Raw genomic sequence first — 56,776 nt, 5'->3', positions numbered from 1 at the left:
CTGCCCGGTGCCGCCCATGCCGACAAGGTGCTGCGCATCGGCATGACCGCCGCCGACATCCCGCGCACGCTCGGCCAGCCCGACCAGGGCTTCGAGGGCAACCGCTTCTCCGGCATCCCGATGTACGACGGCCTCACCCAATGGGACCTGTCCCGGGGCAACGGCCCCAGCCTGCTGATCCCGGGCCTGGCCACCGAATGGAAGGTCGACGCCGCCGACAAGACCAGATGGGTGTTCAAGCTGCGCCCCGGCGTCAAGTTCCACGACGGCACCCCGTTCAACGCCGATGCCGTGGTCTGGAACGTCGGCAAAGTGCTGGACAAGACCGCCAGGCAGTTCGATCCCAGCCAGGTCGGCGTGACCGCCTCGCGCATGCCGACGCTGCGCACGGCCAAGAAGATCGACGACTTCACCGTGGAGCTGGTCACCTCCGAGCCGGATTCGTTCCTGCCCTACAACCTGACCAACCTGTTCATGGCCTCGCCCACGCAGTGGGAGAAGAAATTCGCCGCGGTGCCGGCCTCGGTCACCGATCCGGTCGAGCGCTCCAAGCAGGCCTGGGTCGCGTTTGCCGCCGATGCCGCCGGCACCGGGCCGTTCAGGATGAGCCGCTTCGTGCCGCGCGAGCGCCTGGAAGTGGTGCGCAATGCGCAATACTGGGACACGAAGCGCGTGCCAAAGATCGACAAGGTGGTCATGGTGCCGATGCCCGAGGCCAACGCGCGCACCGCCGCGCTGCTGTCGGGCCAGGTCGACTGGATCGAAGCCCCGGCACCCGACGCCATCGCCCAGATCAAGAGCCGCGGCTTCCAGGTCTATGCCAATGCGCAGCCGCATATGTGGCCGTGGCAGCTGTCGTTCGCGCCCGGCTCGCCATGGCTGGACAAGCGCGTGCGCCAGGCCGCCAACCTGTGCGTCAACCGCAGCGGGCTGAAGACGCTGCTGGGCGGCTACATGGCCGAGGCCAAGGGCATCGTCGAAGCCGGCAACCCGTGGTGGGGCAATCCCAAGTTCGATATCAAGTACGACCCGGCCGCTGCCAAAAAGCTGATGCAGGAGGCCGGCTACTCCGCCGCCAAACCGGTCAAGGTGAAGGTGCAGGTGTCGGCGTCGGGTTCCGGCCAGATGCAGCCGCTGCCGATGAACGAATACGTGCAGCAGAACCTGAAGGAGTGCTTTATCGACGTCGACTTCGACGTGGTCGAGTGGAACACCCTCTTCACCAACTGGCGCGTCGGCGCCAAGGACGCCAGCGCGCACGGCGCCAATGCCATCAACGTCAGCTTTGCGGCAATGGACCCGTTCTTCGCCATGGTGCGCTTTGTCAGCACCAAGACCCAGCCGCCGGTCTCGAACAACTGGGGCTACTTCGGCAATGGCGAGTTCGACAAGCTGATCGAGAACGCGCGCACCTCGTTTGACGAGAAATCGCGCGACGCGGCGCTGGCCAGGCTGCATGCCCGCATCGTCGAGGAGTCGCCGTTCGTGCTGATCGCGCACGACGTCGGCCCGCGCGCGATTTCGAAGAAGGTCAAGGGCGTGGTGCAGCCGCAGAGCTGGTTTATCGATATCGCGACGATGTCGATGGACTGATCCCGGCCGCGCCCGACGGACGCCGCGCGGCAGCCCCGCCGCCGCGCGGCCCGGCAATCCCGCCCGGTCTTCCCCGCGTGCCGCGCACGGCGCACGCACGCCCCAACTTGCCGGATCCTCCCATGCAATACCTGTTCCGCCGCATCCTCTATGCCATCCCCATCCTGCTCGGGGTGGCGCTGCTGTGCTTCTCGCTGGTCCATATCGCCCCCGGCGATCCGCTGGTGTCGGTGCTGCCGCCCGACGCCTCGGAAGAGCTGCGCCGCCAGCTGACCGCACTCTATGGCTTCGACAAGCCCTTCCTGGAGCAATTCGTGCACTGGCTGGGCCGCGCGCTGCAAGGCGACCTGGGCACGTCCATCGCCACCAGCCGCCCGGTGATGGCCGAAGTCGGCGCCGCCGTGGTCAATTCCCTGCGCCTGGCCACCGTGGCCACGCTGATCGGCTTCAGCTTCGGCTGCCTGTTCGGCTTTGTCGCCGGCTACCTGCGCGACTCCGTGGCCGACCGCACCGCTTCGCTGCTGTCGGTGCTGGGCGTCAGCATCCCGCACTACTGGCTCGGCATGGTGCTGGTGATCGCATTCTCGGTGCTGCTGGGCTGGCTGCCGGCTACCGGCGCCGGGCCGGGCGGTTCGGGCGACTGGGCATGGGACTGGGAGCACATGCAGTACATGCTGCTGCCGGCGGTGACCATGTCGGTGATCCCGATGGGCATCGTGGCACGCACGGTGCGCGCGCTGGTGGCCGAGATCCTGGCCAACGAGTTCATCGTCGGCCTGCGCGCGCGCGGCCTGTCCGACCTGGCAGTGTTCCGCCATGTGCTCAAGAACGTGGCGCCGACCGCGCTGTCGGTGATGGGCCTGCAGCTGGGCTACCTGCTGGGCGGCTCGATCCTGATCGAGACCGTGTTCTCGTGGCCCGGCACCGGCTTCCTGCTCAACTCCGCCATCTTCCAGCGCGACTTCCCGCTGCTGCAGGGGACCATCCTGGTGCTGGCCGTGTTCTTCGTGCTGCTCAACCTGCTGGTCGATGCGCTGCAGACGCTGTTCGACCCGCGCATCCAGCGCAACTGAGGAGACCGCCATGGACATGACTGTCGATCAATCACCGGCCGCCGCCGCGGTGCAGCGCTCGCCCGGCTACTGGACCACGGTGGGCCGGCGCCTGCTGCGCAACCGGCTGGCCATGCTGGCCGCGCTGGTGCTGCTGGGGCTGGTGCTGATGGCGCTGTTCGCCCCGGTGCTGATGCCGGCCGACCCGTACGCGGCATCGATCCTCAAGCGCCTCAAGCCGATCGGCACCGAGCACTTCCCGCTCGGCACCGACGAGCTGGGACGCGACATGCTGTCGCGGCTGATGCTGGGCGCGCGGCTGTCGCTGTTCATGGGCATCACGCCGGTGCTGCTGGCCTTTGTCATCGGCAGCGCACTCGGCATCGTCGCAGGCTATGCCGGCGGCTGGACCAACACCGTGATCATGCGGCTCACCGACATCCTGTACGCCTTCCCGTCGGTGCTGCTGGCGATCGCGCTGTCGGGCACGCTGGGCGCGGGCGTGGGCAATGCGCTGCTGTCGCTGACCATCGTCTTTATCCCGCAGATCGTGCGCGTGGCCGAGAGCGTGACCACCCAGGTGCGCAACCGCGAGTTTGTCGATGCGGCGCGTGCTTCCGGGGCATCGTCGCTGACCATCGTGCGCGCCCATGTGCTCAACAACGTGCTTGGACCGATCTTCGTCTATGCCACCAGCCTGATCTCGGTGTCGATGATCCTGGCCTCCGGGCTGTCCTTCCTGGGCCTGGGCGTCAAGCCGCCGGAGCCGGAGTGGGGCCTGATGCTCAACACGCTGCGCACGGCCATCTACACCCAGCCGTGGGTTGCCGCCCTGCCCGGCGCCATGATCTTCCTGACCTCGGTCTCGTTCAACCTGCTGGCCGACGGCATCCGCTCGGCCATGGAAATCAAGGACTGAACCATGCCAGCACTGATGCAGGCCCCTTCGCCACAGGCCGGCCGCGATGTCGGCGGCCCGGCGCAGCCGCTGGTGATCGCCCACCAGCTGGTCAAGCACTTTCCCATCAAGTCCGGCCTGTCCGGCCTGCCCGGCCTGCGCGCGCGCGCCGCGTCCGTGCGCGCGGTCGATGGCGTCAGCTTCGACGTGCTCAAGGGCGAGACGCTGGGCGTGGTCGGCGAGTCCGGCTGCGGCAAGTCCACCACCGCGCGGCTGCTGATGCAGCTGACGCAGCAGGACCGCGGCGAGCTGATCTTCGACGCGCAGGGCGTGGGCTCGGCCCAGCTGCCGATGAAGCAGTTCCGCAGCCAGGTGCAGATGGTGTTCCAGGACAGCTATTCGTCGCTGAACCCGCGCCTGACCATCGAGGAGTCGATCGCTTTCACGCCACGCGTCCATGGCGTGCCGGCGCGCGAAGCCACCGAGCGCGCCCGCTACCTGCTGCAGCGCGTCGGGCTCGATCCGGCACGCTTTGCCGGGCGCTACCCGCACGAGCTGTCGGGCGGGCAGCGCCAGCGCGTCAACATTGCCCGCGCGCTGGCGCTGCGCCCGCGGCTGGTGATCCTGGACGAGGCGGTCTCGGCACTGGACAAGTCGGTGGAGGCGCAGGTGCTGAACCTGCTGCTGGACCTGAAGGCCGAGTTCGACCTGACCTACGTCTTCATCAGCCACGACCTCAACGTGATCCGCTACCTGTGCGACCGCGTGATGGTGATGTACCTGGGCAAGGTGGTGGAGATCGCGGATACCGAGACCCTTTATCGGCACCCGGCGCACCCGTACACGCGCGCGCTGCTGGCGTCGATGCCGTCGATGGACCCCGACCGCCGCACCGCGGTCGCGCCGCTGGCGGGCGACCCGCCCAACCCGATCAACCCGCCGTCCGGCTGCAGCTTCCATCCGCGCTGCGCCATGGCGCAGGACGTGTGCGCGCGGCGCGAGCCGCAGCTGACCGACCTGGTGGCCGGGCATCCGGTCGCCTGCCTGCTGGCCGCCGCACCCTGAGGAGCTCACCATGTCCACCAACCCGCAAGGCACACCCGGCGCGCCGATGATCTCGGTGCGGGACCTGCACGTCACCTTCTCCGGCGGCGGCAAGACCATCCGCGCCGTCAACGGCGTTTCGCTCGACGTGGGCGCCGGCGAGGCCGTGGCCCTGATCGGCGAATCCGGCTCCGGCAAGAGCGTCACGCTGCGCGCGCTGATGCGCCTGCACCCGCCGCGCCGCACCCGCATGGCAGGCCAGATCCGCGTCGACGGCGCCGAGGTGATGGCGCTCGACCAGCGCGCGCTGGCCCGGCTGCGCGGCGGCACCATGGCGATGGTGTTCCAGGAGCCGCTGCTGGCGCTGGACCCGGTCTACACCGTGGGCCAGCAGATCGTCGAATGCATCCGCACCCACGACAAGGTCTCGGCCGCCGAGGCGCGCTCGCGCGCGCTGCAGGCGCTCGAGTCCGTGCGCATTCCCAGCCCGGAGCGGCGGATGGCAGCGTATCCGCACGAGTTGTCGGGCGGCATGCGCCAGCGCGCGATGATCGCGCTGGCACTGTCGGCGCGGCCCAGGATCCTGCTGGCCGACGAGCCTACCACCGCGCTGGACGCCACCGTGCAGATCCAGGTGCTGATCCTGCTGCGCGAGCTGCAGCGCGAACTGGGGCTGTCCATCGTCTTCGTCACCCACGATATCGGCGCCGCGGTGGAGATCGCCGACCGCGTCGCGGTGATGTACGGCGGGCGCATTGTCGAAGAAGGCCCGATCCGCACCCTGCTGCGCGCGGCGCGCCACCCCTACACCATCGCCCTGCTGCAGAGCCGCCAGCATGGCATGGACCGCGGCCAGCGGCTGCAGGCCATCGGCGGCGCCCCGCCCGACCTGGCCGCGCTGCCGCCAGGCTGCACCTTTGCACCGCGCTGCCCGCATGCGCGCCCGCAATGCCTGGCCGAGGTGCCGCAGGCGGTCACCGTCGGCACCGGGCACCGCGTCAGCTGCGTGCTGGCCGCCGAGCCCGCGGTCGCCACCGCGGCATGACCCCCATCCCAGAACCCCAACGTATTCCAGGCCACCCATGACGCTTGCCACCCATCCTGCCCGTGCCTTCATGCCGTACCCACAGATCGCCGTCCCGCACGCCGCCGGCGGCCCGCTGCGGGGCCTGAGCTTTGCCGTGAAGGACCTGTTCGACGTAGCTGGCTATCCGACCGGCGGCGGCAATCCGCACGTGCTGGCGCGCTCGGGCATCAAGGCCGCGACCGCACCGGCGGTGCAGCGGCTGCTGGACGCCGGCGCCGCCTTCGTCGGCAAGACCCACACTGACGAGCTGGCCTTCTCCATGAACGGCCAGAACGCCCACTACGGGCGCCCGGTCAACGGCGCGGCACCGGAGCGCATCACCGGCGGCTCGTCGTCGGGCTCGGCCTCGGCGGTATCGAACGGCTTGTGCGACTTTGCGCTGGGCTCCGACACCGGCGGCTCGGTGCGCGCGCCGGCCAGCCATTGCGGCCTGTTCGGCATCCGGCCCACGCATGGGCGCATTTCGCTGGAACGCTGCCTGCCGCTGTCCGAAAGCCTGGACACCTGCGGCTTCTTTGCGCGCGACATCGGCACCTTCGCGCGCGTGGCCGAGGTGCTGTTCGGCGCGGACCCGGCGCCGCTGCCGGCCGCGCCGCGGCTGCTGTTTGCCACCGACCTGTTCGCCCAGCCGACCCCGGAGGCCCGCGACGCGCTGGCGCCGGCTGTCGCCCGGATCGAAACCGCGCTGGGCCGGGCCGCGCCTGCCACCGTGGCCGACCGGCCGCTGTCCGACCTGTGGTGGGCGTTCCGCTACGTGCAGGGCTGGGAGGCATGGCGCAGCGACGGCGAACTGATCGAGCAACACGGGCTGGAGCTGGGTGCCGATGTCGCGGCACGCTTCGCCTTCTCGAAGGCCGTCACCCGCAGCCAGTTCGACGAAGCCAGTGCCGTACGCCGCGACTTCACCGCGCACCTGGGCCGCCTGCTGGGGCCGGACGGCGTGCTGGTGCTGCCGACCATGCCCGATATCGCGCCGCTGCGCGCCGAACCGATCGAGTCCCTGGAGACCTACCGCAACCTCGCCGCCCAGACGTTGTGCCTGACGCCGCTGAGCGGCTTCCCGCAGCTGAACCTGCCGCTGGCCGGCCGCGACGGCGCACCGCTCGGCATCTCGCTGCTGGGGCCGGCGGGCAGTGACCGCAGCCTGGTGGCACTGGCGGAGCGGATCATGGCGCACAAGGCGTGAACCAGTAAGGCAAGGGGCACGCGGCATGCCGACGGCGAGGTCGATGCCGGCATCGTTTCGCCAGGACCGGCCCGCGGCTTCCGCGAAGCCACAGCCTGAACCGCGCCGCGCCTCAACTCGCCAGCGCCGACACCCCGTTCTCCGGCCGCTTGACGCGGAACCACGCCGCATACAGCGCCGGCAGGAACAGCAGCGTCAGCACCGTGGCAATGATCAGCCCGCCCATGATCGCCACCGCCATCGGCCCCCAGAACATCGAGCGCGACAGCGGGATCATCGCCAGCACCGCCGCGGCGGCGGTCAGGATGATCGGGCGGAAGCGGCGCACCGCGGCCTCGACGATGGCGGTCCACTGCGGCACGCCGGCGCTGATGTCCTGCTCGATCTGGTCGACCAGGATCACCGAGTTGCGGATGATCATGCCCAGCAGCGCGGTGATGCCCAGCTGCGCCACAAACCCCATCGGCGCGCGCAGCAGCAACAGCGTGGCGGCGGCGCCGATCAGGCCCAGCGGGCCGGTCAGGAACACCATGGTCGCGCGCGAGAAGCTGTGCAGCTGCAGCATCAGCAGCGTGAAGATGATGAAGATGCACAGCGGCAACTGCGCCGCGATGGAGGCGCCCGCCTTGCCGCTCTCTTCCTCCGCGCCGGCCACGGTGATGCGGTAGCCCGGCGGCAGCTGCGCGCGCAGCTGGTCCAGCTTCGGGTTGATCTGCGCGGTCACCGTCGGGCCCTGGATGCCGTCGACCACATCGGCCTGCACGGTCACGCCGAAGTCGCGGTTCTCGCGCCACACCACGCCCGGCTCCGAGCGCAGCGTCACGCGCGCCACCTGCGTCAGCGGCACCATGCGCCCGGTGTTGGTCGGCACCAGCATGTTGTTCAGGTCCGAGATCGCATCGCGCTCATTGCGCGGGGTGCGCATCAGGATGTCGATCAGCTTGTCGCCGTCGCGGTACTGGCCCACCGGCACGCCGCTGAGCACGGTCTGCGTGACGCGGGCGATGGCATTGGTGGTCACGCCCAGTGCGCGCGCCTTGTCCTGGTCGATCTCCAGGCGCAGCATCTTGACGTTCTCATTCCAGTTGTCGTTGACCCCGACGGTGTTGGGGTTGGCGCGCATCTCGGCCTTGACCTGGTCGGCCAGCTGGCGTACCCCGGCTGCGTCCGGCCCGATCACGCGGAACTGCACAGGATAGGCCACCGGAGGCCCGTTGGGCAACAGCTTGACGCGGCCTCGCAGGTACGGGAATTCGGCATCCATCAGCTTGATGATGCGGCGGCGCAGCGCATCGCGCACCTCGGTGCTGACCGGCATCACGATCACCTGCGCCACATTGGTCTGCGGGAAGATCTGGTCCAGCGGCAGGTAGAAGCGCGGCGCGCCGGTGCCGACGAAGGTGGTCAGGCTCTCGACTTCCTTGTCCTTGCCGACCAGCTGCTCGAAGCGCTTGGCCTCGGTTTCCATCTGGGCAAAGCTGGTGCCCTCGGGCATCCACAGCTCCACCATCAGCTCGGGGCGGCTGGAATCCGGGAAGAACTGCTTCTCGACAAACTTGAAGGCGTAGATGCCCAGCCCGAAGGCCACCAGCGTGATCGCGATCACCACCTTGCGCCAGCTCACGCACCAGTCCACCAGCCGGCGGAAGCGCGCATAGAACGGCGTGTCGAAGACCTCGTGGGCCTCGCCCGCGCCGGGGCCGCGGGTCTTGAGCAGCAGGTAGCCCAGGTAGGGCGTGAAATAGACCGCGGCCAGCCACGACAGCACCAGCGCCAGCGCCGTCACCGCAAAGATCGCGAAAGTGTATTCGCCCACCGTCGAGCGCGCCAGGCCCACCGGCAGGAAGCCGGCCGCGGTGATCAGCGTGCCGGTCAGCATCGGCATCGCGGTGGAGGTATAGGCGAAGGTGGCCGCCTCCATCTTGGAAAAGCCCTCTTCCAGCTTGCGCACCATCATCTCGACCGCAATGATGGCGTCGTCCACCAGCAGCCCAAGCGCCACGATCAGCGCGCCGAGCGATATCTTGTGCAGCCCGATGCCGAAGATATTCATGAACAGGAAGGTCACCGCCAGCACCAGCGGGATCGTCAGCGCCACCACCAGGCCCGGGCGCGCGTCCAGCCGCAGCGGTTTGGTGTGCAGCCCCAGCGAGACGAAACTGACCGCCAGCACGATCACCACCGCCTCGATCAGCACGTGCACGAACTCGCCCACCGAACGCTGGACCGCCTTCGGCTGGTCCTGCACCTGGTCCATCTCGATTCCCACCGGCAACTGCGTGCGCAGCCGGTCGAACGCGGCGCGCAGGTTCTTGCCCAGTTCGATGATGTCGCCGCCCTTCTGCATCGAAATGCCCAGCCCGATCACGTCCTTGCCGTTGAAGCGCATGCGCGTCTGGGTCGGGTCGACATAGCCGCGGTAGACGTGCGCGATGTCGCCCAGGCGGATATTGGCGATGCCGTTGGGCCCGCGCAGCACCAGGTTCTCCAGGTCCTCCACGCTGGCGAACTGGCCGGACAGGCGCACCTGCAGGTTGTCGGTCGGGGTGACCAGCACGCCGCTGCCGGTCAGGTTGTTCTGCTGCGAGATCTGGTCGGCGATGGCGTTGATATCCAGCCCAAGCTGGGCGAAGCGCGCCTGGTTGAACTCGATGAAGACCTTCTCGTCCTGCAGGCCGATCAGCGACACCTTGGCCACCGACGGCACGCGCAGCAGTTCCTGGCGCACCAGGTCGGCGTACTCGCGCAGCTCCTTGTAGTTGAAGCCGTCGGCCGAGAGCGCGTAGATGGTGCCGTACACGTCGCCAAACTCATCATTGAAGAACGGCCCGCGCACGCCCGCGGGCAGCGTCTGCTGGATATCGCCGATCTTCTTGCGCGCGGTGTACCAGACCTGCGCGGTCTCCTTTGCCGGCGAGGTGTCCTTGAGCTGGAAGATCACTGTGGTCTCGCCCGGCTTGGAGAAGCTGCGGATCTTGTCCGCATAGGGCACTTCCTGCAGCTGGCGCTCGATCTTGTCCGTCACCTGGACGGCGATCTGCTCGGCGGTGGCGCCGGGCCAGAAGGCCTGCACCACCATCACGCGGAAGGTAAAGGGCGGATCCTCGTCCTGGCCCAGCTGGAAGAATGCCAGCATGCCGCCAAGCAGCAGCACCACCAGCAGGTAGCGGGTCAGCGGCTGGTGCTCGAGTGCCCAGCGCGACAGGTTGAAGCGGGAATGATCCATCCGCTCACCCCTGCTTCGGGGTGGCGGCCGGTGCCGATGCCGGGGCCGATGCAGGCCCTCCCGCAGGCGCAACCGTCTGCAGCGGGCGCACCTTCTGGCCCGCGCGCAACAGGTGAACCCCGGCGGTGACGATGGTCTGGCCCGGGGCCAGGCCCTGGCGCACCTCCACCTCGTTGCCGATGGCCTCGCCCAGCGTCACCGGCACCGGCTTGACCGTGCCGGCGGCGGCGTCATAGATCCAGACCTGGTTGCGGCCCTGCTCCTGCAGCAGCGCGGTCAGCGGCACCCGGATGGCCGCGGTGGCGCCGCTGCGCATGAAGGTCACCACCGCGGTCATGCCGAGCTTGAGGTCGGCGGGCGGGTTCGGCACCGTCACGCGGGTGGCATAGGTGCGGGTGACCGGGTCGGCCGCCGCGGCAATCTCGCGCACGCGGCCAGGCAGCGTGCGCTGCGGCTCGGCCCAGGTATGGATGGTCACGTCGGTAATGCCGCGCAGCAGGTCGACCTGGTCTTCGGGCAGGCCGATCGCGACTTCCTTCTCTGCCGTCTGCGCCACGCGCACCACCGGCTGGCCGGGCGTCACCACCTGGCCCACCTCGGCATCGACCGCCGTGACCACGCCGTCGGCATCGGCATGCAGGACCGAGTAGCCGGTCTGGTTGGACTGGCTGCGCAGCCCGGCCTGGGCCTGGCGCAGCCGCGATTCGGCGGCGTCATAGTTGGCCTGGCGCCGGTGCTGCTCGGCAGCGCTGATGAAGCCCTTGGCGAACAGGTCGTTGTAGCGCTTCAGGTCGGCGGCGGCCAGGTCGCGGTCAGTCTTCGCGGCCTCGAACTGGGCGCGCGAGCCGGCCTCGGCCAGCGACAGGTCGGTGGGATCCAGGCGCGCCAGCGGCTGGCCCTTGCTGACCACCGCGCCCACATCCACCAGCCTGGCGGCGATCTTGCCCCCGACGCGGAAGCCCAGCCGCGACTCCACGCGCGGGCGCACGTCGCCGGAGAACTCGAAGGCGGTCTTGCCGTTGTGCGGGCTCAGCTGCATCAGGCGCACCGGGCGCACCTCCGGCGCCGGCTCGGCCTTCTTGCCGCAGCCGGTCAGGGCCAGCAGGCTGGCCATCAAAAGTGCGGCTACGGTCACGCCTCGACCGAGGTGGCGCGGCGGCATCGTAACAACAGGAGAATCTGCAGCCGCAACTTCCGGCACTTGGCAAAGCACTGGCATCGGTAGGCAACGAGTCGGATGGAACAACTGACAAGACTGGCCGGTGACCGCAAATCCCCTGCGCCCGGGAAGTCGTCGGGGCGCGCGGAATGGCCGCGCGCAGCCGGCATCGGCAATAAATAACTTGCCGGTCAGTAATATAACGACGACCCCCGGGTGCGTCAAACGGCAGGCGACGAAACCGCTGGAATGAAGACTCAGTTGCCGTTCCGGGCTGGTGAACTGCGCCGACAGGCTTCGGCATGCGCGACCATACCCTGCCCGGCGCGATGCTACAATCCGCCGCGCCGCTGGCGCTTCCCCCCACATCTTCGACCCGAGACCGGCGTGACGCCCGATCAGTATTGCCAAGAGAAAGTCGCCCAGAGCGGCTCGAGCTTCTATTACAGCTTCCTGTTCCTGCCGGCCGAGCGCCGCCGCGCCATCACCGCGCTGTACGCCTGGTGCCGCGAAGTCGACGACGTGGTCGACGACAGCCATGACGCAGGCCTGGCCCACCAGCAGCTGGACTGGTGGCGCGCCGAACTGCGCCGCCTGTTCGAGGGCGAGCCGACCCACCCGACCACCAAGGCCCTGCAGCCGCATGTGCGCAGCGCCGGCCTGCCCCAGGGCGAGATGTCCGAAGTGCTGGAAGGCATGGAAATGGACCTGACCCAGACCCGCTACCTGGACGAGCCCGGGCTGGCCCGCTACTGCCATTGCGTGGCCGGCGTGGTCGGCACGCTCAGCGCGCGGCTGTTCGGCTATACCGACCCGCGGACGCTGGTGTTTGCCGAGAAGCTTGGCCAGTCGCTGCAACTGGTCAATATCCTGCGCGACGTCGGCGAGGACGCGCGGCGCGGGCGCATCTACCTGCCGGTCAATACCCTGCAGCAGTTCCAGGTGCCTGCATCCGAGATCCTGAAGGGTCAGCATTCCGAGCGCTTTGTCGCGCTGATGCAGTACCACGCCGGCCGTGCCCGCGCGCTGTACCATGAGGCACTGGCGCTGCTGCCGAAGCAGGACCGCCGCGCCCAGCGTGCCGGCCTGCTGATGGGCGCGATCTACCACGCGCTGCTCGACGAACTGGAAGCCAGCCAGTTCCAGGTGCTGAACCAGCGCATCGCGCTGACCCCGCTGCGCAAGCTGTGGATTGCCTGGAAGACCTGGGTGCGCAACAGCTAGCGTCCTGCTCTCTTTTCTGTCCGACCCGCCAAGCCGTACCGCCATGACGCAGACATCCGCCTCCCTCGGCGACACCATCCTTGCCCACGCCGACCAGCTCGCCAGTTTCTCCGACATGGAAGGCGGCCTCACCTGCGCCTACCTGACCCCGGCCCACCGCGCCGCGCAGGCCCGGCTTGCGCAGTGGATGGAGGCGGCCGGCATGCAGGTGCGGATCGACGCCATCGGCAACGTCATCGGCCGCTATGCGGCCGACCCGGCCGTGCCCGACGCGCGCGTGCTGATGACCGGCTCGCACTTCGACACCGTGCGCAATGGCGGGCGCTATGACGGACGGCTTGGCATCGTGCTGCCGATCGCCGTGGTCGGCGCGCTCAACCAGGCCGGCATCCGCCTGCCCTATCACTTTGAAGTGGTGGGGTTCGCCGAAGAGGAAGGCCTGCGCTTCAAGACCAGCTTCCTGGCCAGCAGCGTGTTGGCGGGCCGCTTCGATCCCACCCTGCTGGAGCGCCAGGACGCGGACGGCATCACGCTGCGCGAGGCGCTGGCGGCATCGGACCTGCCCGGCGCGGGCGATCTGCAGGCCCTGCGCGCCGCCGCGGTCGATCCGGCGTCGCTGCTGGGCTTTGTCGAAGTGCATATCGAGCAGGGCCCGGTGCTGCTGCACCACGGCCTGCCGCTGGGCGTGGTCACCCAGATCGCGGGCAGCAGCCGCTTTGCGGTGCGGGTCGAAGGCCTGGCCAGCCACGCCGGCACCACGCCGATGGGCATGCGCCGCGACGCCGCCGCGGGCGCGGCGGAGATGATCCTGCTGGTGGAGCAGCGCTGCACGGCGGCGCCGACGCTGGTCGGCACGGTGGGTCAGCTGCAGGTGCCCAACGGGTCGAGCAATGTCATCCCGGCGGCCTGCACCTTCTCGATGGATATTCGCGCCGGCGAGGATGGCATCCGCGAGGCCGCCATCGCCGACATCGTGGCCGGCATCGGCCAGATCGCGGAACGGCGCGGGCTGGCCGCCCAGGTGGAGCGCGTGCCGCCGGTCAACAACGCGCCGTGCGCGCGCTGGCTGATGGACCAGTTCGGGGCGGTGCTGAAGAAGCGCGGGCTGCAGGCCTTCGAGCTGCCCTCCGGCGCCGGCCACGACGCCATGATGATGCAGCGCATCACCGACGTGGCCATGCTGTTCGTGCGTTGCGGCAACGGCGGCATCAGCCACAACCCGCTGGAAACCATCACGGCGGAGGATGCCCAGCTGGCGGCGGAGGTCTTCGTGGATTTCCTGCGGCACTTCCAGCCGCGCGGCTAAGCGCCACAGTGGCGTACCATGGAGGGCGCGGCACGATAAGAACGGATCAGCCGCCCTGGTAGATATCGCGCCCGAAGTCGTAAAGGTTCTTGCGCAGCTTGCGGCGCTCGTCCGGCGACAGGCGCGAGCCGCCGCGTTCGTCACCGCGCCGGCGCTCGGCGTCGCGCTGCTCGGCGCGATGGCGCTCGGCACGGGCCCGCGCCTCGCGCTGGCTGTTGCCGGGATCGCTGGCCTGGGTCGACGGGTGGCGCTTGAGCAGGTTGGCCATGCCGGCCGATTGCGCCTGCACCGTCCCGGCCGGAATGCACAGCGCCAGCACGGCCAGCGCCAGCGCAAGGCAGGCGCCGGCGATACCATGCTGCGGATGCCCGTGCCGGGTTCGGTTCACTTTCATTGATAATGGCGATCTTTGGCTTCGGGAAAAAGCAGTCTTTGGACAGACTGGACGGACTGCCCTGAAGCCGGGAATTCCGGTACCCCGTCCGGCGCCGCACCCTCTGCAAGCATCGCGCCAGCGCGGGCGAGGCAGGCTGGGCGAGGCAGTGGCTCGTCTGGTGCAAATGCGTGGAAATCTGCCGCGCATGGCGCCCAAAAAGACGGATTGCGCAGTGTAATCGCACGATTGGTGCACACTGCCATACCACGGGGTAAAGTATGTAACGTTTTGTTAAGCCATTTTGAGCGAAAGCGATAGTCGCTAAGATACCGCCATGGAAAATACCAGCCACAAGATTCTTGTCGTCGACGATGACCCGCGTCTGCGCGATTTGCTGCGCCGCTATCTGGGCGAACAGGGTTTCACCGTGCTGGTGGCGGAAAACGCCACCGCGATGAACAAGCTCTGGCTGCGCGAGCGTTTCGACCTGCTGGTGCTGGACCTGATGATGCCGGGTGAAGACGGCCTGTCGATCTGCCGCCGGCTGCGCGGGGCCAATGACCAGACCCCGATCATCATGCTCACCGCCAAGGGCGAGGACGTGGACCGCATCGTCGGCCTGGAGATGGGCGCCGACGACTACCTGCCCAAACCCTTCAACCCGCGCGAACTGATTGCGCGCATCCACGCGGTGCTGCGCCGCAAGGGCCCGGCCGAAGTTCCCGGCGCCCCGTCGGAAACGCCCGAGACCTTCGCCTTCGGCGACTTCGTGCTGAACCTGGCCACGCGCACGCTGACCAAGAACGACGAGGAAATCACGCTGACCACCGGCGAGTTCTCGGTCCTCAAGGTGTTCGCCCGCCATCCGCGCCAGCCGCTGTCGCGCGAGAAGCTGATGGAAATGGCGCGCGGCCGTGAATATGAAGTCTTCGACCGCAGCCTGGACGTGCAGATCTCGCGCCTGCGCAAGCTGATCGAGCCGGACCCGAGCAACCCCCGTTTTATCCAGACGGTGTGGGGCCTGGGCTACGTCTTCATCCCCGATGGCGTGAAGTAACCGATTACGGCCGCTGTTCCCATCGTGGCGACCGTTATCGGCAGAACCGCAACGCGGTTCTTTGGTTCGCTGTTCTGGCGAACCTTCATGCTTATCGCCCTGCTGCTGGCGATTTCGCTGGGCATCTGGTTCCAGAGCTACCGGCTGTTCGAACGCGCCCCGCGCGCGCAGCAGATCGCCATGCAGGTGGTCAGCGTGGTCAAGCTCACGCGCGCCGCGCTGCTCTATTCCGACCCCGCGCGGCGGCGCTTCCTGCTGCTCGACCTGGTGCAGAACGAAGGCATCAAGGTCTATCCGCGCGAGAAGGACGACGACTTCGCCGCGCCCACCGCCAACCCGTTCCTGACCACCCTGGTGCAGCAGGAGATCCGCAGCCGCCTGGGCGAGGACACGGTGCTGGCCACCACCGTCAACGACATTCCCGGCGTGTGGGTCAGCTTCGAGATCGAGGGCGACGACTACTGGGTGGCGATCAGCCCCGAGCGCTTCGAGCGCGTGCCCGGCATCCAGTGGCTGTGGTGGAGTATTGCCGCGCTGCTGCTGTCGATCATCGGCGCGGCCTTTATCACCGCGCGCGTCAACTACCCGCTCAAGCGGCTGGCCAACGCCGCCCGCGCGATCGGCGCCGGCGGCGACCCGCCGCCGCTGCCCGAGCACGGCGCCAGTGAGGTGGCGCTGGCCAACCACAGCTTCAACCAGATGGTGCGCGACCTGCGCCAGCTCGACGACGACCGCGTGGTGATGCTGGCCGGCATCTCGCACGACCTGCGCACGCCGCTGACGCGCCTGCGCCTGGAAACCGAGATGTCGCCGATGGACACCCCCACGCGCGACGCCATGATCGCCGACATCGAGCAGATGGACGCTATCATCGGACAGTTCCTCAACTACGCGCGCCCGCCGCTGGAAACCGTGGAACCGGTTGACCTGTCGGCGCTGGTGCACGATGCCGTGGGCGTCTACGCCGCGCACGACGACGTGCGCGTGCACGTGCGCGCCAATGAGCCGGTGATGGCCGTGGCAAACCGCATGGAAGTGCAGCGCATCCTGGACAACCTGGTCGAGAACGCGCGCCGCTATGCCAAGGACGAGCAAAGCGGCATGGCCGTGGTCGAGATCTCGACGCGCGTGGACGACAAGGAAGCCGTGCTGACCGTGGCCGACCACGGCAACGGCGTGCCCGACGGCCAGCTGTCGCTGCTGACGCGGCCCTTCTACCGGCTCGACGCCGCGCGCAGCGAGGCCAAGGGCGCCGGGCTGGGCATGTCCATCGTCAACCGCATCATGCAGCGCAACGGCGGCCGGCTGCTGCTGGCCAACCGCCCCGCCCCGGCCACGGGGCTGGTGGTCAGCGCCTGCTTCCGGCGCGCCTGAGCGTCAGCTGAGCGCGGCCTGAGCGCCATCCGCGGCGCATTGACAGGTTTTCGACAGCATTTGATAGCCTTCTGAAAGGCATTCGTCAGGGCAATGACAGGGTCGCGGCGCACACTGGCGCCCGTCATCAGGCGCGCGGCGAAATCCTTCCCACACGGCGTGACCCGCGCACGCCTGGCTGACTTCTCCGAACCATCATGCCGCCGGGACCGCCGGCGGTGCCTGAGAGACAGCCATGTCAGATACCTCCGCAGCTACCCCCGCCGGGCAGCACGGGTTCCGCACCGTGTTCCGCGTCGTCAGCGGCAACTTCCTGGAAATGTATGACTTCATGGTGTACGGCTTCTACGCGTCCGCCATCGCCAGGACCTTCTTTCCCAGCGGCAACGAGTTCGCCTCGCTGATGCTTTCGCTCGCCACCTTTGGCGCGGGCTTCCTGATGCGGCCGCTGGGTGCGATCGTGCTGGGCGCCTACATCGACCGCCATGGCCGCCGCAAGGGCCTGATCATGACGCTGGCGCTGATGGCCATGGGCACGTTGCTGATTGCCTGCGTGCCGGGCTACGCCACCATTGGCGTGGCCGCGCCGCTGCTGGTATTGGCCGGGCGCCTGCTGCAGGGCTTCTCCGCGGGTGTTGAGCTGGGCGGCGTCTCGGTCTACCTGTCGGAAATCGCCAGGCCTGGCCGCAAGGGCTTCTATGTCGCGTGGCAATCGGGCAGCCAGCAGGTGGCGGTGATCTTCGCCGGCCTGCTGGGCGTGATCCTGCACGCCACGCTGGCTCCGGCGCAAATGGATGAATGGGGCTGGCGCATTCCCTTCCTGGTGGGCTGCCTGATCGTGCCGTTCCTGTTCCTGATCCGCCGTTCGCTGGAAGAGACCGAGGCCTTCAAGGCGCGCAAGCACCGCCCCGCCATTGACGAGATCTACCGCTCGATGCTGGACAACTGGCGCATCATCCTGGCCGGCTGCATGATGGTGGTGATGACCACGGTGTCGTTCTACATGATCACCGCATACACGCCGACCTTCGGCAAGACCGTGCTGAAGCTGGACGACACCGACAACCTGATCGTCACCATGTGCGTGGGCCTGTCCAACTTCATCTGGCTGCCGCTGATGGGCGCGCTGTCGGACCGCATCGGACGCAAGCCACTGCTGGTGTTCTTCACCGTGGCAACGCTGCTGACCGCGTACCCCGCCGTGTCATGGCTGGTGGCCGAGCCGTCGTTCTCGCGGCTGCTGATGGTGGAGCTGTGGCTGTCGTTCCTGTACGGCAGTTATAACGGCGCCATGGTGGTGGCGCTGACCGAGATCATGCCGCCCGCGGTGCGCACCACCGGCTTCTCGCTGGCCTACAGCCTGGCCACGGCGCTGTTCGGCGGCTTCACCCCGGCAATCTCGACCTGGCTGATCCACGCCACCGGCAACAAGGCGGCGCCGGGGCTGTGGCTGATGTTCGCCGCGCTGTGCGGACTGGTTGCCACGCTGGTGATCTTCCGGGCGCAACGAGTGGAGCCCGTCATGCATCCGGCCTGAACACGGCTGGTTGAATTCGCCGCAATCGTCACCAACTTGCCATAAGCGGGCCCAGCGCGCATGGCATACTTGCCCTTCCGCATCGAAGCCGCCTGGCTGATGCCGCGGCTTCCCATGCCGGGATTCGCTCCAGGCGTCACATGGCTTGCCTATCGGGCTCTTTGAGAATATCAATTAGCCCGGCACCTGGTGATGACGCATAATCACGTTTTGTCGCGGTAAGCCGCGTAGCCGGCCCACGCCAGCCGCGCGGCAGCAGCACCGCTCTCATTGCAACCGTATCAGGAGATAGTCTATGAAGACCGTTGGTGACAAGCTCGAAGCCTTCCACGTCGTCGGTGTCAAGCCGGGTTTCAACAATCACGAAGAGAACGGCCAGTCGGCTTTCGAAGACATCACCGAAAAGTCGTTCGAAGGCAAGTGGAAGATCATCTACTTCTACCCGAAGGACTTCACCTTCGTCTGCCCGACCGAAATCGTTGCCTTCGCCAAGCTGAACGGCGACTTCGCCGACCGCGACGCGATCGTGCTGGGCGGCTCGACCGACAACGAATTCGTCAAGCTGGCATGGCGCCGCGAACACAAGGACCTGAACAAGCTGAACCAGTGGCAGTTCGCCGACGTGACCGGTTCGCTGATCGACCAGCTGGGCGTGCGTGACCACGCTGCCGGCGTTGCCCTGCGCGCGACCTTCATCGTCGACCCGGACAACGTGATCCAGCATGTGTCGGTGAACAACCTGAACGTGGGCCGCAACCCGGAAGAAGTCCTGCGTATCCTGGACGGTCTGCAAACGGACGAGCTGTGCCCGTGCAACCGTGCCGTTGGTGGCGCCACGCTGTAATTTGCTATCAGTCGCCAGACACACCTTGGCGATTCGCGGAGGGCGCTGCCCTCCGCATCAAAACCCGCTTGCGCGGGTTTTTTGGGCCCGTATCGATAGGAGAAATAAATGGAATTCATCAGCACGATTAAGAATCTCATCCCCGATTACGCCAAGGACATCCGCCTGAACGTGGACGGCACCATCGCGCGCTCTTCGCTGGAAGGCAACGATGCGGTCGGCGTGGCACTGGCGGCGGCATTTGCGGCGCAGAGCAAGGTGCTGGTGGATGCCATCCGCAACGCCGGCGTGCTGTCGCCCGAGGAAACCAACGGCGCGCTGACCGCGGCCGCGCTGATGGGCATGAACAACACCTGGTACCCGTACGTCGAAATGGCCGACGATCCCGACCTGGCCAGCCAGCCGGCCGGCCTGCGCATGAACGCCTATGCCACCCATGGCGGCGTGGACAAGCGCCGTTTCGAGATGTACGCACTGGCCGCCTCGATCGTGGGCAAGTGCCACTTCTGCGTGAAGTCGCACTACCAGCTGCTGAAGAATGAACAGGGCATGACCGCGCAGCAACTGCGCGATGTCGGCCGCATTGCCGCCGTGATCGTGGCCGCCGCCAACGTGATCGCCGCGCAATAAGCCCCGCCACAGCGCGCCCCCGCGCCCTCCGCGGCGCCCTGCCACGGGCGCCGTAGCACAGCAGCCGGCAGCTTCCCATCAGGAGTTGCCGGCTGTTCCCATCCTGCAACCGCCCCGCGCCAGGGCTGCACAGGTGCGGCGATCGGCCTACAATCCAGGCAGGACACGCACTTTCAGGCTGCCATGACCCTGCCTTCGCCGACTTCTCCCCGTTTCCACTACCGCCTCGCGGCGGTGCATGACTGGGGCGACATCGCCGCCGTCACGCAACAAGCCTACGGGCAATATGAGCTGGCCATCATGGAAGACTGCCGCGCGTCGTTCCAGCGCGGCATGCAGGCAGTGCTGGCGACCAGCCATCCGGATATGGAATGGTGGGTGGCGGAGACCGATCACGGCATCATGGGCGCCGTGCTGTTCTGCCATCCGGGCGCCACGCTGCCGGCACTGGACGGCAGCACCATCACCCTGACCCAGCCGGAAGCCCGGCTGCTGTCGGTCAGCCCGCAGGCGCGCGGCCTGGGCCTGGGCCGCACGCTGATGCAGATCTGCATCCAGCGCGCGCGCGATATCGGCGCGTCAACGCTGGTGGTGCGCACCATGCCGGAAATGGCATCGGCCATCCGGCTGTGCCAGCAGATGGGATTCACCAAGCGCACCGAAGCCGGTGCGCGCACCGGCGCAATGGCCCGCCTGATCGACTATACCTACGCCATCCCGCCGGAAAACGCCACGGCGCCAGACGCGGCGCGCCCCTGATCAGTCCTGCGCGTCGCCCACCGAGGCGCGCCAGAGCAGCACCGCGGCCTGCGCCACGATGCCCTCCTGGCGCCCTTCGAAGCCCAGCTTCTCGTTGGTCTTGGCCTTGACGTTGCAACGCCCGCGCGCAATCCCCAGGTCCTCCGCCAGGTTCGCCACCATCGCCCCGATATGCGGCGCCAGCTTGGGCGCCTGCGCGATCACGGTGGCATCGACATTGCCGATTTCATAGCCCGCCTCGCGCACGCGGCGCGCGGCCTCGCGCAGCAGCACGCGGCTGTCGGCGCCGGCGAACTGCGCGTCGGTGTCGGGGAAATGGCGGCCGATATCGCCCAGCGCGGCCGCGCCGAAGAGCGCGTCGGTGACTGCGTGCAGCAGCGCATCCGCATCGGAATGGCCCAGCAGGCCGCGGTCGTGCGGAATCTCGACCCCGCCCAGGATCAGCTTGCGGCCGGGCACCAGCGCGTGGACGTCATAGCCCTGTCCCACCCGGATATCGAAAGGCATCATGCGGTCAGGCTCCTTTGCCATCGTTGCCCAGCAGCACTTCGGCCAGTGCGAAGTCCTCCGGGTAGGTCACCTTGAAATTGCGCAGCGAGCCGTTGACCAGCCGCGGATGCAGCCCCAGACGCTCGATCGCGCTGGCCTCGTCGGTCACCACCGCGCCGGCCGCCATGGCGTCCTGCAGCGCCTGGCGCAGCACGCCCAGGCGGAACATCTGCGGCGTCTGCGCCTGCCACAGGCCCTCGCGCGGCACCGTGGCGCCGATACGGGCGTCGTCCTGGGCGCGCTTGAGCGTGTCGGGCACCGGCACCGCCAGGATGCCGCCGATGGCGGCGTCCGGGCCGTCGTCGCCGTCGCTTTCCACCGCGCGCACCAGCGCATGGATCATTGCCGGGGTCAGGCCCGGGCGCGCGGCATCGTGCACCAGCACCCAGTCGCTGTCGGTCGCGCCCAGCTGCGCCAGGTGGTGCAGCCCGGCCAGCACCGAGGCATGGCGGGTCTCGCCGCCGACAAAGGCGGTATCGAAGCGCAGCCCGGCAAAGGCGGCCGCGCCGAAGCGCGATTCCAGCGGCATGTCGTCGGGCGCCAGCACCAGCGCGGTGGCGTTGATGGCGTCGCACGCCGAGAACGCCGCCAGCGCGTACCAGATCATCGGCCGGCCGGCCACGGTCTGGTATTGCTTGGGAACGGCGCCGCCGGCGCGGCTGCCGGTACCGGCACAGGGAATCAGGGCAAAGCGGCGAGCGGGCACAGGATCGGCGTTGAGTGAAAGAGGCGCGGGCGCCTGCTGGCCGGCATGGCCAGCGGGACAACCGGTGCGCATTCTATAATACGGCCCTTGCCCGTCGCCATGCCGCGCCATTCCGCATTGACGCGTGCCCGGCAGGCGCCACGGGCCGTTGAGGTCCCCTGCCCCGACCCCCGCCCGCAATGCCGGCGGGGTGTCGTCGTTTTGAACGCCCCGCTGCCGACATGCCTGACGCCAAGCCCGCCTTCCCCTTTGTCAACCTGCCGCTGGTCAAGCCGGGGCTGCGCCACAGCGTGGCGGGCCTGCGCGGCTCGGCCGATGCGCTGGCTGTGGCCGCGTACGCTCGGCAGCACCGCGAGCGCGCGCCGATGCTGGCCGTAGTCTGCTCCCACGCGGTCGATGCCCAGCGCCTGGCCGAGGAAATCCCCTGGTTCGCGCCCGAACTGCGCGTGCGCCTGCTGCCCGACTGGGAAACCCTGCCCTACGACAGCTTCTCGCCGCACCAGGACCTGGTATCAGAGCGCCTGGCCACGCTGCACGACATCCAGACCGGGCAATGCGACGTGATGCTGGTGCCGGCCACCACCGCGCTGTACCGGCTGGCGCCGCCCGCGTTCCTGGCCGCCTACACCTTCTTCTTCAAGCAGGGCGAGCGGCTGGATGAAGCGGCGCTCAAGGCCCAGTTCACGCTGGCCGGCTACGAGCACGTCAGCGCGGTGATGCGCCCCGGCGAATACAGCGTGCGCGGCGGCCTGATCGACCTGTACCCGATGGGCTCGGCGCTGCCGTACCGGATCGACCTGTTCGGCGACGAGATCGAGACCATCCGCGCCTTCGACCCCGACACCCAGCGCAGCCTGTACCCGGTCAAGGAGGTGCGGCTGCTGCCCGGGCGCGAGTTCCCGCTCGACGAAGCCGCGCGCACCGCCTTCCGCGGCCGCTGGCGCGAGCTGTTCGAAGGCGACCCAACCAAGTCGCCGATCTACAAGGACATCGGCAACGGCGTGCCGTCGGCCGGCATCGAGTACTACCTGCCGCTGTTCTTCGAGCAGAGCGCGACTGTGTTCGACTACCTGCCCGCCGATACGCAGCTCGCGTTCGCCGGCAATGTCGACGAGGCCATCCGCCGCTTCTGGGCCGACACCACGCAGCGCTACAACTTCATGCGGCACGACCGCGAGCGCCCGCTGCTGCCGCCAGCGGACCTGTTCCTGTCCGAGGAGCAGTTCTTCGTCGCCGCCAAGCCGATGGCGCGCCTGGTGCTGCAGGCCGAAGCGAACGCGGACCAGGCCGCGTTCTCGGCCATCCTGCCCGACGTCGCGGTGAACCGCCGCGCCGATGATCCGCTGGTCAACCTGGAAGCGCTGCTGCTCGACCAGCAGACCCGCGTGCTGATGTGCGCCGACTCGGCCGGGCGGCGCGAGACCCTGCTGCAGCTCTTTGCCGAAAGCGGCCTGCGCCCGCAGCCGGTGGACGACTTTGCCGCGTTCCTGGCCGGCGAAGCGCATTTCTCGATCGCGGTGGCGCCGCTGCAGAGCGGCTTTGCGCTGCCGCAGGGGCAGATCGCCTTTGTCACCGAGGCCGAGCTGTACGCCGGCACCGCGCGCCGCACCGGCCGCCGCAAGCAGGAGCAGGCCTCCGCCGTCGACTCGATGGTGCGCGACCTGGCCGAGTTGAAGATCGGCGACCCGGTGGTGCACAGCGAGCACGGCATCGGCCGCTATCAGGGCCTGGTCACGCTCGACATGGGCCAGGGCGACGAGGAATTCCTGCACCTGGACTACGACAAGGGCAGCAAGCTGTATGTGCCGGTGCACCAGTTGCATGTAATCTCGCGCTATTCCGGCGCCGATCCCGATACCGCGCCGCTGCACCACCTGGGCTCGGGCCAGTGGGACAAGGCCAAGCGCAAGGCAGCCCAGCAGATCCGCGACACCGCCGCCGAGCTGCTCAACCTGTACGCGCGCCGCGCCGCGCGCGAGGGCTTTGCCTTCCCGCTCTCGCCCAAGGACTACGAGACCTTCGCCGAAAGCTTCGGCTTCGAGGAAACGCCGGACCAGGCCGCCGCGATTGCCGCGGTGATCGCCGACATGACCTCGGGCAAGCCGATGGACCGGCTGGTGTGCGGCGACGTGGGCTTCGGCAAGACCGAGGTGGCGCTGCGCGCGGCCTTTGTCGCGGTGCTGGGCGGCAAGCAGGTGGCGATGCTGGCGCCGACCACGCTGCTGGCCGAGCAGCACTTCCAGACGCTGTCCGACCGCTTCGCCGAATGGCCGGTGCGCATCGTCGAGCTGTCGCGCTTCAAGACCAAGAAGGAAATCGACGCGGCCATCAGGCAGATCAACGAAGGCACCGTCGACATCGTCATCGGCACCCACAAGATCCTGTCCGACCAGGTCAGGTTCGAGCGCCTGGGGCTGGTCATCATCGACGAGGAACACCGCTTCGGCGTGCGCCAGAAGGAGGCGCTGAAGACCCTGCGCGCCGAGGTCGACGTGCTGACCCTGACCGCCACGCCGATCCCGCGCACGCTGGGCATGGCGCTGGAAGGCCTGCGCGACTTCTCGGTGATCGCGACCGCGCCGCAGAAGCGGCTGGCGATCAAGACCTTCGTGCGGCGCGAGGAAGACGGCGTGATCCGCGAGGCCATCCTGCGCGAGCTCAAGCGCGGCGGCCAGGTCTACTTCCTGCACAACGAGGTCGAGACCATCGAGAACAAGCGCGCGCGGCTGGCCGAGCTGGTGCCCGAAGCGCGCATTGCCGTCGCGCACGGCCAGATGCATGAGCGCGAGCTGGAGCGCGTGATGCGCGACTTCGTCGCGCGCCGCGACAACATCCTGCTGTGCACCACCATCATCGAGACCGGCATCGACGTGCCGACCGCCAACACCATCCTGATCCACCGCTCGGACAAGTTCGGCCTGGCGCAGCTGCACCAGCTGCGCGGCCGGGTCGGGCGCTCGCACCACCAGGCCTATGCCTACCTGCTGGTGCATGATGTCGAGGGCCTGACCAAGCAGGCGCAGCGCCGGCTCGAAGCGATCCAGCAGATGGAGGAACTGGGCTCGGGCTTCTACCTGGCCATGCATGACCTGGAAATCCGCGGCGCGGGCGAGGTGCTGGGCGACAAGCAGTCGGGCGAGATCCACGAGATCGGCTTCCAGCTCTACACTGACATGCTCAACGCCGCGGTCAAGGCGCTCAAGGCCGGCAAGGAACCCGACCTGATGGCGCCGCTGGCCGCGACCACCGAGATCAACCTGGGCACGCCGGCGCTGCTGCCCAACGACTACTGCGCCGACGTGCACGAGCGGCTGTCGCTGTACAAGCGGCTGGCCAACTGCGAGACCGCCGAGCGCGTGGACGATATCCAGGAAGAGCTGATCGACCGCTTCGGCCGACTGCCGGCGCAGGCGCAGGCGCTGGTCGAGACCCACCGGCTGCGCATCGCCGCGGCACCGCTGGGCGTGCGCAAGATCGACGCGGGCGAGGCCACCATCAGCGTGCAGTTCGTGCCCAACCCGCCGATCGACGCGATGCGCATCATCGACCTGGTGCAGAAGAACCGCCATATCAAGCTGGCCGGGCAGGACAAGCTGCGCATCGAGGCCAAGATGCCGGACGTGGCGATCCGCGCGCAGACCATCAAGCATACGTTGCGGCAACTGGCGTAGGGGTCATGCGTATCCTGCATGGACGCGGCGCGCGGCCGGGTGTAGCATCGATTCCTTAACAAGTTAGCGATAACGCCCCCATGCCCGCCCAAGCCGCTTCTTCCCGTCAGCCCGTCACCGAAACCGCCGCGCGCGGCAGCGCGCTTGAATGGACCCAGCGGCTGGTCGCGTACGACACCACCAGCCGCAACTCCAACCTGGGCCTGATCGAGTCGGTGCGCGACCATTTCCTGGCCAAGGGGCTGAAGCCGCATCTGAGCTACAACCCGCAGCAGGACAAGGCCAACCTGTTCGTCACCGTGCCCGCCGCCGACGGCAATACCAACGGCGGCATCGTGCTCTCCGGCCATACCGACGTGGTGCCGGTGGACGGCCAGGACTGGACCACCGACCCGTTCAAGCCGGTGGTGCGCGACGGCAAGCTCTACGGCCGCGGCACCTGCGACATGAAAGGCTTTATCGGCACCAGCCTGTCGCTGCTGCCGGCCATCCTGCAGGCCAGGCTGCGCGAGCCGGTCCACTACGCGCTGTCCTTCGACGAAGAGATCGGCTGCATGGGCGCGCCCTACCTGCTGGCCGAACTGCGCGACCGCGGCGTGACGCCCGGCGGCTGCATCGTCGGCGAACCCACCAGCATGCGCGTGATCGTGGCGCACAAGGGCATCAACGCCTACCGTTGCTGCGTCAGGGGCCAGGCCGCGCACTCGTCGCTGACGCCGCGCGGCGTCAATGCGATCGAATACGCCGCGCGCCTGATCTGCTTCATCCGCGACATCGCCGATGAGTTCAAGGCCAACGGCCCCTACGACCAGGCCTTCGACGTGCCCTACACCACCGCGCAGACCGGCACCATCCAGGGCGGCATCGCGCTGAACACCATCCCGGCACTGTGCGAGTTCGTGTTCGAGTTCCGCAACCTGCCCGGCGTGGATCCCGAAGCCATCTACGCCCGCATCCAGGCCTACGCCAACGACGTGCTGCTGCCGAAGATGCGCGCCGAGCATGCCGACGCCGGCCTGACGCTGAGCAAGATCGCCGCCGCGCCGTCGCTGGACGTGGCCGAACAGGAAGCCATCACGCAGCTGGTGCGCGCGCTGACCGCCGACCGCGACACCAACAAGGTGGCCTACGGCACCGAGGCCGGCCTGTTCCAGCGCGCCGGCATTCCGGCCGTGGTGTGCGGGCCTGGCGATATCCAGCAGGCGCACAAGCCGGATGAGTTTGTTGCGCTGGAGCAGTTGGCTGCTTGCGAGGCGTTCCTGCACAAGGTGGTCGACAGCTTGCGCGTGAGCTGACTGCCGGGCATGCCAGAGCTTTGCTCCCCTCTCCCGCTTGCGGGAGAGGGGAGCAACCAATCCGCTTTTCCCGGCGCTTTGCACTTGCCGCGCGCCGCCACACCGCCTGCATCACACCAACAACAACGAAGGAGACCTTGCATGGCTGTCCGTGATTCCGCATCCCGTCCCACCACCCGCTTCGCGCTCGCCACCGTGGCGCTCGCCACCGTGGCGCTCGCCACCGGCCTGCTCTGCAACACCGCGCAGGCCCAGACGCAAGGCGCCGAAACCCTGCACGCCCAGATCGAAACCCGCGCCAAGGCCGTCGAGAAACAACTCATCGCGTGGCGCCGCGATATCCACCAGCATCCGGAACTGGGCAACTACGAGACGCGCACCGCCAAGCTCGTGGCCGACCACCTGCGCAAGCTCGGCATGGAAGTGAAGACAGGCGTGGCCAAGACCGGCGTGGTCGGCGTGCTCAAGGGCGGCAAGCCCGGCCCGGTAGTGGCGCTGCGCGCCGACATGGATGCGCTGCCGGTCAAGGAACGCGTGGACGTGCCGTTCGCGTCGAAGGCCAAGGGCCAGTACCTGGGCAAGGAAGTGGACGTGATGCACGCCTGCGGCCATGACACGCACGTGGCGATTTTGATGGCCACCGCCGAGGTGCTGGCCGGCATGAAGGACCAGCTGCCCGGCACGGTCAAGTTCATTTTCCAGCCGGCCGAGGAAAGCCCGGCCGACTTCGAACCGAATGGCTCCAACACCTGGGGCGCCAAGCAGATGGTGTCCGAGGGCGTGCTGGACAATCCCAAGGTCGATGCGATCTTCGGCCTGCACGTGAGCAGCGGCATCGAATCGGGCAAGCTGGGCTGGCGCAGCGGCCCCTCGATGGCGGCGGCCGACCAGTTCTGGATCGACGTCAAGGGCCGCCAGACCCACGGCGCGCGGCCGTGGGGCGGGATCGACCCGATCGTGGTGGCGTCGCAGATCGTGATGGGCCTGCAGACCATCCAGAGCCGCCAGGTCAACGCCATGCTGGAGCCGTCGGTGATTACCGTGGGCACCATCCACGGCGGCAACCGCATGAACATCGTGCCGGAGAAGGTCGAGATGATGGGCACCGTGCGCACCTATGACGAAGGCATGAAGAAGGACATCCATGCCCGCATGAAGCGCACCACCGAGGCCATCGCCACCAGCGCCGGCGCCGAGGCCAGCTTCCGCGTGGTGGAGTTGTACAACGCCACCATCAACCAGCCGGCCCTGACCGAGAAGATGGCGCCCACGCTGCAGCGCGTGGCCGGCGAAGGCAACTGGATGATCACGCCCAAGGCGACCGCGTCGGAGGACTTCTCGTTCTACCAGGAGAAGGTCCCGGGCCTGTTCTTCAACCTCGGGGTGACGCCCAAGGGCCAGGATGTGACCAAGGCGCCTTCCAACCACTCGCCTGAGTTCTATGTGGACGAGCCGGCGCTGATCAACGGCGTGCGCGCCCTGTCCAGCCTGACCGTGGACTACATGGTGATGGCGCAGCGCTGAGCGGCTCGCCCGGGGCGCTGCGGCGGGGCTACAATAGCCCTTTTGCCGCGTTGCAGCCCCGCGCGGCAAGCGCCCGACCTTCATCCGCCATGCCCCTGATCCTCCAGAGCACCGCCCCGCTTTCCCCAGCCGACCTCGACACCGCCCGCACCCTGGCCCGCGCCTCTGAACTGGTGCTGCGCAGCGAGACCGTCGCCGCCGCCGAGGAATGCGCGCCGCTGACGCCGGCGCTGCGCGATGCGCTGGACGATTTCTGCGGCCCGCGCGCGATCGACTGGGCAGTGGTGCCCGCTGGGCGCAAGCTGTCCGACTTCCGCCTGGTGGCGATGGACATGGACTCGACCCTGATCACGATCGAGTGCATCGACGAGATCGCAGATTTCTGCGGCCTCAAGGCCGAGGTCTCGGCCATCACCGAAGCCGCCATGCGCGGCGAGATCACCGATTTCAACGAAAGCCTGCGCCGCCGCGTGGCCCTGCTCAAGGGCCTGGACGCCAGCGTGCTGGACCGCGTCTATGAAGAGCGCCTGCGGCTGTCGCCGGGCGCCGAGCGCATGCTGCAGACCGTGCAGGCGCTGGGCCTGCGCACGCTGCTGGTGTCGGGCGGCTTCGTGCATTTCACCGAGAAGCTCAAGGCACGGCTCCAGCTCGACGTGACCCGCGCCAATACGCTGGAGATCGTCGACGGCAAGCTGACCGGCAATGTCGTCGGCGAGATCGTCAACGCCGACGTCAAGGCCCGCACCGTGCAGGAAGTCTGCGCCCGGATCGGAGCCACGCCGGACCAGGCCATCGTCATGGGCGATGGCTCCAACGATCTGAAGATGATGGCCGTGGCCGGCCTGTCGGTGGCATTCCGGGCCAAGCCGGTGGTGCGCACGCAAGCCAGCGTCGCGTTCAACCACGTCGGCCTGGACGGCCTGCTGGCGCTGTTCCCGCACTGATCCCGGGCCGCGGACAACGCGGCAATGCGCGCCGGGCGGCAAGCGCCCGGCCGGCCCCACCCGCGCGGGCCGCCTGCGACTCGTCGCCACAGCCAGCGCAAGTCCCTCCCCCAAGTGCAGATGAATCCCCACTGAGACGCAACGTCTACTTAGCGCTTGCCTCTTCAAATGCGAATCATTACCATTAATGTTTCGTTTATCTGACATTTCCTCATGCAAGTTCTGGCCGTCCTTCTTGGCCTGGCTGCGGCTGCGTGCCTGTACCTGGCCGCGCCCAACCAGGTCCTGCTGCCGCCCGGCAGGGTCACGCAACCGCGTATGCTGGGCTGGCTGGGCCTGATCCTGGTCGTCGTCAGCGCCTGGCTGTGGAGCATCACCGATGGCTGGCCCGCAGCCATTGCCGCCAGCCTGGTGACCGTGCCCTGCGCGCTGTCGGTATGGCCCTTTATCGCCACCTATGCCGCGCGCAGGCGCCGGGCAGCACGGGAGCAACGGGCATGAGCGCAGACCGCTCCGCAATGGGCACCAAATGGCTTGCCGGTGCGCTGCTCGGGCTGCCGCTGGCGGTGGCGCTGTGCACGCTGTTGATCCTGTGGCTGCCGGGCGGCTGGGAAACCGGCATCGTCGCGGCCGTGGTGGCCTGCCTGCCGGTGTGGGTGGCCATCATCAGCGCCAGCCTGCTGTTCCGTTCCAGCCGCACTGCCTGGGTCTGGCTGGGCGGCGCCAACCTGCTCTGCTTCGGCGCGCTCTGGCTGCTGCGCCTGGCCGGGCTGGCGCCGACGGCACTGGCCGCCTCCTGAGAACGCCATCATGAAAACCGCAACCCTGCGCCTGTACCAGACGCTGCATACCTGGGTCGGCCTGATGGCCGGCTGGGCCCTGTTTATCGCCTTCTTTGCCGGGGCGGTCACCGTGTTCCACCATGAGCTGCACGTTTGGCAGTCGCCGTCGCGGCTGAAAGGCAATGCGCAGTTCGAGGCCAGTACCGACCCGGCCGCGGTCGACCGCTTCATGCAGAAGCTGGTCGCGATCCACCCCGAGGCCGCGGCCAGCTCATACGTGATCATGCCGTCGGAGGGAGAGCCCAATATCGCGGCCTACTGGCAGGACCAGGCCGGCGAGTGGCAGATGACCACCGACGCCCGCCTGGCCGGCGGCGCCGCGATGCAGCGCGACACCTCGCGCGACCAGGTGATCGGCGAACTGTCGGCATTCCTGAACAGCCTGCACTACTCGCTGGGGATCCCGGTCGGCGGCATCTATTTCATGGGCGCGATCTCGGTGCTGTACGGGCTGGCACTGGTATCGGGCGTGCTGCTGCACCTGCCACGGCTGAAGAAGGACCTGTTTGCAGTGCGCCCCGGGCGCAACCTGAAGCGATTCTGGATGGACACCCACAATGTGCTGGGCCTGTTCAGCCTGCCCTTCCACCTGGTCTTTGCCATCACCGGCGCGCTGTTCTGCCTGTCGCTGGTGCTGATGATGGCGTTCAACACACTGACCTTCGATGGCCGCCTGTTCGAGGCGGTGCCCCGCGCCACCACCGCCGTGCCGGAAGTGGCCGCGGCCAACCGCGCGGTGCCGACCATGCCCACGGCAACGCTGATGCAGATCGCGCGCGAGCACGGCGGCGAGCGATTCACGCCCGAGTCGTTCCGCTTCCAGCGCTATGGCGACGCCAACGCCGTGGTGGAGGTGCGCGGCACCAGCACGCAGGCACTCGGCAACCTGGGCTCGGTCGGCATCCATGCCGCCAGCGGCGAGCCCAACGCGGGCCAGCTGACCGCCAACCAGACCGCCGGCACGCGCGACAGCAACCACGGGCTCTACAGCGCGCTGTACGCACTGCATTTCGGCACTTTCGGCGAGCTGCCGGTGCGGCTGGTCTACCTGCTGGCCGGGCTCGCCGGCGCCTTCCTGTTCTATTCAGGCAACCTGCTGTGGATCGAGTCACGGCGCAAGCTGCGCCAGGCCGAGCAGCCGCGCGTGCACCGGCTGCTGGCGCAGGGCACGGTCGGCGTGTGCATCGGCTGCTGCATCGGCGTGGCGCTGTGCTTCCCGGCGGCGCTGCTGTGGCCGGAGCGCGCGGTGAGCTACACGTATTTCACGGTGTTTGTCCTGGCCTGTGCCTGGGCGCTGCTGCGCCCGCCGGTGCGCGCCGCGGTGGAACTGCTCTACGCCGCCGCGCTGGCGTGGCTGACGGTGCCGCTGGCGAACGCGATCCTGACCGGCGACCACCTGCTGCACAGCATCCCCAGCGGGCACTGGATCATCGCCGGCTTCGATATCGGCGCGATCGCGCTGGCCACGGGCTTTGTCGCCCTGGCCCGCGCCACGCAGCGCCGCGCGCGCAGTGGGCCGGCGGAGTCGGTCTGGGCGATGCCGCGGGCAGCCCAAGCCGCCCAGACCGCCCAGACCGCCAGGCCCACCGCGGGCGCCAAGGCGATGCCCAGCACGGATACGCCCTGAGCGCATGGCGCCCGCACGCAAGAACGGACGCAGCAGCGTCCGTTTTTGTTTCCTGGGCAGCACCAGCCCGGCCCCTGCCCTACACTATCTCAGGCCAACAACATCGAGCCTGCCGCCATGGAATCGACCTTCCACCAGTTTTCCGAACTGTTCGCCCAACTCGGCCTGGCCTCCGACGAAGCCAGCATCCGCAGCTTTATCGGCACGCACGCCCCGCTGCCCGACGATGTCGAGCTGGCCGAGGCACCGTTCTGGACCCCCGCCCAGGCCACGCTGCTGCGCGACGAGCTGCTGGACGACGCCGATTGGGCCGAGGTCGTCGACCAGCTCAATCTCGCCCTGAGACAGCCGGCCTGAGGCCGCTTACGCGGCCAGCGTAGCCTCCAGCGCCTGACGCAGGTCGGCGATCAGGTCGCGCGTGTCTTCCAGGCCGATATAAAGCCGCACCAGTTCGCCGGTATCCTGCCAGCCGGCCGGCGGCCAGGTGCCCGCCGGGCGCATGCCCTGCACGTGGTACGGCACGGCCAGGCTGTGGGCACCGCCCCAGGACCAGCCGATCGCAAACAGCTGCAGCGCCTCGACCAAGGCATCCACCTGCTGGCGTGTATAGCGTGCCCGCAGGATGATGGCAAAGAGCCCGCTGGCACCGGTGAAATCGCGCCGCCAGCTGGCGTGGCCGGGGCAGTCCGGCAGCGCCGGATGCAGCACGCGCGCAACCTCGGGCCGCTGGCGCAGCCACTCCGCCACTTCGCGGGCCGCACGGTCATGCGCGGCCAGGCGCACCGGCAGGCTCGGCAGCCCGCGCAGCACCAGGTGGCAGTCATCGGCGGAAACCCCCCAGCCCATCAGCATGCGGGTGCGCTTGAGGCGGTCATGCAGCGCATCGTCGCAGGTCAGCACCGCGCCCATCAGCACGTCGCTGCCGCCGGACTGGTACTTGGTCAGCGCCTGCACCGAGATGTCGATGCCCTTGTCGAACGGGCGGAAGTAGATGCCGGCAGACCAGGTATTGTCGATCGCGGTCAGCACGCCGTGCGCCCTGGCCGCGGCGACGATGGCGTCGCTGTCGGGCACTTCCATGGTCACCGAACCGGGCGACTCCATCCAGATCAGGCGCGTATTCGGCCGGATCATCGCCGCCATCGCAGCAGCGTCCATCGGGTCGTAGTAGCGCACGGTCACGCCGAATTCGCGTGCCAGCCACTCGCCGTGATCGCGGTTGGGGCCGTAGACGTTGTGCGGCACCAGCACGTCGTCGCCGCTCTTGAGCAGCGCGAAGTAGACCAGCGAGATCGCCGCCAGCCCCGACGGCTGCAGCAGCGTGTGGCGCGCGCCCTCCAGCAGCGCCAGGTGCTGGCACAGCGCCTCGCTGGTGGGCGTGGCGTGCAGGCCATAGCGCCAGTATGTGGTGGCACCGTCGCCATGGGCGCGCAGTTCGGCGAGGTTGCGGAACACCACGGTGGAGCCGCGGTGCGTGGCGGGAGAGAACGAGGCAAAGCCGGGCGCGATCTCCAGCTCGGGCTGGACCGCAACGGTTTGCAGGTAATGGGCGGGCGACGCGGGCTTGTCGGATGGCGAATCGGACACGGCGGTTTCCTTGCTGGCTGCTGGCCGGACACGGCGCGCTGCCCCGGCGGTATCGCCCGGGCAGAAGCGTGGCACGGTCAGGAATGAGACTCGATGAGCCTCCGAGCTTACCAGCAAATGCCGGCCGCGCCACCGGCGTTGGCAACGGCGGACACCAGCAAGCGGCTTACCAGCCGGAAATCGAGGACTTCGGCGGCGGCGGCGCGTAAGTGACGCCGCTGTTGGGCCTCATGTCGAACGGGGGGATCACCAGCACGCCCAGAGGGCGGATAAAGAACGGCAGCACGATGGCCGGGTTGAACGCGTCGGTCCAGGTGCCGCGCACGGCGCCGCTGGCGTCGATGCTGCCTTCCCAGTTGCCCGATACGCGGGTGCCGTCGTCGGACTCCTCCATCAGGAAGGCGCCGTCCTCCCACTCGCCTGCCAGCAGGCGCACACCGGCGCCACGGCCGGCGTATTCGCCACGCACGCTGTCGCGCTCGTCAGGCTTGGGGCCCAGGCGCAGCCGCACCGGCTGGTCGCCGACCTTGCCGACGTAGACCGGCAGCGACGCATATTCCGGCCGCGGCGCCAGGGGCTTTGGCGCGCCAGTGGAAAGCGAGGTGCCGCCGCGCCGGGATTCGCCGTCGCGAATGGCCTGGTTGATGCCCAGGCCTTCGCCGCCGGCTGGCCCGGTGTTAACCGGGCCGGTCGACAGCTCGGTCGCCGGCGCTGCCTGCGCCGTGCCCGCCAGCGTGAGCACGGCGGCCAGGCCGAGCGCGCAGAGGTTCATCGTCAGCGAAGCCAGGCGCAAGGCTAACCTCAGATACGCTCGAAGATGGCGGCAATGCCCTGCCCGCCGCCGATGCACATCGTCACCAGCGCGTAGCGGCCCTGCACGCGGTTCAGCTCATGCAGCGCCTTCACCGTGATCAGGGCACCGGTGGCGCCGATCGGGTGGCCCAGCGAGATGCCCGAGCCGTTCGGGTTAACCTTGGCCGGGTCCAGACCGAGCGCCTTGGTCACGGCGCACGCCTGTGCGGCAAAAGCTTCGTTGGCTTCGATCACGTCCAGGTCCGACACCTGCAGGCCGGCGCGCTCCAGCGCGATCTTCGTCGCCGGCACCGGGCCGATGCCCATGGCCTTCGGGTCCACGCCGGCATGGCCGTACGACACCAGGCGGGCCAGCGGCTTCAGGCCGCGGCGCTCGGCTTCGGCGCGCTCCATCATCACCACCGCGGCGGCGGCGTCGTTCAGGCCCGAGGCATTGCCGGCCGTGACCGTGCCGTTTTCCTTGACGAAGACCGGCCTGAGCTTGGTCATGTCGTCGATGGTGGCGTCATGGCGCACGTGCTCGTCGGTGTCGAAGGTCACGTCGCCCTTGCGGCCCTTGCTCACCACCGGGACGATCTGGTCCTTGAAGTAGCCGGCCTTGATCGCTGCCGAAGCGCGGCGGTGCGATTCCAGCGCGGCCTCGTCCTGCTGCGCGCGCGAGATGTCGTATTCCTTGGCGACATTCTCGGCGGTCACGCCCATGTGGATGCGATGGAAGGGATCGTGCAGCGCACCCAGCATCATGTCGACCAGGCCGGCGTCGCCCATGCGTGCGCCCCAGCGCGCTGCCGGCGCCAGGTACGGTGCGCGGCTCATGCTTTCCGCGCCGCCGCCGATGGCGACGTCGGTATCGCCCAGCAGGATGGTCTGCGCGGCGCTCACAATGGCCTGCAGGCCCGAGCCGCACAGGCGGTTCACGGTCAGCGCGGGGGCGTTGATCGTCACCCCGCCGTTGACGGCCGCGACGCGGCCCAGATACATGTCGCGCGGCTCGGTCTGGATCACGTTGCCGAATACCACGTGGCCGACATCGTCGCCCGACACCTGCGCGCGCGCCAGCGCCTCGCGCACCACCAGTGCGCCCAGCTCCGCCGGTGCCACATCCTTCAGGCTGCCGCCAAAGGTCCCGATCGCGGTACGGACACCGCTTACCACTACCACTTCACGCGTCATGACTTTGTCTCCATGAGGTTATGTTGCACCGCACAGTATAGCGGGACGCGGACGAAATCGAACGAGCGTACTTTTACCTAATCAACCCGTTTCAGACCTCGCCCCACAGGTCGTGGCCATCGGCGCCGGTGATCTTCACGTCGACGAACTCGCCGGCGCGATAGCGCTGGGCGTGGCGTTCCGGCGGCGCGATGTAGACGAGGCCGTCGATTTCCGGCGCATCCGCGGACGAACGGCCGATGCCGCCATCCTGGTTGACCTCGTCCACCAGCACGCGCAGGGTCTGGCCGACCTTGCGCTGCAGGCGGCGCGCCGAGACCTCTTCGGCCACTTCCATGAAGCGGGCGCGGCGTTCCTCGCGCACCTCGTCGGGCAGCGCGCCCGGCAGGTCATTGGCGGTGGCGCCCTCCACCGGCGAGTAGGCGAAGCAGCCGACGCGGTCCAGTTCGGCTTCGGCGATAAAGTCGAGCAGGGTCTGGAACTCCGCCTCGGTCTCGCCCGGGAAGCCGGCGATAAAGGTGCTGCGGATGGTCAGCTCAGGGCAGATCTCGCGCCAGGCGCGGATGCGGTCCATGGTCTTCTCGGCATTGGCCGGGCGCTTCATGCGCTTGAGCACGTCCGGGTGCGCGTGCTGCAGCGGCACATCGAGGTACGGCAGCACATGGCCCTGCGACATCAGCGGGATGATCTCGTCGACGTGCGGGTACGGGTAGACATAATGCAGGCGCACCCAGGCACCGTACTGCGCGGCCAGCTCGCCCAGCGCCCCCACCAGTTCGGTCATGCGGGTCCTGAGCGGACGGCCGTTCCAGAAGCCGGTGCGGTACTTGACGTCGACGCCATAGGCACTGGTGTCCTGCGAGATCACCAGCAGCTCCTTGACGCCGGCCTTGAACAGGTTCTCGGCCTCCAGCATGACCTCGGCCACCGGGCGCGACACCAGGTCGCCGCGCATCGACGGGATGATGCAGAACGAGCAACGGTGGTTGCAGCCCTCGGAGATCTTCAGGTAGGCGTAATGCTTGGGCGTCAGCTTGATGCCGGCGGCCGGCACCAGGTCGGTGAACGGGTCATGCGGCTTGGGCAGGTGCGTGTGCACCGCCTGCATCACCTCGCCCAGCGCATGCGGGCCGGTCACGGCCAGCACCTTGGGGTGCACCGACGACACGATGTCGTGGCCCGCCGCATCCTTCTTCGCACCCAGGCAGCCGGTAACGATGACCTTGCCGTTCTCGGTCAGGGCCTCGCCGATGGCGTCCAGGCTCTCCTGCACGGCCTCGTCGATAAAGCCGCAGGTATTGACCACGACCAGGTCAGCGCCGTCATAGGTGCCGCTGATGGCATAGCCCTCGGCGCGCAGCTGGGTGATGATCTGCTCGGAGTCGACCAGGGCCTTGGGGCAGCCAAGGGAAACGAATCCCACACGCGGACTATGGTCTTTCTGGGTCGTTGATTCTGAAGGGTTTTTCACAGTGCAATCCGAATGTGGGGGCGGGCGCGGCGAATATGCGGGGACAAGGCCGGCAGCCGGTGAGCCAATCGCGCATTTTAACCGTTTGCCATGATTTCTCGGCGCCTGACACCATACATGTGGCCCAGGCTGCGTCATTCCGGCGCGGTCGCGGCTCCCGGCAGGCCTTCCAGGACCCGCTCTATCTCCAGCGAGTCCTGCATGCGCCGGATGGCCGCATGCAGTTCGGCGGCCTGTGGCCAGGTCCGCTTGAGATAGCTGAGCCACAGTTTCACGCGCCCATGCTCATGGCACGACGCGATACGGGCATGCAGCTTTTTCAGGTAGGTGGCGATCTGGCGCAGCACCAGCGGCCACTCCTGGGCCGACGGCGAACCGTCCATCAGCCCGCGAATGCGCAAGGCCAGGAAAGGATCGGACACGGCGCCGCGCCCGATCATCACGTCGGCGCAACCGCTGACGGCCCGGCAACGCTCCCAGTCGGCGACGGTCCAGACATCTCCGTTGGCAATCACCGGCACGTCCACCGCCGCCGCAATGCGCGCGATCCAGTCCCAGTGGGCCGGCGGCCGGTAGCCATGGTCCCGCGTCCGGGCATGCACGACGAGCGAAGCCGCGCCGCCTTCGGCCAGCGCCGTGGCGCAATCAATGGCCAGCGAGGCATCGGAAACGCCCAGCCGCATTTTTGCCGTCACGGCGATATGGGCCGGCACCGCCGCGCGCACGGACGCGACGATCCGGTTCAACAACTCAGGATTCGTCAGCAGCATGGCACCGCCGCCATGCCGGTTGACGACCTTGGCGGGGCAGCCGAAGTTCAGGTCGATGCCATGCGGCGACAAGGTCGCGGCATAGGCCGCATTGCGCGCCAGCCATTCCGGATCGCTGCCGAGCAACTGGATCACCATCGGCGTGCCGCTGCGGGTATAGCCGCCGGCGAGGATTTCGGGCGTATCGCGCTCGTAGACGCGGGCGGGAAGCAACGAACCGGTCACCCGGACGAACTCGGACACACAGCCGTCGTAGCCGCCAGTGTCGGTCAGCACGTCGCGCAAGACGTAGTCGGCAAGCCCTTCCATGGGGGCCAGGAACAGCCGGCTCATGGCGAAGCCTTCATCGAAGCAGAGAGCCGGGCCTTAAGGGGCGGACGAGCATATTGGATAACGGAGGGCATGGGTTTTCGCGCACAAAAGGCGAGTCCACACTGAGCCGCCGCTGGAGAGAGTTGCGTGATTGCGTGCGCCCGGGGACGCAGACCGCGCATTCTACCTGCTTTGCATCAGCACGGTTTTCAGGGATCGGCGATTCTCATACCGTAGCCCACAGGCTACGGTAAGGTATGCTCAGCATCCGGACAACCCAAATTTCCGGGTTCAACGAGGAATTCCGGGGAACGTTAAAGCCCTTGGCGGTGGAGTCAGCGAAATGCGCGTGGACCAGGGCCCGGGCTACCGCATCTACTTTCAGCAACGCGGCCAGGTAATTGTGATCCTGCTCTGCGGAGGCAACAAGTCGACCCAGCACGCTGATATCAAAAGAGCACGCAGTCTGGCGGCCAATCTTGATCTGGAGTGAGCCATGAAGGAACCAACCCGCCCCTGGGACTCCGCCGAGCATCTGAAGAACGATCAGGAGATCGCCGCCTACCTGGATGCCTGCCTGGCCGAGGCCGGCGACGACGATCGATTCATTGCCTACGCACTCGGGGTGGTGGCGCGTGCGCGCGGCATGACGCGACTGGCGCGCGAAACGGGCCTTTCGCGCGAAAGCCTCTACCGCTCGCTGTCAGGCGAAGGCAATCCGGAGTTCGGGACGATCTGGAAGGTGATGCGGGCGCTGGGCATCCGCCTGCATGCGAGCGCTGGCTGAGTGCCAGCCAGCGTGCGGGATATGCGGCGGGTGTAGCGCCCGCCGCTGCCAGTGTCTTACTTCTTGTCCGGCTGGTTGAACGGGAACGTCCCGAACATATTTTTGGCCTGGCTTTGCATCTGCTCCTGCATCTGCACGAACAGGTTCTTGCTCTGCTCGATGTAGTTGCTCATCATGCCCTGCATCATCGGGCCCTGCATGTTCATGAACTGCGACCACATGTCGGGGCTGAAGGTTTCGCCGGAATACAGGCCCTTGGAGTTCTCGGCCAGCTTGTTCTGGATGTCGATGAAGGCCTGGATGTTCTTTTCCAGGTAGGTGCCCATCATGCCCTGCATGGCATGGCCGTAGAAGCGGATGATCTGCGACAGCATCGCGCTGGAGAACATCGGCACGCCGCCCGTTTCTTCTTCCAGGATGATCTGCAGCAAGATGCTGCGGGTCAGTTCGTCACCAGACTTGGCGTCGACGACCTTGAATTCTTCTGAATCCATGACCAGCTGCTTGACGTCGGCCAGGGTGATGTAGGTGCTGGTCTGGGTGTCGTAGAGCCTGCGGTTCGGATACTTTTTGATCAGTCGCTCTGCGCCTTTTTTGGTCGTGGCCATCGGTGCTCTGTCCTTGTGTCATCGCTGTTTGCGCGCTGCTGCACCGCATGGGGTGCAGTGCGCAAATCGGTATCGCCCGCGCCATCTGCTTGTTGTCGTGCCGGCCATCTGGTGGCCCGTTCGCGCATGGCTGCGCGTGGCGGCCTGCAGCCTCGCCCCCGCGAGGGCCGCGCTGCACGAACATGGTGCTGGCTGCGCCGCTGCCCTGATTCTATGCCCAACAAGGCACTAAGAAAAGCGACGGGGCTTAAGGAAAACCCGGTGAATTGGCGCAAAAAGCGAGGAATGCCGCGCGGGCAGAAACGATTCGCGGGCCTTGACGGCCCGCGAAACGGGCGGCGAAACGAAACGCCCGCCGCCTTGTGCGCCGCGCTGGCTGCACCGCAATACGCGGGCGCCAGCGCCGGCTGCCGACTGGTTGAACCAGGCCGGCAGGTCAGCCCATATGCAGGCCGCCGTTGAGCGAGAAGTCGGCGCCGGTCGAGAAACCGGACTCCTCCGACGACAACCAGGCGCAGATCGAGGCGATCTCTTCCGGCAGGCCCAGGCGCTTGACCGGGATCGTCGCGACGATCTTGTCGAGCACGTCCTGGCGGATCGCCTTGACCATGTCGGTGGCGATATAGCCCGGAGAAACCGTGTTGACGGTCACGCCCTTGGTCGCCACTTCCTGCGCCAGCGCCATGGTGAAGCCATGCAGGCCGGCCTTGGCGGTGGAGTAGTTGGTCTGGCCGAACTGGCCCTTCTGCCCGTTCACCGACGAGATGTTGACGATGCGGCCCCAGCCACGGTCGGCCATGCCGTCGATCACCTGCTTGGTGACGTTGAACAGCGAGGTCAGGTTGGTGTCGATCACCGCATCCCAGTCGGCGCGGGTCATCTTGCGGAACACCACGTCGCGGGTGATACCGGCGTTGTTGATCAGCACATCAACCTCGCCGACCTCGGACTTGACCTTGTCGAATGCGGTCTTGGTCGAGTCCCAGTCAGCCACATTGCCTTCCGAGGCAATGAAATCGAAGCCCAGGGCCTTCTGCTGCTCCAGCCACTTTTCGCGGCGCGGCGAGTTGGGGCCGCAACCGGCCACCACACGAAAGCCATCCTTGGCCAGCCGCTGGCAAATGGCGGTTCCGATACCACCCATGCCGCCGGTCACATACGCAATGCGCTGAGTCATGTCCACTCCTTGATTGGCTTCGTTATCGTCGCCGGGTCCGCGCCAACCGCGCGCGGCCCCGGAAAACCCCTTCCTTATTTGCGCTCGACTGCCAGCGCCACGCCCATGCCGCCGCCGATGCACAGCGAGGCCAGGCCCTTCTTCGCGTCACGGCGCTTCATCTCGTGCAGCAGCGTCACCAGGATACGGCAGCCCGACGCGCCGATCGGGTGGCCGATGGCGATGGCGCCGCCGTTCACATTGACCTTGGAGGTGTCCCAGCCCATCTGCTGGTGCACCGCCAGCGCCTGCGCGGCAAAGGCCTCGTTGATCTCCATCAGGTCCAGGTCTTGCGGGGTCCACTCGGCGCGCGACAGGGCGCGCTTGGAGGCCGGCACCGGGCCCATGCCCATCACCTTGGGATCGACACCGGCGTTGGCATAGCTCTTGATCGTGGCCAGCGGGGTCAGGCCCAGTTCCTTGGCCTTGGCCGCCGACATCACCACCACCGCGGCGGCGCCGTCGTTCAGGCCCGAGGCGTTGGCCGCGGTCACCGTGCCGGCCTTGTCGAAGGCGGGCTTGAGGCCGGACATGCTGTCCAGCGTGGCGCCCTGGCGCACGAACTCGTCGGTCTTGAAGGCCACCGGGTCGCCCTTGCGCTGCGGGATCAGCACCGGGACGATCTCTTCGTCAAACTTGCCGGCCTTCTGCGCGGCTTCGGCCTTGTTCTGCGAGCCGACGGCGAACTCATCCTGCGCCTCGCGTGTGATGCCGTATTCCTTGGCCACGTTCTCGGCGGTGATGCCCATGTGGTACTGGTTGTACACGTCCCACAGGCCGTCGACGATCATGGTGTCGACCAGCTTGGCATCGCCCATGCGGAAACCATCGCGCGAGCCCGGCAGCACGTGCGGGGCGGCGCTCATGTTTTCCTGGCCGCCGGCCACCACGATCTCGGCGTCGCCCGCCATGATCGCGTTGGCGGCCAGCATCACGGCCTTCAGGCCCGAGCCGCACACCTTGTTGATGGTCATGGCCGGCACCATCGCCGGCAGGCCGGCCTTGATCGCGGCCTGGCGTGCGGGGTTCTGGCCCGAACCGGCGGTCAGCACCTGGCCCATGATGACTTCGCTCACCTGCTCCGGCTTGACGCCGGCGCGCTCCAGCGCGGCCTTGATGACCACGGCACCCAGTTCCGGTGCCGGGATCTTGGCCAGCGAGCCGCCAAACTTGCCGACCGCGGTGCGGGCGGCGGATACGATGACAACGTCAGTCATTGTGTAGTCCTTTCAATGGAAACGGGAGGGAACCTGCAGGCCTGCCGGCGCCGTGCATGACGCACGCCGGCACTCATGCAAGCGTCATGCCTTGGCTTTGACGTATCGCCCAGGCGCGGGTTCGATTGCGCGATAGCGCGCATTGCCATAGTTGGCGGGCGCGGCGCGTTTCGCGCCGGCCTGCCCGGCCAGCCATGCGGTCCAGTCCGGCCACCAGCTGCCGTGATGCTCGATGGCGCCGGCCAGCCATTGCTGCGGCGACTCCGGCAGCGCATCGTTAGTCCAGTGGCTGCGCTTGTTCTTGGCCGGCGGGTTGATCACACCGGCGATATGGCCCGACGCACCCAGCACGAAGCGCAGCTTGTTCGCCAGCAGCGCGGTCGAGGCATAGGCCGCGGTCCACGGCACGATATGGTCTTCGCGCGAGCCGTAGATATAGGTCGGCACGTCGATGCTGGCCAGGTCCACCGGCACGCCGCACACGGTCAGCTTGCCCGGTACCTTGAGCTCGTTCTGCAGGTAGGTGTGGCGCAGGTACCAGCAGTACCACGGCCCCGGCAGGTTGGTGGCGTCGCCGTTCCAGAACAGCAGGTCGAACGGCACCGGCGTGTTGCCCTTCAGGTAGTTGTCGACCACGTAGTTCCACACCAGGTCGTTCGGGCGCAGGAACGAGAAGGTATTGGCCAGCTCAAGGCCGCGCAGCAGCGCGCACGGCGCGCCGGCGGCGCCGCCCAGCGTGGCCTCGCGCAACTGCACATGGCCCTCGTCGACAAAGACGTCGAGGATGCCGGTGTCGGCAAAGTCCAGCAGCGTGGTCAGCAGCGTGACGCTGGCGGCCGGGTGCTCGCCGCGCGCGGCCAGCACCGCCAGCGCGGTCGAGACAATGGTGCCGCCCACGCAGAAGCCGAGCACGTTGATCTTGTCCTGGCCGCTGATGTCGCGCGCGACTTCGATGGCGCGGATGGCCGCGTGCTCGATGTAGTCGTCCCAGGTGCTGCCGGCCATGCTGGCGTCCGGATTGCGCCACGACACCAGAAACACCGTATGTCCCTGCTCCACCACATGGCGCACCAGCGAGCTCTCCGGCTGCAGGTCCAGGATGTAGTACTTGTTGATGCACGGCGGCACCATCAGCAGCGGGCGCGCGTGCACCTTGTCGGTCAGCGGCTTGTACTGCAACAGCTGGAAGTACTCGTTCTCGAAGACCACGGCGCCTTCGGTCACCGCGACATTGCGGCCGACCTCAAACGCGCTCTCGTCGGTCTGCGAGATCTTGCCGCGTGTCAGGTCTTCCATCATGTTGCGCACGCCGGCACGCAGCGATTCGCCGCCCGACTCGATCAGCAGGCGCTGCGCCTCGGGATTGGTGGCAAGGAAGTTGGCGGGCGACATCGCATCGACCCATTGCGAGATCGCGAAGCGGATGCGCTGGCGGGTCTTGGCATCGGCCTCGACGGCATCGGCCAGCTCGGTCAAGGCGCGCGCATTGAGCAGGTAGAACGCGGCAGCGAAGCGATATGGGAGGTTGGTGCGCCATGCGTCGCCGGCGAAGCGCCGGTCGTGCAGCGGACCGGTGGCCTCGGCCTTGCCCTCGGCCATGGCCTGCCACAGCGCTGAGAAGTCCTTCATGTAGCGCTGCTGGATATCACCCAGCTGCGCCGGCGCGATCTTGACGCCTGCCAGCGCATCCAGGCCCGGAATGCCGGACGCGGCCGCGTGGCCGTTGCCTTCAGTGCCCTGCCACTGGCGGGACCATTCCAGCCATGTGGCTGGATCGAATGGCCCCGGCGTGAACTTGAATGGTTGGGACTTGCCTTCCTGCGTGGAAGCTGCCGCGCCTTTGCCGGTCGCCATGATTTGATTGTCTCTCTGCCGTCACTATTCGAACCGGCTCCGGGCATTGCCCTGGCCGGCACTTTGCATGGGGAGATGCTATCCGAATGGACCCGGCTTGCGCCTCCCCCAAAGCGGGAGGGTCTGCCGGCACATCTGCCCTGGAACTGGCTGGAAGCCCTCGACCGCACCTGCTGCGGCCGTGGCTTGCGTCCATTCCGATAGCGGCTCCCCTTTTATCCGGCAAGCGCGACATCCTCGCATGGAGACGCCATGCGCTATGCTTGCCGGAGAAACCTGGGAATCGTCAGCGATTCCGAGACATTTGAGTCCATTGTTGCCTTGCAACGCACGCGCTGTCAATGCGGGAATCCGCCTCGGCACTGCACGCTTCCCGACCTACCGGACGGTATGCAGCGCTCGCATCTGCCGAGGCCCCAGAGCATAGGCGAGAAGGATGAATTTTTGATGTACATCGTGGCCATTGGCTGGCTCTACGTGGCGCTGATGATGGCGATCACCGAGCACAACGTGGTGGCAGGCGTTGCCACCTTCCTGATGTATGGCATGGCGCCGGTGGCGCTGGTGCTCTACATCATGGGCACGCCCGGCCGCCGCCGACGCAAGGCTGAAGCCGAGCGCGCACAGGCGGCCAGGGGCAAGGACGAGTGAGGCAGCGGCGGGCTCAGTCCGCCAGCCAGACCAGGCTGGCCATGCGGCCGGTCACGCCATCGCGCCGATAGGAGTAGAAGCGACCGGCGTCGGCCACGGTGCAGGCGTCGCCGCCGTAGACCTCGGTACAGCCGGCGCGCGCCAGGCGCGTGCGCGCCAGCGCATAGATGTCGGCAAGGTACTTGCCCGGGGCACCAGGGCGGAAGGCTGCGGCAACCGCGACCTGTTCATCGGCGCGTGCCTGGGCCAGGAAGGCATCGCGCACTTCGGCACCCACCTCGAACGCATCGGGGCCGATGGCCGGGCCCAGCCATGCCAGCCAGCGCGCGGCACCGGCAGCGGCCTGCATCCGTGACAGCGTGGCTTCGATCACGCCGCTGCACAGGCCGCGCCAGCCCGCATGCGCGGCGCCCACCACCGTCCCCTGCGCATCGCATAGCAGCACCGGCAGGCAATCCGCCGTCATCACGGCGCAGACGTGGCCGGGTACCACCGCCAGGCTCGCGTCGGCCTGGGGCACGGGCGCGCCCGGGGCCGCCACATGGTCGACCGTGGCGACCGCGCAGCCATGCACCTGCTCCAGCCATTGCGGCATCGACGGCAGGCAGGCGGCCAGCCGCGCGCGGTTGCGCGCCACGTCGGCGGCGTCGTCGCCAACGTGGGTGCCCAGGTTCAGGCCGCCGGGGGCGCCGCCGGCAAGCCCGTACGGGCCCTTGCTGACACCGCCCTGGCGCGTGGTTGACAACGCGCGCACACGCGCCGGCGCGGGCCAGTCAGGGACCAGCCAGGCGCGATCAGGCGCTGCGCTCATCGTCATCGTCGTCCTCGTCATCACCAGCGTATTCCCAGTGGGCCTCGCCGCCTTCCCAGACTTCGTCCCAGCCTTCTTCATCCTCGTCGGCCTGCGCGCTTTCAAAATCCAGCGCATCGATCAGCGCCTGCAGGTCTTGCGGCGGCTGCGCGGTCCACGACATGCGCTTGCCGGTGGCCGGATGCACCAGGCCGAGCTGGTACGCATGCAGCGCCTGGCGCTCATACGGCACCGGCAGCGGTGCGCGGACCGCCGGGCGCTGCCCGCGCTGCGTGGCGCGGAAGTAGGCCGGGTCGCCCACCAGCGGGTGGCCGATCGACTCGAAATGCACGCGGATCTGGTGCGTGCGGCCGGTCTCCAGCTTGCACATCACCATCGACACGAAGCCCCGCCCCAGCGGCACCGTGGCCAGCGTGCGGAAATGCGTGCGCGACGGCTTGCCGCTGGCGGTATGCACGACCGCCATGCGCGTGCGCTCGCGCGGGTCGCGGCCGATGGGCGCGTCGATGGTGCCCTCGTCATAGGTGCGGCCCCACACCAGCGCGATATAGGTGCGCTTGACCGTGCGCGCCTGCAGCTGGCGCACCAGGTCGGTCTGCGCGGTCAGCGAGCGCGCCACCACCATCAGGCCGGAGGTTTCCTTGTCGAGCCGGTGCACGATGCCCGCGCGCGGCAGCAACGCTGCGCCGGGGTCGCGGTGCAGCAACCCGTTGAGCACGGTGCCGCTCCAGTTACCGGCAGCCGGATGCACCACCAGCCCGGCGGGCTTGTTGATCACCAGCAGGGTGTCGTCTTCATAGACCACGTCCAGCGGCACGTCCTCGGGCGAGAAAGCGGACGATTCCGGTGCGGCCTGCGGCTGGATTTCGATGCGGTTGCCCATCTGCACGGCGTCGCGCGGACGGCGCACGTGGCCGTCGACACGCACCGCGCCGCTTTCGATCCACTGCTGCAGGCGGCTGCGTGAAAACTCGCTGAAGTGACGCGCGAGCAATTTATCGAGCCGCTCGCCATGCGAGGCGCTGTCCACCTCCAGCGACAGGGTCACGGCCGGCTCGGCAGCCGCCGCGCCGCCGGGCGGCACCTCGGCAAGGTCTTCAAATTCCTCTGGATGGGCCTCGAAATCGGCCACGGACGCGGCTGCGCGCACCCGTTCTGGTGGAAGTCCTCCCACGCCAGCTCCTGCTTCGGGGTTGGGCTGGGGGCTTGGGCTATAATGCTTGACGCTATTTTTCTTCATCCGGGATACGATTGCCCATGCAATTGCAGAGCATGAAACGCGCGCGCTGGCGCACGACAATTGGAGCGGTTCTGCTCGCAGGCGGCTGCGTCATGCTGTCTGCATGCGGCCTGCTGGCGGACCAACCCGACGAGACCGCAGGCTGGTCGGCCAACAAATTATATTCGGAAGCCAAGGATGCGCTGGATGGCGGCGACTACACGCGTGCCGTCAAGCTGTATGAAAAGCTCGAAGGCCGCTATCCGTTTGGGCGCTATGCACAGCAGGCCCAGATCGATACCGCCTACGCAAACTACAAGGATGGTGAAACGGCAGCAGCCCTGGCCGCGGTGGACCGCTTCATCCAGCTGCACCCGAACCATCCCAATATCGATTACGCCTACTACCTCAAGGGCCTGATCAACTTCAACGACAACCTGGGCTGGCTGGGCCGCTTCTCGGGCCAGGACCTGAGCGAGCGCGACCCCAAGGCCGCGCGCGCCGCCTATGACGCGTTCAATACGCTGATCACGCGCTACCCGGAAAGCAAGTACACCCCCGACGCCACGCTGCGCATGCAGTACATCGTCAACTCGCTGGCCCAGCACGAAGTGCACGCCGCGCGCTACTACTACCGGCGCGGCGCATACCTCGCCGCCGTCAACCGCGCCCAGCAGGCGCTGAAGGACTATGACGGCGCTCCGGCCAACGAAGAAGCGCTGTACATCATGGTCCGTTCATATGACGCGATGGGAATGAAGGACCTGCGCGACGACACCGCACGCGTGATGGAGCGCAATTTCCCGGACAGCGATTTCATCAAGTACGGCGCGCGCCGCAAGGACAAGTCCTGGTGGGAAGTGTTCTGACGCCGGCTGGCCAGAGGCCATAAAAAAACGGGACGTATCCTCCGATACGTCCCGTTTTTCTTTTTCCGGCACCTGTGCGATCAGTCCGCTGCCGCGGCCTCCTTGCCAGGACCGCGCAGCGACTCCAGGAACCGCACCACCGTCGCCGCCTCACGCGTGCGCGTGAACGGCGGCAGGCTTTGCCAGATCTGACGGCCATAGGGCTTCTCGACCAGCCGCGTATCGAAGATCGCCAGCACGCCGCGGTCCGATTCCGAGCGGATCAGCCGCCCTGCCCCCTGCTTGAGCGTGATCACCGCATGCGGCAGCTGGTGCACGGCAAACGGGCTCAGGCCCTTCTTCTGCAGCACTTCCATGCGCGCGGCCAGCACCGGGTCGTCGGGCGGCGCGAACGGCAGCTTGTCGATGATCACCAGCGACAGCGCCTCGCCGCGCACATCCACGCCCTCCCAGAAGCTCTGGCTTCCGACCAGCACCGCGTTGCCCAGCTCGCGGAAGCGGTCCAGCAATTCGGTGCGGCTGACCTGGCCCTGCACCAGCAGCGGCAGGTTCAGGCCGCGCTCGGCAAACGCGTCATAAAGCAGGTCCGAGGCACGCTGCACGGCGCGCAGCGTGGTGCACAGCAGGAAGGTGCGTCCGCCGGCGGCCTCGATCAGCGGCAATGCCGCCTGCACCACCGCGTCGGTGAACTGCGGCGACTGCGGCTGCGGCATATCGCGCGGCACGTAGAGCAGCCCCTGCTTCGCGTAATCGAACGGGCTGGGCAGCGTCAGCGAGCGGTCCTTGTCGAGCCCCAGCTGCGCCGCGTAGTGGGTGAAATTCCCCTTCACCGACAGCGTCGCCGAGGTGAAAACCCAGGCGCGCGGCTGGCCGTCGCGCTGGCGCGTGAAGATCGGCGCGATCGACAGCGGCGTGCGGTGCAACTGCACAGTATGCGAGAACACCTCGACCCAGCGCACGGTTTCAGGGCCGGCAGGCAGCGCCGGCGCGGCTTCGCCGTCGCCCTCGGTCGGCTGCGGTGCCGGCGCGGGCGCGGCATCGGCGCGCCACGCGGCCAGCTTGTTGGCCAGCTCCAGCGCGCGGCGGTGGCATTGCTGCAGCGATTCGGCACGCTCGGCCTGGCTTTCGAGCATCTCGACGAAGTCTGACAGGGCTTCGTCCAGCGCATCGAGCGTTTCGTTGAAAGGCTCGGCGATACGGCGGTCGGCCTCGATCTGGCCCAGCGCCAGCCGCGCATTGTCCTTGCTGAAGGCCAGGCGCAGGTCGCGCGCGGCGCGCTCCAGCGGCGCGGCCAGCGCAACCCAGTCCACCGCATCGCGCGCGTGCGACAGGCCTTCGGCCACGGTATCGCGGGCGATTTCCAGCAGCTGGCTGGTGGACAGCGTCTCGCCGAAGAACAGCGTGGCGGTCTCGGGCAGCTGGTGGGCTTCGTCGAAGATCACGGTGTTGGCGGCCGGCAGCAGTTCCGCCATGCCGGTGTCGCGCAGCACCACGTCGGCAAAGAACAGGTGATGGTTGACCACCACCACGTCGGCCTGCTGCGCTTCCTTGCGCGCGCGCATCACAAAGCATTCCTTGTAATGCGGGCATTCCGATCCCAGGCAGTTGTCGCGCGTGGAGGTCACCATCTGCCATACCGGCGCGTTCTCGGGAACGGACGCCAGCTCGGCCTTGTCGCCGGTGGAGGTTTCCTTGATGAAGCGGCCGATGTCGCGCAGCCACGCCGCATCCTGGCGCGACGCCAGGCGGCCGTTGGCCTGAGCGCGTTCCAGGTGGTAGTGGCAGACGTAGTTGGCGCGGCCCTTGAGCAGCGCCACCGAGACCGGCACGTTCAGCGCATGGCGCACCGTGGGGATGTCGCGCAGGAAGAGCTGGTCCTGCAGGTTCTTGGTGCCGGTCGACAGGATCACCTTGCCGCCCCACAGCATCGCCGGCACCAGGTAGGCGTAGGTCTTGCCGGTGCCGGTGCCCGCTTCGACGATGACGGAATCGTTCTGCACGATCGCGTCGGCGACGGCCTCGGCCATCTTGTGCTGCGAGGCGCGCGGCCGGTAGCCGGGAATCGCCTGGGCCAGCGTGCCGGTATCGGCAAAGATGGTGGCCAGTTCCGCGCCGCGGCTGGCGTCGTCGTCGGCGGGCGCGGCAGGCGCGGGCGACCCGGCGTCGGTCAGGCTGACGGCTTCGGACGGCTCAGGAGAATCTGGAAGATCGGACAAGGCAGGGGGAGATGTTGTATGGGCCGCCGGACAGCGCCGGCGGCGATCGGCAAGCCTGGCGCGAATGCGCTCAGGCCGGCACGTCGGGTTCGAGCTGCAGCTGCAGCAGCGTGATGGCGTCCTTCAGCTTGAGGCGGCGCTTCTTCAGCCGGCGCAGCTGCAGTTCGTCATGGACGGCATCGTTGGCAAGGCGGTCGATCAGGAAATCCAGGTCGCGGTGCTCGATCTGCAACTCCATGATGCGCCGCTCCAGGGTATTCAGGTTGCTGTCCATCTATGCCTCCGCTGCGCAGTCACGGTGCCGGACCTCAAAAGCCGAACGGGCGCGGCGCCGATGCCTGCCCCTGTTGCTCCTTCGCCTTGGCGCGGCGCTCTTCCAGCTCCTTCTGGCGCCGTTCGAGGTCGCGCTGCTTGGCCTCGTATGCCTTGACATTCTCCTGCCGCTGGCGGGCCTGCTCGGCGCCCTTCTGCTGGGCCTCCTGCATGCGGGCATCGAAGTCAGACTGCTTCTTTTCGTACGCCTGCGCATTGGCGGCACGCTGCGGCGCCTCGCCCTGGCGCTGCGCCTCGCGCAGCTGCTGTTCCTGCTGCTTCTTCTGGAAGGCCTCGCGGCTGGACTGCTCGCTGGCCGAGCGCTTCGGCTGGCTGGCCTCGAACTCGGCGCGGCGCAGCGCCTGTTCGCGGTCGCGCTCGGCGGCGCGGTAGGCGCGTTCGGCCTCGCCTACCTCCAGTTCGCGCTTGCGCAGCACCTGCAGCTCCTCGCGCTGGACTTCCTTGGCGCTGTTGATGCAGTGGTTGACAAAGAACTTGCCGTAGCACTCGCGCTCGGCGGCCGCAAAGCGGTAGTTGGTCCAGGCGCGCGAATCCTCGACGGCCTTGCGTTCGGCGGCAAAGTCGCGCTGGCCGTTGGCGGCGGGTGGCGCCGCGGGCGCGGAAGTCTGGGCGCGCGCCTCGCGCAGCGGCATCAGCACGGCGCATGCAGCCACGGCCAGTGCAGCCAGGCGGCCGAAGCGGAACAGGGAAGTTTCAGGCACGTTGGCGAAGGTTGGCATGGCCAGGATGGTGGCCTTGGCGGCGGCCGGGCGGGACTTGACGGTCATGACCGGATTCTAGCATCCGGGCCGGGCACCGGCCTGCCCTGCCGGGCCGTTGCGGACGTGCGCGGGACGCCGCCCGCCCCGCACCCGCTGCGCGCCCTGGCGAATCCCTTGCGCGCTTGTGGCAAAATGCCCCGCTTTCGACTGACTGCGTTTCTCGCCGCGCTCTCCGATGTCCAACCTGCCCGCATCCGTCTCGCAAAAGATCGTCTCGCTCATCGCGGCTGAACTGTCCGTGCAGCCCCGCCAGGTGGCCGCGGCCGTGGCGCTGCTCGACGAAGGCGCCACCGTGCCCTTCATCGCCCGCTACCGCAAGGAAGTGACCGGCAACCTCGATGACACGCAGCTGCGCAACCTGGAAGAGCGCCTGCTGTACCTGCGCGACATGGAAGACCGCCGCGCTGCCATCCTCGCGTCGATCCAGGAGCAAGGCAAGCTGACGCCCGAGCTGCAGGCCGCCATCGAGGCCGCCGAAACCAAGCAGGCGCTCGAAGACCTCTACCTTCCCTACAAGCCCAAGCGCCGCACCCGCGCCCAGATCGCGCGCGAATGCGGGCTGGAGCCGCTGGCGCTGGCACTGCTGGCCGATCCCACGCTGGATCCGCAGGCCGAGGCCGCCAGGTACGTCAACGGCAACCCGACCGCCGACGGCGGCGTGCCTGACGTCAAGGCCGCGCTGGACGGCGCGCGCGACATCCTGTCCGAGCAGTTCGGCGAGACTGCGGAACTGCTGGGCAAGCTGCGCGAGCACCTGTGGACCAACGGCGTGGTGTCCTCCACCGTGATGGAAGGCAAGGAAACCGCCGAGGAAGAGAAGTTCCGCGACTACTACGCCTACAGCGAGACCATCCGCACGGTGCCGTCGCACCGCGCGCTGGCGCTGTTCCGCGGCCGCAACGCGGGCGTGCTGATGGTCAAGCTGGGCCTGGGCGAGGAACAGGACGCGATGGTGCCGCACCCGTGCGAAGGCATGATCGCGCGCCATGTCGGCATCCAGCAGTTGGGCCGCCCGGCCGACAAGTGGCTGGGCGACGTATGCCGCTGGTGCTGGCGCGTCAAGGTGCAGCCCCACCTGGAAACCGAACTGCTGACACAGCTGCGCGAAACTGCGGAGAACGAAGCCATCAAGGTGTTCGGCCGCAACCTGCATGAGCTGCTGCTGGCCGCGCCGGCCGGGCCCAAGTCGGTGATGGGCGTCGACCCGGGCATCCGCACCGGCTGCAAGATCGCCGTGGTGGACAGCACCGGCAAGCTGCTGGACACCGCCACCATCTACCCGCACGAGCCGCGCCGCGACTGGAACGGCTCGCTCGCCACGCTGGCGCGCCTGGCAAGGCAGCACAATGTGGCGCTGGTGTCGATCGGCAACGGCACCGCCAGCCGCGAAACCGACAAGCTGGTGCAGGACCTGATGAAGCAGATGCCCGAGCTGAAGCTGACCAAGATCGTGGTCAGCGAGGCCGGCGCTTCGGTGTATTCGGCGTCGGAACTGGCCGCCAAGGAATTCCCGGACCTGGACGTGTCGTTGCGCGGCGCGGTGTCGATTGCCCGCCGGCTGCAGGATCCGCTGGCCGAACTGGTCAAGATCGATCCCAAGTCGATCGGCGTGGGCCAGTACCAGCATGACGTCAACCAGCGCGAGCTGGCGCGGGCGCTGGACGCCGTGGTCGAAGACTGCGTCAACGCCGTGGGCGTGGACGTCAATACCGCCTCGGCGCCGCTGCTGGCGCGCGTGTCGGGCCTGAACACGGTGCTGGCGCGCAATATCGTCGAGTTCCGCGACGCCAATGGCGCCTTCCCCAACCGTAACGCGCTGAAGCAGGTGCCGCGCCTGGGCGACAAGACCTTCGAGCAGGCCGCCGGCTTCCTGCGCATCAACGACGGCGACAATCCGCTGGACCGCTCCTCGGTGCACCCGGAAGCGTATCCGGTGGTGCAGCGCATCCTGGAACACGTCAAGAAGGGCCTGCGCGACGTGATGGGCAACCGCGACGCGCTGCGCGGGCTGTCGCCGACGCAGTTCACCGACGACTCCTTCGGCCTGCCGACCGTGCGCGACATCCTGTCCGAGCTGGAAAAGCCGGGCCGTGACCCGCGCCCCGAGTTCAAGACCGCAACCTTCCAGGAAGGCGTGGAAGACGTGAAGGACCTGCAGCCCGGCATGGTGCTGGAAGGCGTGGTCACCAACGTGGCAGCCTTCGGTGCGTTTGTCGATATCGGCGTGCACCAGGACGGCCTGGTCCACATCTCGGCACTGTCCAGCAAGTTCGTCAAGGACGCGCATGAGGTGGTCAAGGCCGGCCAGATCGTCAAGGTCAAGGTGATGGAGGTCGACGTCAAGCGCAACCGCATCGGCCTGTCGATGCGCCTGGACGACGAGCCAGGCCAGGCCGCGGCGCGTGCCGGCGGCGACCGTGGTGACCGCGGCGGCCAACGCAACGGCGGCGGCAAGGGCTTCAACGGCGGCCGCCGCGAGGCGGAACCGGCCAGCGCCATGGCCGCGGCCTTCGCCAAGCTCAAGCGCTAGCCCGCAAGCCGATGGCATGACGCCCCGCACGGGCGACCGTGCGGGGCGTCGTCGTTTTCAGCCGCCGTGCGCGATCCGAACGGCCAGGCCCTTGCCGGCGCCATCGGTGCGGTTGGCGAACGCAATCTCCAGCCCATGCAGCCGCGCCACGCGCTGCGCGATCGAAATGCCGAGGCCGTGGCCCTGCTCGCGCTGCCCCGATCCGCCACGGAAGAAGCGATCGCCCAGCCGCGCCAGCACGTCAGGCGCGACGCCCGGGCCCTGGTCGAGCACCGTGACGCTGTCGGGCCGGAAATCGATGGTCACCAGCGCGCCCGGCGGGCTGTAGCGGATGGCGTTGTCGAGCAGGTTGCGCAGCAGCAGCGACAGCAGGTTGGCGTCACCCGCCACCGGCAATGGCGCCTGCCCTTCCGGGGGCCACTCCAGCTCGACGTCGACCTGCTTCCGCTGCGCCAGAGCCAGGCAGTCCGACAGCGCCTGCTGCGCCACCGGGATCCAGTTGACCGGCTGGCGTGACGGCAGGCCGGCAGCATCTTCCAGCCGGCTCAGCGTCAGCAGCTGCGACACCAGCCGGCTGATGCGGTCGATGCCGGTGGCCACGTTGGCGCGTGCCTGCGCGCGCTCGGCGTCATCGGCCGAACGCTCGGCGATTTCCCACTGCGCCTTCAGCGCGGCCAACGGCGTGCGCATCTCATGGGCAGCATCGGCGGTGAGGCGCCGTTCATGCTCGATCGAATCCGACACGCGCGCCAGCAGGCGGTTCATGGCGTGCACCAGCGGCACCAGTTCGCCCGGCACTGCCTGCAGGCTGAGCGGCCGGCGGTCTTGGGGGGCGCGGCCTTCAATATCGGTCGACAACGCGCGCACCGGCGCCATCGCGCGCCGCATGAACCAGATCAACAGGCCGATCAGCACCGGCAGGCCTGCGGCCCACGGCAGCACCTGCGCGGCGATATAGGACAGGATCAGCTCATTGCGCTCGGCCAGTTGCTGGCCCACGCAGACGCGCCAGCCCGTGTCGGGATCATCGAGGTAGTAAAGCCGCCAGGACTGCTTGTCGATGGTGACGTCGGTAAAGCCCTTCACTCCTGGCGCACGCGGCAGCAGGTCGCCCTCGGGATCGATATGCAAGGGCTTGCCGTCCGGCAGCCAGGCGGCGATGGCGAGATCGCCCAGGCCCGCATCGCCCTGGTCGCCCTCGACCAGCTCTGGCAGCCGGGTGCGCGACGGCGCCGCGGCGACATCCACCAGCGGCACCACCGAATGCATCTGCAGCGCCATGCGCACCATGTCGGTGTCATAGAGTTCATTGATCTCGTGCCGGGCGCGCACGTAGGTCATGCCGATGGTCAGCAGCCACACCACCGGCGCGGCGATCAGCACCGCAAGGATGAGCCGGCGCTGCAACGTCATGTGCAATCCTCGGCCGCGCCCAGCGTGTAGCCGGCGCCGCGGAAGGTGCGCACGATCTTCGGATGGATCTTGCGGCGCAGGTGGTGGATATGGACTTCCAGCGCGTTGCTTTCAACGCCGCCCTGCCAGTCATAGAGCTTGTCGCGCAGGAAGTCGCGCGTCAGCAGCCGGTTGGGGTGCGCCAGCAGCAGCTCCAGCAGCATGGCTTCGCGGCTGGTCAGCTCCAGGGGCTTGCCCTGCCAGTACGCCTGGCGCGCGGCCGGATGGAATTCCAGCGCGCCGTGCTTCCACACTGGAGACGACAGGCCCGCGGCGCGGCGGGTCACGGCACGCAGCCGGGCCGCCAGCTCATCGAGCGCGATCGGCTTGACCAGGTAGTCGTCGGCACCGGCGTCAAGGCCGCCGATGCGGCTGTCGATCGCATCGCGCGCGGTCAGCACGATCACCGGGATGCGGCTGCCGCGCGCACGCCAGCGCGCGAGCAGCGACATGCCGTCTTCCCCTGGCAGGCCCAGGTCCAGCACCACGGCATCGTAGTGGACCACGCCGAGCGCATGGTCGGCTTCGGTGCCGGTGCTGAACCAGTCGACCGCATAGTCGAGCAGCTGCAGGCCGCGCCGCAGCCCGTCACCCAGCATCGGGTCGTCTTCAACAATAAGGATTCTCATTTTCTCGGGTGACCCGGACGTATCACGGTATTGTGTGCGCCCCGCCTTAATGTGCCATTAAGGTTCGCGAACTATCCTGCGCTCACTTTGCAGGCGCCCCGCTGTTCAACGCGGCGCGGGCCGTCAGCGTGGACATGGCCTTGCCGCCGAGCGCCTGCACGCCGCCACGCGCGCCACCACCCACCCTTCCCTTTCACGCCGAGCCGTTTGCGCATCATGCACCGTTCCGACCGCCTCGCCGCCGAGCCTGGGCTCATCAGCGCCCGGCCCGCCGCGCCGTGGCATGCCACGCGGCTGGCGGGCGTGCCCGCGGTGACGCTCGGGCTGGTGGTGCTGGCGTTCGCGCTGCTTTGGTTCGGCACGCTGGGCGTGCGCCACCTGCTCGGGCCCGACGAGGGCCGCTATGCCGAGATCGCCCGCGAGATGCTGAGCACGGGCGACTGGGTCACGATCCGCTACAACGGGCTGAAGTACTTCGAGAAGCCGCCGTTCCATATGTGGGCCACGGCGGTGTCGTACGCGCTGTTCGGCATCGGCGACTGGCAGGCGCGGCTGTGCGTGGCGCTGGCCGGCATCGCCGGGCTGGGAATATCGATGCTGGCCGCCGCGCGCTGGTTCGGCGCGCGTGCGGGCTTGCTGGCCGGACTGGTGCTGGCAAGCGCGCCCATGTGGAACCTCGCCGCGCACTTCAATACGCTGGACATGACGCTGTCCGGCAGCATGGCCTGCGTGCTCGCGTGCATGCTGCTGGCCCAGCATCCGCACGCCACGGCGCCGGCACGCCGCCGCTGGATGCTGGCGTGCTGGGCGGCCATGGGCGTGGCGGTGCTGACCAAGGGGCTGGTCGGGCTGGCGCTGCCGGGACTGGTGCTGGTGGTGTACACCTGCGTGACGCGCGACCTCGCACGGTGGCGCCGCCTGCATGCGCCGGCCGGCATCGCCCTGATGCTGCTGGTGGCGATGCCTTGGTACTGGCTGGTGGCGCGGCGCAATCCGGAATTCCTGCGCTTTTTCTTTATCCACGAGCACTGGCAGCGATACACCTCGACCGTGCATGCGCGCAAGGGCGGGCTGTGGTACTTCGTGCCGCTGCTGGTGGGCGGCTTCCTGCCGTGGCTCGGGCTGGTTCCCGGCATGGTCCGCGCGGTCGGGCAGCGTACCGGCGTGGTTGCCGCGGGTGGGTCCAGGCCGTTCCAGCCTGCGCTGATGGCAGGGCTGTGGGCGGTGTCGATCTTCGTGTTCTTCAGCCTGTCGGGCTCGAAGCTGCCCGGCTACATCCTGCCGCTGTTTCCCGCACTGGCGATCCTGGCGGGCGCAGCGCTGGCGCGGACCGGTGACCAACCGTGGCGCAGGCAGCTGTGCGCCATGCTGGCGGTGGGCGCGATCGGCCTGCTGGCAAGCCCGGTCGTGGCCACGCTGGATTCCAACAACACCCCCAACGCGCTGTACCGCGCGTATGCCGCATGGGTGGCGCTGGCATTCGCGCTGGTGATTATCAGCGCCGCCATCGGGCTGTGGCTGCTGCGGCGGCATGGCCGCCTGGCCAGCATCACGGCCTATGCATTCGGCATGCTGCTGGCGTTCTCCACGGCATTGCTGGGCCATGAAGCGATCGGCCGCTCCGCCTCGGGCATCGACATGGTGGCGCCGATCGAACGCGTGCTGCGCCCCGGCATGCCGCTCTACGGCGTCGGCATGCTCGACCATACCCTGCCCTTCTACCTGCGCCATCCGCTCACCATGGTGGCGCAGGCCGACGAGCTCGCGTTCGGCGCCGGACAGGAGCCGCAGAAGTGGCTGCCGACCCTCGATGACTTCGTCGATGCCTGGCAGCATGGCCCGCGTGCCATCGCGCTGCTCTCGCCGCAGGCATTCTCTGAACTGAGCGCGCGCGTGCCGATGCATGTCGTCGCGCGCGACTGGCGGCGCGTGGCCGTCGCCAACTTCCCCCTCGCCGGCGCGCGCTAGCCGCGCCCGCGCCACCCGC

General features: G+C 68.0%; 49 protein-coding genes (1 of these 49 cut by a window edge). 28 read left to right on the top strand and 21 right to left on the bottom strand.

All coding sequences use genetic code 11. The annotated features are described in order from the left end of the window. The 6 genes from AC3WRR_RS23630 to AC3WRR_RS23605 all read left to right on the top strand — a co-directional run. Positions 1-1,593, top strand: the 3' portion of a protein-coding gene (locus tag AC3WRR_RS23630) for an ABC transporter substrate-binding protein (RefSeq protein ID WP_492298270.1). It extends 30 nt beyond the left edge of the window; only the last 1,593 of its 1,623 coding nucleotides appear in the window; its start codon lies off the left edge, out of view; its stop codon occupies positions 1,591-1,593. A gap of 122 nt (positions 1,594-1,715) precedes the next feature. Beyond that, the gene (locus AC3WRR_RS23625) at positions 1,716-2,666 is read left to right on the top strand and encodes an ABC transporter permease (protein WP_010810097.1); all 951 of its coding nucleotides are present in this window, start codon (positions 1,716-1,718) and stop codon (positions 2,664-2,666) included. 10 nt (positions 2,667-2,676) lie between these two features. Next, entirely contained in the window at positions 2,677-3,564 is an 888-nt protein-coding gene (locus tag AC3WRR_RS23620; protein ID WP_010810098.1) for an ABC transporter permease, read from the top strand. A gap of 3 nt (positions 3,565-3,567) precedes the next feature. Then, a complete protein-coding gene (locus AC3WRR_RS23615) occupies positions 3,568-4,608 on the top strand; it encodes an ABC transporter ATP-binding protein (protein ID WP_492298268.1) in 1,041 nt (346 codons plus the stop codon). 10 nt (positions 4,609-4,618) lie between these two features. Then, the gene (locus tag AC3WRR_RS23610; protein WP_010810100.1) at positions 4,619-5,632 is read left to right on the top strand and encodes an ABC transporter ATP-binding protein; all 1,014 of its coding nucleotides are present in this window, start codon (positions 4,619-4,621) and stop codon (positions 5,630-5,632) included. Between the two features lie 37 nt (positions 5,633-5,669). Beyond that, positions 5,670-6,860, top strand: coding sequence for an amidase (locus AC3WRR_RS23605; RefSeq protein WP_492298266.1), 1,191 nt, complete (start codon positions 5,670-5,672; stop codon positions 6,858-6,860). 112 nt (positions 6,861-6,972) lie between these two features. Here AC3WRR_RS23605 and AC3WRR_RS23600 read toward each other — a convergent pair whose 3' ends face one another. Both AC3WRR_RS23600 and AC3WRR_RS23595 read right to left on the bottom strand, forming a co-directional pair. Further along, positions 6,973-10,086, bottom strand: a complete 3,114-nt coding sequence (locus AC3WRR_RS23600) for an efflux RND transporter permease subunit (RefSeq protein ID WP_010810102.1) — start codon at positions 10,084-10,086, stop codon at positions 6,973-6,975. A gap of 4 nt (positions 10,087-10,090) precedes the next feature. Continuing rightward, positions 10,091-11,305, bottom strand: coding sequence for an efflux RND transporter periplasmic adaptor subunit (locus AC3WRR_RS23595; RefSeq protein WP_492298264.1), 1,215 nt, complete (start codon positions 11,303-11,305; stop codon positions 10,091-10,093). A gap of 327 nt (positions 11,306-11,632) precedes the next feature. Between AC3WRR_RS23595 and hpnD the strand changes: the two genes are divergently transcribed. Both hpnD and AC3WRR_RS23585 read left to right on the top strand, forming a co-directional pair. Beyond that, on the top strand, positions 11,633-12,469 hold the full coding sequence (gene hpnD / locus AC3WRR_RS23590) for a presqualene diphosphate synthase HpnD (protein ID WP_439668757.1): 837 nt from the start codon (positions 11,633-11,635) through the stop codon (positions 12,467-12,469). Between the two features lie 43 nt (positions 12,470-12,512). Beyond that, a complete protein-coding gene (locus AC3WRR_RS23585) occupies positions 12,513-13,775 on the top strand; it encodes a Zn-dependent hydrolase (RefSeq protein ID WP_010810105.1) in 1,263 nt (420 codons plus the stop codon). Positions 13,776-13,821: 46 nt separating this feature from the next. Here AC3WRR_RS23585 and AC3WRR_RS23580 read toward each other — a convergent pair whose 3' ends face one another. Next, positions 13,822-14,169: a hypothetical protein gene (locus AC3WRR_RS23580; RefSeq protein ID WP_010810106.1), complete on the bottom strand. Its 348-nt coding sequence runs from the start codon at positions 14,167-14,169 to the stop codon at positions 13,822-13,824. A gap of 316 nt (positions 14,170-14,485) precedes the next feature. Between AC3WRR_RS23580 and ompR the strand changes: the two genes are divergently transcribed. From ompR to AC3WRR_RS23550, 6 genes are all read left to right on the top strand, one after another. Further along, positions 14,486-15,208, top strand: coding sequence for an osmolarity response regulator transcription factor OmpR (gene ompR / locus AC3WRR_RS23575; RefSeq protein ID WP_010810107.1), 723 nt, complete (start codon positions 14,486-14,488; stop codon positions 15,206-15,208). Positions 15,209-15,232: 24 nt separating this feature from the next. Further along, a complete protein-coding gene (locus AC3WRR_RS23570) occupies positions 15,233-16,582 on the top strand; it encodes an ATP-binding protein (RefSeq protein WP_011615097.1) in 1,350 nt (449 codons plus the stop codon). A 235-nt stretch (positions 16,583-16,817) separates the two neighbouring features. After that, the gene (locus AC3WRR_RS23565; RefSeq protein ID WP_439671593.1) at positions 16,818-18,119 is read left to right on the top strand and encodes an MFS transporter; all 1,302 of its coding nucleotides are present in this window, start codon (positions 16,818-16,820) and stop codon (positions 18,117-18,119) included. Between the two features lie 295 nt (positions 18,120-18,414). Next, positions 18,415-18,963, top strand: a complete 549-nt coding sequence (locus AC3WRR_RS23560; RefSeq protein WP_010810110.1) for a peroxiredoxin — start codon at positions 18,415-18,417, stop codon at positions 18,961-18,963. A 108-nt stretch (positions 18,964-19,071) separates the two neighbouring features. Continuing rightward, a complete protein-coding gene (locus AC3WRR_RS23555) occupies positions 19,072-19,593 on the top strand; it encodes a carboxymuconolactone decarboxylase family protein (RefSeq protein ID WP_439671592.1) in 522 nt (173 codons plus the stop codon). Positions 19,594-19,776: 183 nt separating this feature from the next. Beyond that, a complete protein-coding gene (locus AC3WRR_RS23550) occupies positions 19,777-20,352 on the top strand; it encodes a GNAT family N-acetyltransferase (RefSeq protein WP_010810112.1) in 576 nt (191 codons plus the stop codon). Here AC3WRR_RS23550 and ispF read toward each other — a convergent pair whose 3' ends face one another. Beyond that, positions 20,353-20,862: a 2-C-methyl-D-erythritol 2,4-cyclodiphosphate synthase gene (gene ispF, locus AC3WRR_RS23545; RefSeq protein ID WP_010810113.1), complete on the bottom strand. Its 510-nt coding sequence runs from the start codon at positions 20,860-20,862 to the stop codon at positions 20,353-20,355. It lies immediately after the preceding gene. Between the two features lie 4 nt (positions 20,863-20,866). Continuing rightward, positions 20,867-21,679, bottom strand: a complete 813-nt coding sequence (gene ispD / locus AC3WRR_RS23540; protein ID WP_439671591.1) for a 2-C-methyl-D-erythritol 4-phosphate cytidylyltransferase — start codon at positions 21,677-21,679, stop codon at positions 20,867-20,869. Positions 21,680-21,828: 149 nt separating this feature from the next. Here ispD and mfd point away from each other — a divergent pair, with 149 nt between their 5' ends. The 8 genes from mfd (at position 21,829) to AC3WRR_RS23500 (ending at position 31,867) form a co-directional block, all read left to right on the top strand. Further along, a complete protein-coding gene (gene mfd, locus AC3WRR_RS23535; RefSeq protein ID WP_011615095.1) occupies positions 21,829-25,278 on the top strand; it encodes a transcription-repair coupling factor in 3,450 nt (1,149 codons plus the stop codon). Between the two features lie 80 nt (positions 25,279-25,358). Next, complete coding sequence (gene argE / locus AC3WRR_RS23530) at positions 25,359-26,573, top strand: acetylornithine deacetylase (RefSeq protein WP_010810116.1); 1,215 nt, start codon at positions 25,359-25,361, stop codon at positions 26,571-26,573. Positions 26,574-26,714: 141 nt separating this feature from the next. After that, a complete protein-coding gene (locus tag AC3WRR_RS23525) occupies positions 26,715-28,097 on the top strand; it encodes an amidohydrolase (RefSeq protein ID WP_492298261.1) in 1,383 nt (460 codons plus the stop codon). A gap of 89 nt (positions 28,098-28,186) precedes the next feature. Beyond that, the gene (serB, locus tag AC3WRR_RS23520; RefSeq protein WP_439668752.1) at positions 28,187-29,041 is read left to right on the top strand and encodes a phosphoserine phosphatase SerB; all 855 of its coding nucleotides are present in this window, start codon (positions 28,187-28,189) and stop codon (positions 29,039-29,041) included. Between the two features lie 213 nt (positions 29,042-29,254). Continuing rightward, on the top strand, positions 29,255-29,542 hold the full coding sequence (locus AC3WRR_RS23515) for a hypothetical protein (protein ID WP_492298259.1): 288 nt from the start codon (positions 29,255-29,257) through the stop codon (positions 29,540-29,542). Continuing rightward, positions 29,539-29,841 carry a hypothetical protein gene (locus tag AC3WRR_RS23510; protein WP_058697291.1) on the top strand — a complete coding sequence of 101 codons (303 nt, stop codon included), beginning with the start codon at positions 29,539-29,541 and terminating at the stop codon, positions 29,839-29,841. Before AC3WRR_RS23515 ends, AC3WRR_RS23510 begins: the two co-directional genes overlap by 4 nt. A 10-nt stretch (positions 29,842-29,851) precedes the next feature. Next, entirely contained in the window at positions 29,852-31,510 is a 1,659-nt protein-coding gene (locus AC3WRR_RS23505; RefSeq protein ID WP_439671587.1) for a PepSY-associated TM helix domain-containing protein, read from the top strand. A 117-nt stretch (positions 31,511-31,627) separates the two neighbouring features. After that, complete coding sequence (locus AC3WRR_RS23500) at positions 31,628-31,867, top strand: DUF2789 domain-containing protein (protein ID WP_010810122.1); 240 nt, start codon at positions 31,628-31,630, stop codon at positions 31,865-31,867. 6 nt (positions 31,868-31,873) lie between these two features. On the opposite strand, the gene AC3WRR_RS23495 is transcribed toward AC3WRR_RS23500, so the two are convergent. From AC3WRR_RS23495 to AC3WRR_RS23475, 5 genes are all read right to left on the bottom strand, one after another. Further along, a complete protein-coding gene (locus tag AC3WRR_RS23495) occupies positions 31,874-33,097 on the bottom strand; it encodes a cystathionine beta-lyase (protein WP_010810123.1) in 1,224 nt (407 codons plus the stop codon). Between the two features lie 166 nt (positions 33,098-33,263). Beyond that, the gene (locus AC3WRR_RS23490) at positions 33,264-33,890 is read right to left on the bottom strand and encodes a hypothetical protein (RefSeq protein ID WP_492298257.1); all 627 of its coding nucleotides are present in this window, start codon (positions 33,888-33,890) and stop codon (positions 33,264-33,266) included. A gap of 8 nt (positions 33,891-33,898) precedes the next feature. Further along, a complete protein-coding gene (bktB, locus tag AC3WRR_RS23485) occupies positions 33,899-35,083 on the bottom strand; it encodes a beta-ketothiolase BktB (protein WP_011615089.1) in 1,185 nt (394 codons plus the stop codon). A gap of 91 nt (positions 35,084-35,174) precedes the next feature. Beyond that, a complete protein-coding gene (gene rimO / locus AC3WRR_RS23480; RefSeq protein ID WP_492298256.1) occupies positions 35,175-36,554 on the bottom strand; it encodes a 30S ribosomal protein S12 methylthiotransferase RimO in 1,380 nt (459 codons plus the stop codon). Between the two features lie 134 nt (positions 36,555-36,688). Then, entirely contained in the window at positions 36,689-37,657 is a 969-nt protein-coding gene (locus tag AC3WRR_RS23475; RefSeq protein ID WP_492298254.1) for a tRNA dihydrouridine synthase, read from the bottom strand. 322 nt (positions 37,658-37,979) lie between these two features. Here AC3WRR_RS23475 and AC3WRR_RS23470 point away from each other — a divergent pair, with 322 nt between their 5' ends. Next, positions 37,980-38,129 (top strand): type II toxin-antitoxin system RelE/ParE family toxin, encoded by a 150-nt coding sequence (locus AC3WRR_RS23470; RefSeq protein ID WP_492298252.1) that lies wholly within the window; start codon positions 37,980-37,982, stop codon positions 38,127-38,129. A gap of 3 nt (positions 38,130-38,132) precedes the next feature. Beyond that, entirely contained in the window at positions 38,133-38,423 is a 291-nt protein-coding gene (locus AC3WRR_RS23465; RefSeq protein WP_492298250.1) for an addiction module antidote protein, read from the top strand. A gap of 56 nt (positions 38,424-38,479) precedes the next feature. Here the strand turns inward: AC3WRR_RS23465 and phaR are convergent, their stop codons facing one another. The 4 genes from phaR to AC3WRR_RS23445 all read right to left on the bottom strand — a co-directional run bounded on the left by phaR (position 38,480) and on the right by AC3WRR_RS23445 (position 43,318). Continuing rightward, a complete protein-coding gene (phaR, locus tag AC3WRR_RS23460) occupies positions 38,480-39,031 on the bottom strand; it encodes a polyhydroxyalkanoate synthesis repressor PhaR (protein ID WP_010810130.1) in 552 nt (183 codons plus the stop codon). A 436-nt stretch (positions 39,032-39,467) separates the two neighbouring features. Then, complete coding sequence (locus tag AC3WRR_RS23455) at positions 39,468-40,208, bottom strand: 3-ketoacyl-ACP reductase (RefSeq protein WP_010810131.1); 741 nt, start codon at positions 40,206-40,208, stop codon at positions 39,468-39,470. Positions 40,209-40,282: 74 nt separating this feature from the next. Further along, positions 40,283-41,464: an acetyl-CoA C-acetyltransferase gene (locus tag AC3WRR_RS23450; RefSeq protein ID WP_010810132.1), complete on the bottom strand. Its 1,182-nt coding sequence runs from the start codon at positions 41,462-41,464 to the stop codon at positions 40,283-40,285. Between the two features lie 84 nt (positions 41,465-41,548). Continuing rightward, entirely contained in the window at positions 41,549-43,318 is a 1,770-nt protein-coding gene (locus AC3WRR_RS23445) for a class I poly(R)-hydroxyalkanoic acid synthase (RefSeq protein WP_439671582.1), read from the bottom strand. A 447-nt stretch (positions 43,319-43,765) separates the two neighbouring features. Between AC3WRR_RS23445 and AC3WRR_RS23440 the strand changes: the two genes are divergently transcribed. Next, entirely contained in the window at positions 43,766-43,969 is a 204-nt protein-coding gene (locus AC3WRR_RS23440) for a hypothetical protein (RefSeq protein WP_010810134.1), read from the top strand. A 13-nt stretch (positions 43,970-43,982) separates the two neighbouring features. Here AC3WRR_RS23440 and pgeF read toward each other — a convergent pair whose 3' ends face one another. Beyond that, positions 43,983-44,780, bottom strand: coding sequence for a peptidoglycan editing factor PgeF (gene pgeF / locus AC3WRR_RS23435; protein WP_010810135.1), 798 nt, complete (start codon positions 44,778-44,780; stop codon positions 43,983-43,985). Then, on the bottom strand, positions 44,764-46,020 hold the full coding sequence (locus AC3WRR_RS23430; RefSeq protein WP_041687278.1) for an RluA family pseudouridine synthase: 1,257 nt from the start codon (positions 46,018-46,020) through the stop codon (positions 44,764-44,766). Before AC3WRR_RS23430 ends, pgeF begins: the two co-directional genes overlap by 17 nt. A 17-nt stretch (positions 46,021-46,037) precedes the next feature. Here AC3WRR_RS23430 and AC3WRR_RS23425 point away from each other — a divergent pair, with 17 nt between their 5' ends. Beyond that, positions 46,038-46,868 (top strand): outer membrane protein assembly factor BamD, encoded by an 831-nt coding sequence (locus AC3WRR_RS23425; RefSeq protein ID WP_011615082.1) that lies wholly within the window; start codon positions 46,038-46,040, stop codon positions 46,866-46,868. Positions 46,869-46,948: 80 nt separating this feature from the next. Here AC3WRR_RS23425 and yoaA read toward each other — a convergent pair whose 3' ends face one another. The 3 genes from yoaA to AC3WRR_RS23410 all read right to left on the bottom strand — a co-directional run bounded on the left by yoaA (position 46,949) and on the right by AC3WRR_RS23410 (position 50,184). Next, positions 46,949-49,084, bottom strand: a complete 2,136-nt coding sequence (gene yoaA, locus AC3WRR_RS23420) for a DNA repair helicase YoaA (protein ID WP_492298247.1) — start codon at positions 49,082-49,084, stop codon at positions 46,949-46,951. Between the two features lie 70 nt (positions 49,085-49,154). Then, a complete protein-coding gene (locus AC3WRR_RS23415; RefSeq protein ID WP_010810139.1) occupies positions 49,155-49,358 on the bottom strand; it encodes a DUF465 domain-containing protein in 204 nt (67 codons plus the stop codon). 34 nt (positions 49,359-49,392) lie between these two features. Then, on the bottom strand, positions 49,393-50,184 hold the full coding sequence (locus AC3WRR_RS23410; protein ID WP_011615081.1) for a hypothetical protein: 792 nt from the start codon (positions 50,182-50,184) through the stop codon (positions 49,393-49,395). 169 nt (positions 50,185-50,353) lie between these two features. Between AC3WRR_RS23410 and AC3WRR_RS23405 the strand changes: the two genes are divergently transcribed. After that, positions 50,354-52,708: a Tex family protein gene (locus AC3WRR_RS23405; protein ID WP_011615080.1), complete on the top strand. Its 2,355-nt coding sequence runs from the start codon at positions 50,354-50,356 to the stop codon at positions 52,706-52,708. Between the two features lie 57 nt (positions 52,709-52,765). Here AC3WRR_RS23405 and AC3WRR_RS23400 read toward each other — a convergent pair whose 3' ends face one another. Then, positions 52,766-54,121, bottom strand: coding sequence for an ATP-binding protein (locus tag AC3WRR_RS23400; RefSeq protein WP_010810142.1), 1,356 nt, complete (start codon positions 54,119-54,121; stop codon positions 52,766-52,768). Continuing rightward, entirely contained in the window at positions 54,118-54,789 is a 672-nt protein-coding gene (locus tag AC3WRR_RS23395; RefSeq protein ID WP_037023317.1) for a response regulator, read from the bottom strand. The genes AC3WRR_RS23400 and AC3WRR_RS23395 overlap by 4 nt, the downstream gene beginning before the upstream one ends. A 216-nt stretch (positions 54,790-55,005) precedes the next feature. On the opposite strand from AC3WRR_RS23395, the gene AC3WRR_RS23390 reads away from it, so the two are divergent. Further along, entirely contained in the window at positions 55,006-56,757 is a 1,752-nt protein-coding gene (locus tag AC3WRR_RS23390) for a glycosyltransferase family 39 protein (protein ID WP_439671581.1), read from the top strand. The last annotated feature ends 19 nt before the right edge of the window (positions 56,758-56,776 follow it).

The sequence above is a fragment of the Cupriavidus sp. FW305-3-2-15-C-LB2 genome, assembly GCF_058787575.1.
The sequence above is the reverse complement of the archived record's forward strand: the minus strand, read 5'-3'. Positions and strand labels throughout refer to the sequence as shown.

Coding starts and splice junctions, on each gene's coding strand:
- AC3WRR_RS23625 (WP_010810097.1), top strand. CDS start 1,716: ATGCAATACCTGTTCCGCCGCATCCTCTATGCCATCCCCATCCTGCTC.
- AC3WRR_RS23620 (WP_010810098.1), top strand. CDS start 2,677: ATGGACATGACTGTCGATCAATCACCGGCCGCCGCCGCGGTGCAGCGC.
- AC3WRR_RS23615 (WP_492298268.1), top strand. CDS start 3,568: ATGCCAGCACTGATGCAGGCCCCTTCGCCACAGGCCGGCCGCGATGTC.
- AC3WRR_RS23610 (WP_010810100.1), top strand. CDS start 4,619: ATGTCCACCAACCCGCAAGGCACACCCGGCGCGCCGATGATCTCGGTG.
- AC3WRR_RS23605 (WP_492298266.1), top strand. CDS start 5,670: ATGACGCTTGCCACCCATCCTGCCCGTGCCTTCATGCCGTACCCACAG.
- AC3WRR_RS23600 (WP_010810102.1), bottom strand. CDS start 10,086: ATGGATCATTCCCGCTTCAACCTGTCGCGCTGGGCACTCGAGCACCAG.
- AC3WRR_RS23595 (WP_492298264.1), bottom strand. CDS start 11,305: ATGCCAGTGCTTTGCCAAGTGCCGGAAGTTGCGGCTGCAGATTCTCCT.
- AC3WRR_RS23585 (WP_010810105.1), top strand. CDS start 12,513: ATGACGCAGACATCCGCCTCCCTCGGCGACACCATCCTTGCCCACGCC.
- AC3WRR_RS23580 (WP_010810106.1), bottom strand. CDS start 14,169: ATGAAAGTGAACCGAACCCGGCACGGGCATCCGCAGCATGGTATCGCC.
- ompR (WP_010810107.1), top strand. CDS start 14,486: ATGGAAAATACCAGCCACAAGATTCTTGTCGTCGACGATGACCCGCGT.
- AC3WRR_RS23565 (WP_439671593.1), top strand. CDS start 16,818: ATGTCAGATACCTCCGCAGCTACCCCCGCCGGGCAGCACGGGTTCCGC.
- AC3WRR_RS23560 (WP_010810110.1), top strand. CDS start 18,415: ATGAAGACCGTTGGTGACAAGCTCGAAGCCTTCCACGTCGTCGGTGTC.
- AC3WRR_RS23555 (WP_439671592.1), top strand. CDS start 19,072: ATGGAATTCATCAGCACGATTAAGAATCTCATCCCCGATTACGCCAAG.
- AC3WRR_RS23550 (WP_010810112.1), top strand. CDS start 19,777: ATGACCCTGCCTTCGCCGACTTCTCCCCGTTTCCACTACCGCCTCGCG.
- ispF (WP_010810113.1), bottom strand. CDS start 20,862: ATGATGCCTTTCGATATCCGGGTGGGACAGGGCTATGACGTCCACGCG.
- ispD (WP_439671591.1), bottom strand. CDS start 21,679: ATGCGCACCGGTTGTCCCGCTGGCCATGCCGGCCAGCAGGCGCCCGCG.
- mfd (WP_011615095.1), top strand. CDS start 21,829: ATGCCTGACGCCAAGCCCGCCTTCCCCTTTGTCAACCTGCCGCTGGTC.
- argE (WP_010810116.1), top strand. CDS start 25,359: ATGCCCGCCCAAGCCGCTTCTTCCCGTCAGCCCGTCACCGAAACCGCC.
- AC3WRR_RS23525 (WP_492298261.1), top strand. CDS start 26,715: ATGGCTGTCCGTGATTCCGCATCCCGTCCCACCACCCGCTTCGCGCTC.
- serB (WP_439668752.1), top strand. CDS start 28,187: ATGCCCCTGATCCTCCAGAGCACCGCCCCGCTTTCCCCAGCCGACCTC.
- AC3WRR_RS23515 (WP_492298259.1), top strand. CDS start 29,255: ATGCAAGTTCTGGCCGTCCTTCTTGGCCTGGCTGCGGCTGCGTGCCTG.
- AC3WRR_RS23510 (WP_058697291.1), top strand. CDS start 29,539: ATGAGCGCAGACCGCTCCGCAATGGGCACCAAATGGCTTGCCGGTGCG.
- AC3WRR_RS23505 (WP_439671587.1), top strand. CDS start 29,852: ATGAAAACCGCAACCCTGCGCCTGTACCAGACGCTGCATACCTGGGTC.
- AC3WRR_RS23500 (WP_010810122.1), top strand. CDS start 31,628: ATGGAATCGACCTTCCACCAGTTTTCCGAACTGTTCGCCCAACTCGGC.
- bktB (WP_011615089.1), bottom strand. CDS start 35,083: ATGACGCGTGAAGTGGTAGTGGTAAGCGGTGTCCGTACCGCGATCGGG.
- AC3WRR_RS23475 (WP_492298254.1), bottom strand. CDS start 37,657: ATGAGCCGGCTGTTCCTGGCCCCCATGGAAGGGCTTGCCGACTACGTC.
- AC3WRR_RS23470 (WP_492298252.1), top strand. CDS start 37,980: ATGCGCGTGGACCAGGGCCCGGGCTACCGCATCTACTTTCAGCAACGC.
- AC3WRR_RS23465 (WP_492298250.1), top strand. CDS start 38,133: ATGAAGGAACCAACCCGCCCCTGGGACTCCGCCGAGCATCTGAAGAAC.
- phaR (WP_010810130.1), bottom strand. CDS start 39,031: ATGGCCACGACCAAAAAAGGCGCAGAGCGACTGATCAAAAAGTATCCG.
- AC3WRR_RS23455 (WP_010810131.1), bottom strand. CDS start 40,208: ATGACTCAGCGCATTGCGTATGTGACCGGCGGCATGGGTGGTATCGGA.
- AC3WRR_RS23450 (WP_010810132.1), bottom strand. CDS start 41,464: ATGACTGACGTTGTCATCGTATCCGCCGCCCGCACCGCGGTCGGCAAG.
- AC3WRR_RS23445 (WP_439671582.1), bottom strand. CDS start 43,318: ATGGCGACCGGCAAAGGCGCGGCAGCTTCCACGCAGGAAGGCAAGTCC.
- AC3WRR_RS23440 (WP_010810134.1), top strand. CDS start 43,766: ATGTACATCGTGGCCATTGGCTGGCTCTACGTGGCGCTGATGATGGCG.
- pgeF (WP_010810135.1), bottom strand. CDS start 44,780: ATGAGCGCAGCGCCTGATCGCGCCTGGCTGGTCCCTGACTGGCCCGCG.
- AC3WRR_RS23430 (WP_041687278.1), bottom strand. CDS start 46,020: ATGAAGAAAAATAGCGTCAAGCATTATAGCCCAAGCCCCCAGCCCAAC.
- AC3WRR_RS23425 (WP_011615082.1), top strand. CDS start 46,038: ATGCAATTGCAGAGCATGAAACGCGCGCGCTGGCGCACGACAATTGGA.
- AC3WRR_RS23415 (WP_010810139.1), bottom strand. CDS start 49,358: ATGGACAGCAACCTGAATACCCTGGAGCGGCGCATCATGGAGTTGCAG.
- AC3WRR_RS23410 (WP_011615081.1), bottom strand. CDS start 50,184: ATGACCGTCAAGTCCCGCCCGGCCGCCGCCAAGGCCACCATCCTGGCC.
- AC3WRR_RS23405 (WP_011615080.1), top strand. CDS start 50,354: ATGTCCAACCTGCCCGCATCCGTCTCGCAAAAGATCGTCTCGCTCATC.
- AC3WRR_RS23400 (WP_010810142.1), bottom strand. CDS start 54,121: ATGACGTTGCAGCGCCGGCTCATCCTTGCGGTGCTGATCGCCGCGCCG.
- AC3WRR_RS23395 (WP_037023317.1), bottom strand. CDS start 54,789: ATGAGAATCCTTATTGTTGAAGACGACCCGATGCTGGGTGACGGGCTG.
- AC3WRR_RS23390 (WP_439671581.1), top strand. CDS start 55,006: ATGCACCGTTCCGACCGCCTCGCCGCCGAGCCTGGGCTCATCAGCGCC.